The organism is Niveibacterium sp. COAC-50, assembly GCF_013184235.1.
GTDB lineage: Bacteria > Pseudomonadota > Gammaproteobacteria > Burkholderiales > Rhodocyclaceae > Niveibacterium > Niveibacterium microcysteis.
The window spans coordinates 344,680-399,059 of the sequence record NZ_JABCJM010000001.1; the positions used below are offsets into that span (position 1 = coordinate 344,680).

A 54,380-nucleotide genomic window follows, 5' to 3' on the forward strand; every position below is an offset into this window, starting at 1 on the left:
ATGCTCTCGGGGTAGCGTTTCTGCAGGCGCAAGGTGATGCCGCGCTGTAACTGGATCTGCGCACGCAGCCGCGCATCGGGAGCGGCCTTGGCGTCGGCTTCGGCCTTGTTCAATTCGGCGTCGGCACAGCGCGCGTCACCCAGCGCATTGCACACGCTTGCAAGCCCGCGGTGCGCGTAGGCGGCACCCCGCGGGTAGCCCAGCTCGTTGTGGATGGCGAGGGACTGTTCGAAAGCCTGCCTCGCCTCGCTCCATTCGCCAAGATTCTCGTGCGCGCGACCGAGGTTGTGCAGCGTCACCGCCTGTTCGCGGCGTGCGCCTTCGGCGATGTGCCCCTTGAGCGACTGCAGGTAGTAGTGCTTGGCTTGTGCGTAGTCGCCCATCCGGTTGTAGAGGATCGCGATGCCATTGACCGCGGTGCGGGCGCGCGAACGCAGGTGGAGCTTTTCATAGAGGGCGAGCGCCCGGCGCTGGTCGACCAGGCCTTCGGCGTACTGGCCGAGCAGGGCGCGGATGTAGCCGCGCTGGTACAGCGCGTCGGCGAGCATTTCGGCGTCCTGCGCGCCCTCGGCGAATTGAGCGGCTTCGTCGTATTTCGCCAGCGCCTCGTGGGTCTTGTTTGCCAGCTCGAGCAACTGGCCTTCGCAGGCCAGCACGCCGGCGCGCAGGCCGCGCCGCCGCACGTTCGGCAGCAAGGCGTTCGCGGCGTCGATTTCGGACTGGGCGGCCTGCGGACTGCGCTCACCCTGGTAATCACAGAGCACCAGTCGTGCGGCGACTTCCAGGTCGGCGTCCGGCGCCCGTTTGAGCGCTTCCAGCGCGGCGTCGGCATAGCGTCGGCTGGCTTCCGGGTCCAGACGCACATTGGCGCGCGCCTGCTCGACCAGCGTAGCAGGCGTGCCCTCGGGCGCGTCTGCGGCAGGGCTGGGGGGGGCGAGGGCTACGAGCAGCGCCGCAAGCGTAAGGGAGCGAAAGGTTTGCGGCATGCGTGGGCGACTAGGACGAAAGCTGGATTCTGGCTGAGCCGCCCCGCCTCGGCAATGCGCTGCGGCGCAAGGTTATTGCGTGCGCTGCGTGTCGTTCAGGTGTTCGGCCTTCCATTGCATCGCGGTACGGATGCGGGTGCGGCCACTCGGGTGGTCGTAGAAGATGAACTCCTCCCATGCCTCCGGCTCCATCTTGCGATATTCGGCAAGCTGCACCGCGACTTGTGCGAAGCCGTCAGGCTCGCGCGCGGCATTCAGGCCATACAGGTCGGCTTCGAACTCGGCGGTGCGGATGATTGTGTTGTTGATCGGCGTGCCGACGAATCCCAGTACCGAGAACACCGCAAACAGCAGCGGCAGTGCCGCGACGTCGCCGATGCCGCGCAGCCCCCACGCGGTACCGAAGCGGGCGATCAAGCGATCCATCATCCAGCGGGCCAGCGCAAAGCCGATTACCGTCAGTACCGTGAAGGCGAGCAGGTGTTTGTAGATGTGGTTCAGCGCGTAGTGCCCGATCTCATGCCCCATCACTGCGCGGATCTCGGCCGGGCTGGTGCGCTTGAGCAGGTTGTCGTTGAGCGAAATCCGTTCGGTACCGAGAAAGCCGCTGACATTGGCGCTGATGCGCTTGGTCTGGCGCGACGCATCGAACTCGTACACCTCGGTGGCCGGCACTTGGTTGGCGCGTGCCAGCGAGAGGATGTCGTCGCGGATCGGGCCGGCTGCCAGCGGCTTGTAATCGTTGAACAGGGGCGCGATGAAGACCGGCCCGATCACGATGCCGATCATCAGGAACACCGTCGCAATGCCAGAACCCCACAGCCACCAGGTTTTCGGCGCACGTCGGATTGCGGCCCAGATCGCGGCCACCGCCGGCGCCAGGAAGAGGATCGATACCAGCAGCCCCTTGAGCTGGTCGAATGCCCAATCGAGTGCGCCCTGGTTCGACATGCCGTAGGCGTGTTCGCGCCAGTAGCCTTCGTACCAGTTCAGCGGCAGCGTCAGCAGCGCGGCGAGCACGAGATACTGCACGGCATACGCCATGTTCTGCAGCGCCCTGCGGCGCGTCAGGCTCTCGGATAGGTTGCGCAGTCTGGCCGATAGCCCGCCGCGCAAGAACAGCCATGTAAGCACCAGCCCGTAGATCAAATCCGCGAGTTGCAGCCAGTAGCCGCCCTCGTAGTAAGCGTTGGAGCGTGCCCGGGCTTCAGGTGGAATCGTGTCGAGCCAGGCACGCGTGGCTTGTTCTGCATCGAAGCCGCTGCCCGCCGCGTGGGCGCATAGCGGCGCAGCAAGCAGGGCGAGTAGCGGCGCGAAGGCCAGGATACGACGCAGGTTCATGGCAGGGCGTTCCGGTGAGGGCGGGCCGCCGCATTATCCGGAACGCATTGCCGCTTGTCGGCGGGCTTTGTATCGAAGCTTGTCGGTGCAAAGGCTCGCGCGTTCAGCCAAATACCGCCACGATCTGGTAGCCCACCGCGGCGAGTTCGCCCTGTGGTGTCCACAGCGCGGCGCGCTCATGGGAGTAGCCGGCGCTGAAGGCATGCATTTCGGTGTCGTGGCGCCACCAGGCGTCGGGTGAGGGGGCTGGCATGCAGGGCAGCAGTTCAAGTGCCCAGGTCACCGAACTGCCCGGGGTTGGGCGATCGAAATGACCGAAGGCGACCGGTGGTGCAGCGTCGCCGAGCAGCACGCAGAGCAGTTCATGGTCGATCGCTTCGTCGCGCAGCCGCATGTACACCTGCATGTCGCGCGCCGTGCCGCCGCTGAACGGGTGGTCGCCCGCGGCCCAGCGGAACTCCACATGCTGGGTGAAGGCGGGCGAGATGCCCGGCAGGTAAGGCGTGGCGGGCAGCGTGTCGACGGCAGGCGCCGCCGCTTGCGCCGGCGCGAAAGCCGGGATCACCGACTCGCGCGCCAGGCCGAAGCTGCCAAGCAGCAGACATGCGGTCTCCTCGCCCACCTTCACTGCGGCTTCCACTTGCCGCATGGCACGCCCCTCACGCACCACCCGGACTTCTACGCGCAGCTTGCCGGCCGGCACAGGCCCGATGAAGCTGGTTTGCAGGCCGCGTAGCGGCCGATCGGCACCGGCTACGTCGCGCATTGCCTGCACCGCCAGCGCGGCGCTGACACCACCAAAGGCGGTGCGGCCCTGCAACCAGTCTTCCGGCAGGTCGTAGAACACCGTGTTACCGAGGTGTCGGCGGCTTTCCAGCAAGGCAGAGAAGGGCGTCAGGAGCATGTGTGCGGCCTTGTCCTCAGGCGAGTTTGACGAGCATTTTGCCGGTGTTCTCACCACGGAAGAGACCAATGAAGGCCTCCGGCGCGGCCTCCAGCCCTTCGCGCACCGTCTCGCGCGTTTGGATCTTGCCGGCCGCCAGCCAGGTGGCCATCTCGCCGACAAACTGCGGGTAGTGATCCCAGTGGTCCGAAACGATGAAACCTTCCAGCCGCAGCCGCTTCATGATCACTTGCGCGAGGTTGGAGGGGCCTTTCGGTGCTTCGGTTGCGTTGTACTGCTCGATCATGCCGCACACCGCAACGCGGCCGTTGGGCTTGAGCGCATTGAGCGCAGCTTCAAGATGCGCGCCGCCAACGTTCTCGAAGTACACATCGATGCCTTCCGGCGCAGCGGCCTTGAGCGCGGCCGTGAGATCACCCGCGGTGCGGTAGTTGATCACCGCGTCGGCCCCCAGTTCGCGCACCCAGTTGGCTTTCTCGTCGCTGCCGACGCTGGCAACGACGCGGCAACCGTGGAGTTTTGCGATCTGTACCGCGATAGCGCCTACGGCACCCGATGCGGCCGATACGAACACTGTCTCGCCGGCCTGGATGTGGGCGATGCGGGTGAGGCCAGTCCAGGCGGTCATGCCGGTCATGCCGATGACGCCGAGCCACGCCTGCGGCGGCGCCAGGCGCGTGTCGACGCGATGCACTTGCGTATCGGCGGCAACGAAGTGCTCGCGCCAACCGAACGAGCTCAGCACGATGTCGCCCACCTTGAATTTCGGGCTGCTCGATTCCAACACCTCGCCGACGGCGCCGCCCTCCAGCGCCTTGCCGACCTGGAAGGGCGGCACGTAGCTCTCGCGATCGACCATGCGACCACGCATGTAGGGGTCGACCGACATCCAGAGATTCTTCACCAGCACCTCGCCAGCCTTCAGCGGCGGCACCGGCGTGGTGGCGATCTCGAAATTGGCGGCGGTGGGCATGCCGGCCGGTCGGGAGGCAAGGCGGACTTCGCGGGTCGATTCAAGGAACATGGGTTGTCTCCAAACCCTCGCGGTCGGCCGCGGGGTCGTCAGGGCATCAGTGATCAGGACTCGGCTACCGGCGCGGGCTATTCCTGTTGGCGCTGGCATGAGCGGCATGGCGTTGGGCGCTGCGATCAGGCAGCACTCGACGCCGGAACAGCCACTCTATCGGGCGGGCCGCCATCAATCCAATGCATGGCTAGAATGGAGCGAATGACTTTGGGTAATGGCCTTGTATGGCGGATCTGAGCCGAATCGATCTCAACTTGCTCGTTTCACTGCAAACGCTGTTGCAGGAAGCGCATGTGACCCGCGCGGCCGAGCGCCTGGGGGTTACGCAGCCGGCGATGAGCCGAACGCTGGGCCGCCTGCGCGTGCTGTTCGACGACCCGCTCTTTGTGCGCACACCGGCGGGGTTGCGCCCAACCCCGCGGGCGGAAGCGCTGCGCGAGCGCCTCGATGCGACGCTGGCCGATGTTGCGGGGCTGATCGCGCCGCCGCGGTTCGACCCTGCCAGCAGCCGCGGCGTCTGGCGTATCAGTACGACGGATTACGGCGCCAATTCGATGCTGCCGCGGGTGCTGGCGCGATTGCACCGGGAAGCGCCGTATCTGGACATCGCGGTGGACGTATGGCGCGACGACCAGGGGTTTCGCGAGCTCGAGGCCGGGTCGGTGCAACTGGCGTTGAGTTCCGTGGCGCAAGCCCCCGCGGGCATCCACGGACGCGGGTTGGGTGACGACCATTTCGTGACGCTGCTGCGTACCGGGCACCCGGCCTTGGCGCAGCCGCTTGATCTGGACGCCTTCCTGCGCATTCCGCAGATCCTGATCCACATGGGGGGCGTTGATCCGCGCGGCGTGGTTGATCTGGCGCTGGAGCGAATCGGGCGAGAGCGCCGGGTTGCGGTGCGGGTCGCGAACTTCATGGCCGCGCTGGCGATGGCAGCGCGCACCGACATGCTGGTGAACGTGCCGCGTACCCTCGCGCGCCTTTACGCCGGGCCGGTCGGGCTGGTCGAGCGCGAGATCCCGCTCGCGTTGCCGCAGGTACGCTACGCCTTGCTGTGGCACGAGCGTTTGCACCACGATCCAGCCCATAGCTGGCTGCGCACCTTGTTCTACGAGGAAATCACGGCTGCTTTGGTCGCCAGCGCATGAGTTGTCGTCAAAACCCCATGGTGACGCTGCGCAAAACCCCGCGATGCTGGGACAATGCCGGTCTGCCCGCGACCTGAAGCATCCACCATGAGTCAACCCGCCCGTTCGGCGCTCTCGCTGCGCCAAGTCCTGATCGTGCCCTACGTGGCGCTGGTGCTGTTGCTGGCGATCGTGATCGGTGCGCTGTCGTACGTGGCCGGCAGCCGGGCCGTGGCCACCGTGTCCGATCACCTGCTGATCGAAACGGTCGGCCGCATCGGGCAGGCGGTGGATCGTCATGTGGTGGGATCGGGCGCGGTGCTCGAAGCGGTGTTCCCGAACGGAATGCCGGCGCCCGCGTCGATTGGCAGCGATCTGGCCAACCTGCGCACCCGCCTGTGGATCGCAACGTCGCTGCACATTGATCCGAACAACTACGCCTACTACGGCAACCGTGCCGGTCAGTTCATCGGCCTCTGGCGCAATTCGCTGGATGATGGCGAACTGCGGCTCAAGCTCAAGGGCGACGAGCCGCGCACCTTCTTCAACTTCCAGGGCATCAACGGTGAGTTGCACGAGGCCTCACGCGAGACCAAGGTCTACGACCCGCGCGTTCGCCCCTGGTACAAGGCCGGCGAGAGCGCGAAGCTGCATACCTGGACGGCGGTGTACATCGATTACCGCCACGGCGGCCTCGTCGCCACCCGTGCGAGGCGTGTACTCAACGCGGCGGGCGAGTTCGAGGGCGTCGTCGCGACGGATATTTCGCTGAAGGGGCTCAACGATTTCGTATCGACGCTGGCGCTCTCGAAGAATGGTATCGCCTTCATCGTCGAGCCGAACGGCGATCTGATCGCCTCGTCTGCGAGCGCCAACATCGCCCGCCAGCCGGACGGCAGCAACAAGCGCCTTGCCGCGGCGGACAGCGGCCATCCACTCTTGGCGGCAACCTACTCCGAGGTGCGCGATACGCTCGCATCGCTCAAGCAGGCGCAACTGCCGCAGACGCGTACTTTCACCGGCCCCGGCGGGCAGACGATCCACGCGGCCTTCGATCGTGTGAAGGACGACGCCGGCCTCGAATGGATCACCGTGGTGGCGGTTCCCGCCAGCGACTTCATGCAGGGGGTCACCGCAAACGTGGTGCGCACCGGCTTGGTGGGCGGCATTGCGGCGCTGCTGGCGGTAGTGCTGGGCCTGCGCATTCTCGGTTGGGTGACCGGCGATCTGCGTCGGCTGTCGAAGTCGGCGCGCGCGATCGGTGACGGCGATCTCGAATCGCCGGTCGACGTACATCGAAACGATGAGATCGGGCAACTCGCACGCACGTTCGAAACCATGCAGGAACGGCTGCGTACCGACCGTCTGACCGGTCTCGCCAACCGTGAAGCCTTCATGCGGCGGCTGGATGGCCGCGTCGGCCGGCACCGCCGTGCCGCGGACATCGGCCCGTTTGCGGTGCTGTTCGTCGATCTGAACCACTTCAAGCAGGTGAATGACCGCCTTGGCCACGACGCGGGCGACAAGGTGCTCACCGAAATCGCCGAACGCCTGCGCGAGGCGGTGCGCGCGAGCGACTTTGTGGCGCGCTATGCCGGCGATGAGTTCGTCGTGCTGCTCGACCGCGTCGAGAGCCGCGAGCAAGCCGAACGGGTGCGCGCGCATATCGAGCATGTGCTGGCCCAGCCGCTGCGCAGCGTGGACCCCACACCGCTTGGCGAGCAGGCGTTGGGTGGTGCGGTCGGCATGGCGATCTTCCCGGACGACGGCGACGAGGCCGAGTCGCTGATGCGTTTTGCCGACCACGAGATGTACACCCGCAAGTTCGGCGCGCGCGGCGAGACCCCATGGGCCGACTACCACGCAACGCCGCGCTGAGCGTGTCGCCACCGATGCAGCGCCGTACTGGAAATTCGGGGCTGGCGCCCCGATCATTGTCAGATGGATAACGCCGATATCGCACGCGCCTTGCAGCAGGATGGCGCGCTGCTGGTCTTCATCAATGTGCTGCTGCAACAGCTGGGCCTGCCGGTGCCGGCGGTGCCGACGCTGATCGCCGCGGGCAGCCTGGCTTTCGGCGCGCCGGCGCTGGCCTGGATGCTCGTGGCCGCGGTGCTCGCGTCGGTGCTGGCCGACGCGGTCTGGTACTTCGCCGGCCGCGCGTTTGGCTACCGCGTGCTCAACGGCCTGTGCCGCCTGTCGATCAATCCGGCCTCCTGCGTCAGCCAGACGGAAAGCCGCTTCCTGCGCTGGGGGCTTTGGTCGCTCGTGATCGCCAAGTTCGTGCCCGGGTTCTCGACCGTCGCGCCGCCGATTGCCGGCGCATTGCGCATGCCGCTCCCCGCCTTCCTGTCCGCAGCAGCGATCGGAGCTGCCTTGTGGGCTGGGCTCGCTCTGGCGGCTGGCTCGCTGCTGCGCGACGAGATCGCGCTGTTGATCGAGCTTGCCTTGCGCTACGGCGTGAATGCGCTGTTGATCCTGCTCGCTGTGGTGGCTTTGTGGTTTGCGTGGAAGTTCTGGCTGCGGCAGCGTTTCGAGCAGATGGCGCGCATGCCGCACATATCGCCGAAAGCGCTGGGCGAAGCCCTTGCCGCCGGGCAGCCCGTGCGCCTGATCGATCTGCGCGGCGCCACGCTGCGTGCCGAAGGGGGCGAGCTCGACGGTTTCACCGTGGCGGACTACGAGGCGCTCGACCGTGCGGTGCAGGGCTGGCCACTCGATGCGCTGGTCGTCACGCTGTGTGCCTGTCCGGAAGACGCCGGTGCCGTCTATGCCGCCAAGGAAATTCAGGCGCTCGGCTATCGCAATGTTCGCCCACTCAGCGGGGGCTACGAGGCGTGGCGCGCGTATCTGGCCGCGCAAGGCGGCCGGCGTTTCCGAGGCGACCCGGTCGCCGGCTAGACTGGCGGCCCTTTCTGATTCTCACTGAGCGCGATGAAGCCACTACCTCCGCCCATCACGGCGCCTGAACAGCTCGATGCCGCGCTCCGCACGCAAGGCTTTGTTGCTCTGGATGCGGCCGGTTTGACCGCTTTGAGTGGTGCGACAGCGGCCGGTCTTGCTGCGCTGCAGCCCGGCTGGAACAACCTGCCGCCCGATACCTTCCTGCGCGACGGCGGCCGTTATCGCTTTCGCCGTCACGCCTGTTTCGTACTCGACATCGCAAGCGGCGAGCTGACGCAAACCCCGCATCGCGCGCACTGGCAGCCGGTGGCCTACAACGCGTTGCACGGCGGTTTGGAGCGCTGGTTCGAACCCGTTGAAACCGCGACGCGCGCATCGCCGGACTGGCAGGCCTTGCTGTGCGGTCTGGGGCAGTGGCTGGGGCGCTTTGCGGGCGTGCCGCAATGGTTTATCGAGGCGCACCAGTTCCGCATCGATACCACCGACGGCATCGGCCGCCCGACACCGGAGGGCGCGCACCGCGACGGCGTTGACTATGTGGCAGTGCTGCTGGTTGGCCGTGAAGGCATCAAGGGCGGCGAAACGCGCGTGTTCGAGGCCGATGGCCCGCAGGGCATGCGCTTCACGATGACCGAACCGTGGACGACCCTGTTGCTGGATGACGCACGGGTGATCCACGAATCGACGCCGATTCAGCCGCTGGCCCAAGGCGGCCACCGCGATACGCTGGTGCTCACCTTCCGCCGCGGTGGCTTCCAGGGGCCGGGCAACGCGTGAGCGCTGGCCCGGCGCGCGGGCGGGCTTACTTCTCGACGAAGGCGCGCTCGATTACGTAGTCGCCCGGCGTGCCGATATTCGGCGAGACCTTGAAACCGCGCGCGTCGAGCATGTCCGATAGCTCCTTGAGCATTGCCGGGCTGCCGCACAGCATCGCGCGGTCGTGCGCCGGATCGATCTGCGGCAGGCCGAGGTCGGCACACAGCTTGCCGGATTCGATCAGCGTCGTCAGGCGGCCCTGGTTGCGGAAGGGCTCACGCGTCACCGTGGGGTAGTACAGCAGCTGGTCGCGAATGTAGTCGCCGAGGAACTCGTGTTCCGGCAGTTCGCGCTGGATCTGTTCGGCATAGGCAAGTTCGCTGACGCTGCGCACGCCGTGCGTAACCACCACCTTGTCGAAGCGCTCGTAGGTATCCGGGTCCTTGATGATGCTGAGGAAGGGCGCGAGCCCGGTGCCGGTGCTGAGCAGGAACAGGTTACGGCCGGGCAGCAGGTCGTCGATGATCAGCGTGCCGGTCGGCTTGCGGCTGACGAGGATCTCGTCGCCCGGCTTCAGGTGTTGCAGCCGCGAGGTGAGCGGCCCGTTCTGCACCTTGATGCTGAAGAACTCCAGGTGCTCTTCGTGGTTGGCGCTGGCGATGCTGTAGGCGCGCAGCAGCGGGCGGTTTTCGTCCTGCAGGCCGATCATCACGAACTGGCCGTTGGCAAAGCGCAGGCCGGGGTCGCGCGTGGTCTTGAAGCTGAACAGCGTGTCGTTCCAGTGGTGGACGTCGATCACGGTTTCGGTGGCGAGCTTGCTCATGCGGTGGCTTCCGTGTGCAGATGGCGCACCAGTTCCGGTACGGCATCGAAGAGGTCGGCAACCAGCGAGTAGTCCGCCAGTTGCATGATCGGGGCTTCGGGGTCCTGGTTGATCGCAACGATCACCCGGCTGTCCTTGATGCCCGCGGTGTGCTGCAGCGCGCCCGAAAGGCCCACTGCAATGTAGAGATCCGGCGCGACGACGGTGCCGGTCTGGCCGACTTGCCATTCGTTCGGTGCGTAGCCTGAATCCACTGCAGCGCGGGTGGCCCCGATTGCCGCGCCGAGGCGGTCGGCGAGTGGTGCGAGGCAGGCGTGGAAGCGCTCCGCGCTGCCCAGCGAACGCCCGCCGGAGACCACGACGCGCGCGCTGCCCAGTTCAGGCCGCTCACCGCCGGCCGTCCTCTGCCCGGTGACGCGGCTGCGGCCGTCGGCGGCCGATGCGGTGATCGCAACACATTCAGCCTGCCCGCCCTGCGCGGCGGCCTCGAAGCGCGAGGCCCGCACGGTCAGGATCTGCAGGCCGGGGCGGTTATCGACCGTGGCGAGCAGGTTGCCGGCGTAGATCGGGCGCTGATAGCGGTTCGCTCCGAGCAGGGCGACGGCTTCGCTGATCATGCCCACGTCGCGCAACGCCGCGACGCGCGGCAACGCGTTGCGGGCAAGGCTGCCGTGCGCGGCGAGGATCACCGTGTAGTCGCCGGCGAGGCTATTCAGCAGGCGAGCGACATCTTCTGCCAGCGGCTGCTCGAACTGCGGTGCATCGGCATGCAGCACGCGGCGCACGCCGGCGATTTGCGCGTGGGTGGCGGTATCAGCGATGCCGAGCACCAGCAGATCAACCGGCAGGCCCCAGTGCTGCGCGGCGCGAACAGCCTGGCGTGTGGCGAGGGCGACGCCGGTGGCGGCGATATCGGCGAGGACGAGAACGCTCATGCGATCACCTGTGCATCGTTGCGGAGTTTTTCAATCAGTTCGGCGACCGAACCTACGCGCTGGCCAGCCGGGCGCGGCGGCGGGGTTTCGACGCGCGCACGCTGCACGCGCGGCGTGAGGTCGATGCCCAGCGCAGCGCAGTCGAGCGTCTCGATCGTCTGGCGCTTGGCCTTCATCAGGTCCGGCAGCTTCACGAAGCGCGGTGCGTTGAGGCGCAGGTCTGCCGACACCACGGCGGGCAGCCGTATTTCGAGCGATTCGCTGCCGCCGTCCACCTCGCGCGCGACGTGCAGCGTGTCGCCATCGACGGCGAGTTCGGACACCGCAACCGCCTGCGGCCAATCGAGCAGCGCGGCGAGCATCTGCGCGGTTTGCCCGGCATCCTCGTCGATCGCTTGCTTGCCCAGCATCACCAGCGAGGCCTCTTCGCGCTGCGCGACATGGCGCAGCAGTTTGGCGACCGCGAGCTGATCAAGCGCAGCCGGCACCTGGCCCCAGATCGCGCGGTTCGCGCCGAGCGCGATCGCCTGGCGCAGCGATTCCTGCACGCTTGCGTCACCGAAGGACACGACCACGACTTCCGACGCAATGCCGCGCTCGCGCAGCCGCACCGCTTCTTCAAGCGCGTTTTCGTCGAACGGGTTGATGACCATCCGAACGCCGGTGGTGTCGATATCGCTGCCGTCGCTGCGCGGGCGCACTTGGACGTTGTGATCCACCACCCGCTTGATTGAAACGATGATTCGCATGAATGACCCTTCTATTTGGCGGGGCATTCTAGGCAAGAGCTGGTAATCTACGAAGCGGATTGTGATGACGACGCTTATCTAAGAAATAGATATGAGATTCACGCTGAGGCAACTCGAGATCTTCGTGGCGGTCGCGCAGACCGGTTCCGCCAGTCGCGCCGCGGAGCGGCTGGCGCTCTCGCAGTCGGCGACCAGCACGGCGCTTGCCGAGCTCGAACGCGCCTACTCGCAGGTGCTGTTCGACCGCGTTGGCAAGAGCCTGCGACTGAACGACACCGGCCAGTGGCTGTTGCCTCGCGCGACGCAGATCCTCGACCGAGCGCATGAGCTCGAAGAGTCGCTCAGCGCGCACACCGCGGTCGGACCGCTGCGCTTGGGGGCGAGCCTGACAATCGGCAATTACCTTGCCACGTTGTTCGTGGCGGACTTCCTGCAGCGGCATCCGGAGTCGCGGGTGCAGCTGGCGGTGCATAACTCCACTGCCATCGTGTCCTCGGTGGCGCGCTTCGAACTGGATCTGGGGCTGGTCGAAGGCGATCTGCAGCATCCGGATGTGATTGCCGAGCCGTGGTTGCGGGATGAGCTGGTGGTCTTCGCGGCACCCAGTCACCCGCTGGCCGGTAAGGGCAGCCTGACCCGCGACCAGGTGCTGGCGCAGGACTGGATTCTGCGCGAGCCTGGGTCGGGCACGCGTGGCACCGTGGAGCACGCGTTTGGCGAGGACCGCCAGCGCCTGAAGGTGCGCCTGGAGTTGGAGCACACCGAGGCGATCAAACGCGCGGTGGAGGCGGGCCTTGGGCTCGGCTGTATTTCCCGGCTCGCGCTGCGCGACGCCTTCCGCCGTGGCAGTCTGGTCCCGCTGCAGGTGCGTAACCTCGATCTCGGTCGCGCCTTCTATCTGGTGCGGCATCGCCACAAGTACATCAGCGGCGGGCTCGCGAGCCTGATCGACCACATCCGCGCTTCGACCGCCGGCGCAACCTCCACCGACGACATTCATCTTTCCCCTGTGCCCTGACGCTGACCGGGCGACCGGCTTTTCAGCCCGGCATGGCGCTCTGTTCGGCTGCCGCGAGAAATTCCGGATCATCCTTGTACCAATCGGGGCCGAAGAATTCGATTGGATGAGGCGTCCGCTCCGACCCGTTGCCGCAACCCAACGAGTCCGTCGGACAGTAGTGGTCGCAACCCCAACAGATGCGCTCGGGGTGTTTCGGATGGAGCGGGAAGCGTTTGGCCATCGGGAATACCTGAGAAGGGTTGGCGAATAGCCAAGTCCAATCGCCGGACTGGCCGGCCGCGCTAATGGCCGCTCCATTGCAATCGGTTTTGCGACCGTTGCTCGCCGCATGGAAATGCCCTTAGGCAAGGGTTGTCTGGCCAATATCTGGCCGCCTCTCTATTCCCACTTCTTTGCTGTGGGTATTTGCGGTGCGACCGAATAACCATTCGCATAAGGTGGTTAACTGCCACGATGCAATTCGCTCTGCTTTGGCCTGAAAGCCGCGTAAGAGCTCGGTTGGCGCGGTGTTATGGCGGCAATGATCAATCGCCGGCGTGGCGGGGCGCCTTTGCAGGGGTCAAGAAATTTGCAATGCGTAACAACGCGCGCAGGCCTGGCCCGTATTCGCCGATACGAATCGGCCTAACATGAGTGCCGATAAAGGCAAATAAAACCGAGGGGGAAGTGCAGCACGGACACGTCGTTCGTCTGCCCGTGCAAATGAGAATGAGGGCGCGCAGTTAATGCCGCAACAGCATCATGGTTAATTCAGAAGGCGCTGCGACGATTTGCCTGAAGGGGGATTTCGTTTTTCAGATGCATCGCGAGTTTTCGGCGGCGCTGGGCAATGCGCTGCGGCCCGAGGTGCCGGAGATTGTCATTAATCTCGCCGACGTCAGCTACATGGACAGCGCGGCGCTTGGGATGTTGTTGGTCGCGCGTTCACGCGCACTTGAGCGCGGAAAACGCGTCGCGATATCCGGCGCCGTCGGCCATGTGCTTCAGGTACTCCACATTGCCAACTTCGAGAAGCTATTCGAGATCCGTTGAAGCCCGCATGGCGCAGCGTGAGAACGGGCAATGGTGCCCGCGCTGGGGCGTTGGGCTTCGGGCAGTCAGTCCGGCATCGAGCGCTTGCTGACGTAGTCCGGCTCCGGCGGTATCACCTCGCGCCGGCCGCTGTTGCCGAAGATGTCGCTGAACTCAAATGCAGTGAAGCACAGGTGCAACACACCGATCACGACGGCGCACAGGATCAGGCCCGGGAGCATGCCGCCAACGTTCAGCGCAAGCATCAGCAGCGCGCTCGCAACGGCCAAGGAATAGGCGATGGCGACGCGGGTGAGTTGTTTGCGGTTCATGGGGGTCCGAGTCTTTGAAGTGGCAGCGCGACTGCGCCGTTTTGCGTGCGCTTGCGGCGCCTGCGGTTTGGCCGAACGCGAAGTGCCTGGTCGCGTGTTGGTGTTTGCTGATTGTATGACGACCTCGGCGGAGTCACGTTTGCCACGAATTCGATGTCGGCTGCCCAGGCCCGAAGCGGGACCGGAGCAGGCCGCGCCTTTAGCCCGCCTCATCGTCGGATGTCGATGCGGCCGACGCGGGGACGCGTTTCGCCAGGATAGCCAGATCGGTGGTCGCGACGCTCGCATTGCCTGGGCTCGGCATCTGTTCGCAGAACTCGACCGAGAAACCGTGGCTTTCTACAAGCTCAACAATGGCGTCTGGCGAGCGATAGACCATGAAGACCCGGTCGCCGCTGCTTGATTGCTCGTAGCGCGCTGCGCCTTCCGGGCCGGTCACGCTGGTTAGAAGCAGAAATGCGTCGTCAGCCAACACGCGGCGCAGCGCGGCAAAGAATCGGGGCGCGTCCGCATTGGGCAGGTAGCTCAGGCCAAACGCGAACGCTGCGCCGTGGAATCCGCAACCGACGCCTGTGATTTCGCGACAGTCAGCGACGTGGAATGCGACGTCAGGCACACGCCGTCGGGCTTCGTCGATCATCCTCGGCGCCATGTCGATACCGACTACCGACAGATCCGGGCGCACGCGCTTCAGATGGGCGGCGACGTTGCCCGGGCCGCACGCGATATCGATGACCGAGCCGCCCGTGGGCATGCGATCCGCCAGCATCGCGTAGAAGCGGTCGTATTTCGTCAGCGCGAAGTACTTGGCCGCGTAGCGGTCCGCCAGCTTGTTGAAGGTTTCAACCGACTCCCGGCACACATCCGACGCTGGCATCGCCCATCCGATCGCGAACATGCGGACACCGCTGCCCGCTCAACACGCATGGTAGCGGGCGGATTGGCGCGCACCAATCCGCCACCGCACGGGGAGGCAGTGCCGCGTTCGTCGCGCTACTTGCCCACAAAGACCGGCTTGCGCTTTTCGCGGAAGGCGTCCAGGCCCTCCTGGTAGTCGTGGCTGTCGTAGACGGTACGCCGCAGGGCCTGCACCCGTTCGAAGAGTTCGGGCGAGATCGAGTGGGCGCCGGCGAGCAGGCGGATTTCTTCCTTCATGGCGGCGATCGACAGCGGCGAATTCGCTGCGATAGCGCGGGCCATGTCGGCGACACGGGCGTCGATTTCGGCGGCGTCGCAGATCGCGTTGATCATGCCGAGGTTGAAGGCCTGGCGCGCCGGGATCGGCCGTGCGGTGAACAGCATCTCGCGTAGTACCGGGTGCGGCACCATGTTCATCAGCGTCAGCACGCCGCCAAGGTTGTAGGGCACGCCAAGCTTTGCCGGGGTAATTGCGAAACTCGCTTCGGTCGTGGCGACCAGGATGTCGCAGGCGAGCGCGACCTCGCAGCCGCCACCCCAAACCGAGCCTTCGATGTGGGCGATCACCGGCGCGGGCGATTCCTGTATCGCGCGGATCACCACGCGCAGCGGATCGCCCCAGCCGAGCGGGTCACGCCCGCGGTCCGGCAATTCGCTGACGTCGTGCCCGGCTGACCAGACGCGGCAGCCGGCAGGCGCGCGCAAGATGATCACGCGGGCGCCGCTGGCATTGAAGTGCTCGATCGCGCCGAGCATTTCGTCGATCAGTTCCATGCTCAGCGCATTGCGCTTTTCGACATGGTTCATCACCAGCGTGCCGATCGAATCGGCGAATTCGGTTTCGATGAGAGGCATGCGGGGCTCCGATGGCGTGCGCGTCGTGGCGACGAATGCCCCCTAGGATCGGCGTGCTGCCATGCAGGGGTACTGACCCAACGCAAGCCCCTGGTGCGCCTCGACGTTGGCCGCGTACTTGGCCGCGGCGTTGGCTTGTCGCACCATTCGCCCGATGAACCTGTGCATTGATCGAATCCACGCTTGGCGCGCCTGGCTTGCGGCACCGCTTGCCGCGGGGGCGCTTGTTGCCTGCACGCCTGCGTTCAAGGCGGGCCCGCTGGCTGACGAGGTCCGCCCGTCGCCCAATTACGGCGCGCGGCGGGTCAGTCTCGTCGTGATCCACCACACCTCCAATGGCAGCGCGCTACCGGCGCTGCGAACGCTGACGAACCCCTTGTCCGAGGTGAGTGCGCACTACCTCATCACGCGTGAGGGCCGCATCGTGCAACTGGTGGAGGAGGGCGAGCGTGCGTGGCATGCCGGTCGCTCGCGCTGGGGTTCGATCAACGACGTGAACTCGGCATCGATCGGCATCGAACTCGACAACGATGGCGTCGAGCCCTACGGCGAGGCACTGATGGCGGCGCTGTATCGCTTGCTGGCGGATCTGCGCGCACGTCACCAACTCACTGCACTGGCCTTTGTCGGCCATGCCGACGTCGCCCCCGGTCGCAAGGTTGATCCCTCCGCGCTGTTCCCGTGGCGGGACATGGCTCAGCGCGGATTCGGCCTGTGGTGCGATGCGCCGTATCCGGAGCCGGCTGCTGGCTTCGATGTGGCGTTGGGCTTGCAGGCGATCGGTTACGACCTCGGCGCGCCCGACGCGGCCGCGTGGTCCTTCGGGCTGCATTACGGTGGCCGGCGAGGGGGGCTGGCCGAACTCGATCCGGCCCATGTTGCTTGCGTCGCCGCCGCAGCGCGGGCCGCGGGCGCGCCTTAGTCGCTGCCCACCTGAAGCGAGTCGCCGGTAGCGTAGAACTGCCCGCCCGCCACGTAGTGCAACGTGCGCAGGTTCGGATCGGTGGCCTCGTCGAACAGCCAGTGGCCGTCGCGGAACACACGCGCATCCGCCGCGGCCGCGACGACCTCGCCGAGGAAGAGGTCATAAGCCTGCTCATTGTGCGGTTCGCGAATCACGCGGCATTCAAGCCAGCCCACGCAACCGGCTACGCGGGGTGCTGCAACCACGGCGGATGGCAGCGTGGCCAAACCGAGTGCGTCGAATTTGTCGCCATCGCGCCCGCTGCGGCCGCCCGCGGCAATCACCTGTGCAGCGATGCCGCGCGCAGGGATATTCAGCACGAACTCGCCCGAAGCTTCGACGAGGCCGCGGGTGAAGGTCTGCTTGTCGATCACGACGGCCACCTTGGGCGGCGAGAAGTCCAGCGGCATCGCCCAGGCCGCCGCCATCACGTTGCGCTGATCGCCGTGCGCGCTGCTGACGAGCGTGACCGGGCCGTGGTTGAGCATTCGGTAGGCTTTGGCGAGATCGACAGGGATGATCATGGTGGCTGCTTACGCGGCTAAATCGCCATTGTCGCGGATCACGAGCGGCGACTGATACACCGCCGACATTCTTGGCGCGATGCGGGCGCCTAGACTGTGGGCGACCTTCTTTGCGGTGCTACCGATGCCGGCCTCTCACCTGTTGCTCGCCCTTGCCGTGGTGTTCGTGTGGGGCACCAATTTCGTCGTGATCAAGCTCGGGTTGCACGAGTTGCCGCCCTTCCTGTTTGCGGCGATGCGGTTTCTGCTCTCTGCGGTGCCGCTGGTGTTCCTGCTCAAGCGCCCCGCGGTGCCGTGGAGCAAGCTGGCGGCCTTTGGCGTACTGCTCGGTGTGGGGCAGTTCGGTCTGCTGTTTCTCGCGATGCAGCACGACATTTCGCCGGGCTTGGCGTCACTGGTAATCCAGTCGCAGGTCTTCTTCACGATCGGCCTTGCGCGTTGGCAACGCGGCGAGCGCTTGCGGCGCGAGCAGGGCGTTGCGCTCGCCCTCGCGCTGGCCGGCATCGGGGTGATCGCGGTGCATGTCACCGGCGTGCCGGGGGCGGCGGTAACCGCCACCGGGCTGGCGCTGGTATTGGGTGCGGCGCTCGGCTGGGCGGGTGCCAACACCGTCGCGCGCAGCGTTGGCCGCGTCGATGTGCTCGCCTTCATGGCGTGGTCCAGCCTGTTCGCGGTGCCGCCGCTGTTTGCGCTGAGCGCTGCGGTCGAGGGGCCGGCGTTGATGTCGCAAGCCTTGACCGAGGCCTCCTGGGTGGCGTGGGCTGCGGTGCTGTGGCAGGCGGTCGGCAATACGCTGTTTGGCTACGGCGTGTGGAACTGGCTGCTGGCGCGCCATCCGGCCGCGGTGGTCACGCCCAGCGCCCTGTTGGTCCCCGTGTTCGGCATGGGTGCGGCGAGCTTGCTCGCCGGCGAAACGTTGCCGGCCTGGAAACTCCTGGCGGCTGCGTTGGTGATGACCGGACTGGCGATCAACCTGTTCGGCGATCGTTTGCTGCAGCTGCTTCGAGGTCGTCCGGGCTGAGGCGGCCACCCGGCGGCGTGAGCGTCAGTGCCATGCGCGACAGCGCGCGGTAGACCTCGCCCAGCGGAGCGTCGACCGCCGCAGTGGCGGCCCATTCCGCCAGCACGGTATCGCGATCGTCGCGCGCAACCGGGCCGGTCAAGGCGGCACGCGGCCCGACGCGATCGAGGTTCGCAAAGGTGCCTTCGACCAGCGGACGTAAAGCAGGCCACGCCGCGTCGCGCGGCACGCCGGCCGCTTCCATGCTGCGCAGCGCCGCCTCCATCAGTGCGACAAGGTGGTTACAGGCGAGTACGGCGCCGGCGTGATAGAGCAACTTTCCGGCGGGGTCGATCGCAAAGCGCCGCGCGCCGATGGCGTCGAACATCGGGCCGAACACGGCCAGCGCGGCTTCGTCGCCCTCGCAGCCGCAGGCGGTGCCCGCGAAGTCTGCAACGGCTTGGTCCGGGCTGGCGAAGCTTCGCAACGGGTGCAGGCTTGCGATGGCGCAGCCGGCTTCACGCAGTGGCGTGAGTGCGCTGCTGGGCAAGGCGCCGCTGCAGTGAAACACGATGCTGCCTGGCGGCATCTGGCAAGCGAGCGCTGCCGCGACCTGCGCGATGGCGTCGTCCGGCGTAGCGATCAGCGTGATCGCGGCGGGGCGCAGCGATTTGAAAGCGACGGGCTCGCCAGCGCCGACGAACGCTTGCGTCGCACGGGCGGGTTCTTCGGCACAGTCAATCAGTTGGGCAACACGCACCAGCCCATGTGTGTGCAGCAGCCGAGTGATGCTGCGGCCCAGGCGCCCGCAACCGACGAGGTTGAAGTCCGGCGGGGTGTCCGGCATCAGAACGGCGCCTCGCTGCGCAAGTTGAGCCGCTCCCCGCTTGTCGGGTGCGGCAGGCTGAGCGCGGCGGCGTGCAGCAACAGGCGCGGCGCCGCGTCGCGATCGGCGGGCAGGGCGTAAAGTGGATCGCCGAGGATTGCGTGACCGATTTCGGCCAGATGAACCCGCAACTGGTGAGATCGCCCCGTCACCGGCTCGAGTTCCAGGCGCGAGCGGCCACCTTCGCGCGCAAGCACCCGCCAGCGGGTCAGTGAGGGCTTGCCAAGCGCGTGGTCCACTTTCTGGCGCGGCCGATTTGGCCAGTCGCAAATTAAGGGCAGGTCGACCGAACCGGCATCCGCGTCGGGGTCTCCGGCCACGACGGCGATGTAGCGCTTTTCCACCGCGCGCCCCTGGAAAGCAAGGCTTAGCGTGCGATGGTGTGCGGCGCCGCGCGCCATCACGATCAGGCCCGAAGTGGCGAGATCCAGCCGATGCACGATGAGGGCTTCCGGATACGCTGCCTGCACGCGGCTCGCCAGGCTGTCCTGCATCGCATCGCCGCGCCCCGGCACCGAGAGCAGGCCCGCAGGCTTGTTCAGCACGATCATCGTGTCGTCGGCGAAGACGATGTCGAGGCCGCAGTGCGGCGGTGGGTGGTACGGAATCTGATGCGACACGAGAGCGGCGGCGTACGGGCGAGAGCCGGACTCTACCGCAGTTGCGGCGGCGCGGCCGGCGCCGCCGGGTTGGCCTTACTTGCCCAGGTTGTAGATGCCGCTACCAATGAATGCGTCCATGCCGGGGATGCGTTTCACGTACGCGCTCTTCTTCTCAAGCGCCTTGGTCTGCGGATGCGGCCAGTCGTAGTCGATCCAGCCTTCGCCCTTGCTGCGGGTCATTTCGACCATGTCGCGGATCAGCATCTTGCCGTCAGCGGTCTTCAGGTCAATCAGGTTGGTATTGCGAAGCTTCGGGTTCGCGCCGTGGGCGATGTTCTTGCCGGTGAAGTCGTACGCGAAGAGGTAGAGGTCGCGATCGTGCCAAGGCTTGCTGCCGGGCGTGCTGAAGTCGGTGAAGGCGGCGTCCGGTCCGGCACTTTTGATGTGGGCCAGCGCCTTGTCGACGAGGGCTTTTGCCTCCTCGCGACTCGCCTTCTCCTCTGCAATCGCTGCGGTATTGGCCGTGAGGGCGACCAGGCCTGCGATCAGGATGTTGCGAAAGATCTTCATTTCCCCTCCTTTGTGGAACGTTGTGCGGAGCCCGCTGGGCTCTGCCGCGTTAACGGCCGTTCCGGGGAAATGCGTAGCGTATCGTTGTGTCAGAACCCCAGCTTGCGCAGCACATGGCGACCGCGCGCCGCGAAGGCGGTGTCGGGCATGCCCAGCTCGTAGATGCTGCCCGATTCCGTCTCGATGCGTTTGCTCAGCGGATCGTAGGCGACGATGGGGGTCGTGCTGCCGCGGTGGCTTCGCAGCACCGCACCGATCACGCCGGCGGCGTCGGTCATCTGCACATTGCGTTCTTCGGTGGTCAGCCACCAGCCGCTGATCCGGCCGCGTACGCGGTGTTGCGACAGGTGAGTGGCGCCAGGGGGCAACACCTGCGGTACGCCGTCGGCAGCGTGGGGGGCGGGTTGAACGACTTCTTCCATCTGAGCCAGCAGATGGTCGATGCCCTCGATGAAGTTAGTCTCCACCTGGGCCTGCATTGCCTCGGTCATGGTTATGCCTTTGGAATAGTTTTAAGGGCGCAGTCAGAATACCCGTTCGGCATGCCTTGGCAAGGCCTAGGGAAAACCCTAGAACCGGTACTGTCGCACGGTGCGCTGCGAAATATGGGCACCCGCCCCATTTCGGTGCGGAACGGAGGCGTTGCGGCGTCGGCGCTTAGCTGCCCGAAGCCGCGTTCGCGCCAGACGCGACCGGGCGCTCAAAGCGTGCGCCAAGCAGCCAGTGAGAGCCTGTGTAATCCACGGTTGCACCGCCTGTGTTCTGCCACCAGCGTTCGCGGTCGAACATCTCACGTGGCACGTATTCCGGATGCAGGCTCGCGAGGGGGTAGGACCAATGCCGCGTGCGCCGCTTGCGGGTGGCTTCGAGCAGCCAGGTCTGCTCGTTTTCTCGAACCACCACCCAGGCATGGCCGCCACCATTCGTCGTGCCGAGCACGACGCGGGCGTCCTTGCCGAGCCCGATCAGCCAGTCAGCGAGGGCGATCGCGTGGTCTTCACAGTCGCCACGAGGATTGCCCATCGACTCGCGCGAGGTCTGCCACATCTCGCGCACGCCGTACTGTTGCGGGTCCTCGACATAGGTCTTGCGATGCGCAATCACGTACAGCGGCACCCACGGCTCCGCGTTCGGCATCGGCACGAAGCCCTCGAGGAAGTGATTGACGAAGTGGTGGTGCCGATCGGTCCCTGGTGCAACGGTGGTGACAGGGGCGCCGCCCACAGTGAAGTGGTAGGGCAGCCAGCGATCCGGCCCCTGGTGGCGCGCAACGGTGCGGTCGAGTTGTTGCTCATGCACCTGTTTGCCGTTGCTCAGCCGCACCACCGCATCGGTGCTGGCGGATGCCTTACCTTGCTGAGTTGCCGCTCGCCAGTCGATCCGCCAATCAGGTTCGATGACCAGCGGCACATCGCTGCGGCCGTAGGCGCCAATCGCAACCAATGCACAGGCGAGGCCGCTTAGCAGCAGGAGCGGGCGGTGGGCGCCCGGCTTGCCGGTGGTCATCCGCGCAACCCGAAGGAGAGCAGCACCGCAATGAACAGCAGCATCGTCGAGGCGAAGATCGCGACCGCGATGTTGCCCTTCTTGAGTTCTTCCTCGAAGTCGAGCGACTTGAGCAGCACGCTGTCGACGAAGCGCAGACCAACGACCCCTGCGATCAGACCCAGCACGGCGTGCAGCAGGTTCATGCCCAGATTGAAGGCGGTGGCGGTGATGAAATCAGGAGTCATGAGGTTCTCTGGTGGGCGAGGAAAACGCGGCGAGTCTAGCCGCCGCCCATCCCAGGGCGCGTGCGGTCTGCCACGCTGGGGGCTCGGAGCATGTTAAAGCGGCCGTTGGAGGTGCCGTTAAGCCGGAATGCTGTAACGGCAGTCCGGCCGCTACAGGCTTGCTTCTGCAGCGACGACTGCGATGGGCGGGACGCTGGGGACACGGGAGGGATATGTCGGGTGCGCGCCATATGCTGCTAAGCAGGGGCCTGTGTTGTCGTGCGAATCGGCAGACATGGACTCGCGCCAATGGCTGAATGGATGACAGTCCGCTCGCTCGGCCTGACGGCCCTGTTCGGCGGCCTCGCGCTATCCGCTGATGTGTGCGCCGACGATGTCCTGACGCTGTATTTCAACGAACGGCCGCCCTTCAATTCGACCGACCCGTCTGGCAAGGTGAGTGGCCTGACCGCGACACCGGCTGTCGCGGCCCTGCGCCGCGCCGCTATTCCATTCCGCTGGGAAGCAACGCCGTTGGCGCGGCAGTTCGCGCTGATCGAGCGTGGCGACACCTATGCATGCGCGGTGGGTCTCTACCGCAACCCCCAACGTGAGTTGGTGGGAAAACTCTCCGCGCCGCTTTATCGCGATCGCGGCATGGTTGCAATCGCAAGAGCCGGCCTCGGGCTGCAGGATGGCGCCAGCTTTGCCGAACTGCTGCGCAACCGGCGCTTGCGCATGCTCTACAAGACCGGGTTGACCTACGGTTCGAGCGTGTCGCGCTTGATCCAGCAAACACCCCCTGTGGTGGAGATGGTGTCGGTCGAAACCCCGGTGATGGTGCAGATGATCAGGGCCGAGCGTGCCGATTGGATGTTGGCGGCCGAGGAGGAGGCCGACTACCTGATCGCGCAGGCTGGTGTGCCGCCTGCATCGGTGACGGTTGTGCATTTCCGGGACCTGCCCGGTGGCGAAACGCGCCATTTGTTTTGCACCCGTGCCGTGCCTGACGCATTGCTGGAAAGGATCAACGCCGCGCTGGCTGACGCTGCGCGCACAACGACCGGCGAACGCCCCTGAGCCCGCCGCAAGGGAAACCACTGCCTTGACCGGCTTCCGTACGGCTGCGTACAGTGCCGGCCAATGCGACGGCCATCTGCCCGTCGCCCGCGTTCCATATCGCCTGGCGTGCGCATCACGCCGCCCTTGAAAGGACTACGCCATGCCGACTGCGCTGCCGCGCCGTGTCGCGATCGTGGGTGCAAACCGCATCCCGTTCGCCCGCTCGAATACTGCCTACGCTCAGCTCACCAACAAGACCATGCTGACGGACACGCTGCGCGGCCTGGTCGAGAAGCTCCATCTGCAGGGCGAACTGCTCGGCGAAGTCGTCGGTGGCGCGGTGATGAAGCATTCCCGTGACTGGAACATGGTGCGGGAATGCGTGCTGTCCTCCGGATTGAGTCCGAATACCCCGGCCTTTGACGTGCAACAGGCCTGTGGCACCGGGCTGGAGGCAGCGATCCTCGTCGCGAACAAGATTGCGCTCGGACAGATCGAAGCCGGTATCGCCTGCGGTGTGGATACCACGTCGGACGCGCCGGTGGCGGTCAACCGTGGCCTGCAACGTGCGCTGATGGATCTCAACGCGGCGAAAACCACCAGCGCCAAGCTCAAGCACCTGATGCGTGCGATCAACCCGAAGCATCTCGTGCCAGAACTGCCCGCCAACGCCGAGCCGCGCACCGGCAAGTCGATGGGGCAGCACGCCGAAATCACGGCAAAGCGCTACGGCATTAGCCGCGAAGCGCAGGATGCGCTGGCGCTGGCCAGTCACCAGAACCTTGCGCGTGCCTACGACGAGGGTTTCTTCGACGACCTGGTGATGCCGTACCACGGCCTCAAGCGCGACAACAACCTGCGGCCCGACTCCTCACTCGAGAAGCTCGCCAAACTGGCGCCGGCCTTCGATCGCAACGGTGGCACGATCACCGCGGCGAACGCGTCCCCGCTGACCGATGGCGCCTCGGCCGTGCTGCTGGCGAGCGAGGAATGGGCGCAGAAGAAAGGCCTGCCCATCCTTGCCTACCTCGTCACCGGTGAGGTCGCGGCCGTCGATTTCATTGATGAGCGCGAAGGCCTGCTGATGGCGCCGGCCTACGCCATTCCGCGCATGCTCGCGCGCCTTGGCTTGACGCTGCAGGACTTCGATTTCTACGAGATTCACGAAGCCTTCGCGGCGGTGGTGCTATGCACCCTGGCCGCGTGGGAGAGCGACGAGTTCTGCCGCACGAAGCTGGGCTTGCCGGGCGCGCTTGGCAGCATCGACCGCAGCCGCCTCAATGTGAAGGGCAGCTCGATCGCGGCCGGCCATCCGTTCGCCGCGACCGGCGGCCGTGTTGTCGCCACGCTCGCGAAGCTGCTCGCCGAGAAGGGTTCGGGGCGCGGCTTGATCTCGATCTGCGCGGCGGGCGGGCAGGGTGTCACCGCCATCCTGGAGCGCTGATATCCATGGCTGACCTGCTGCTGCGCCTCGCCAACGATCGCCGCACCGCTGGCCTGATCCGCAGGCTGGGTTTGCCGACCCCGGTGCGTCTGGCACGCGCGCCCGGAGGCTATGACGCTCAGCCTTTGGCTGGGCGCGTGGTGGTGTGCGGTGCGGCGCCCGGCGGCATCGCGCAGGCGGCGCTCCGGCAGGAAGCCGAATGCGCTGGGGCAAGCTGCACGCTCGAACTGGCGGAGGGTCAAAGCGCGGATACCTTGCTGTTCGACGCTACGGGCTGCCATACCCCAGCGGACTTGGCGGCATTGCACGCGTTCTTCGCGCCCAAGCTGCGGCGGCTTGCGCGCAACGCGCGCGTACTGGTGGTCTCGCGTGATCCGGCGGCGCTGGATGATCCGGTGGCCGCAGCGGCTGCGCGCGGCATTGAAGGTTTCGTCCGCGCGCTCGGCAAGGAGATCGGGCGCCGCGGTGCGACGGCCAACCTCGCGCGGCTGGCGCCTGGCGCGGAGACACAACTCGCCGGACTGGTGCGCTTCTGCGGTGGGCCGCGCTGTACTTACGTGTCCGGGCAGGTGTTCCGGCTGGCGCCCGCTGCTGTGACCGAATCGGGAGCGTGCCAGCTTGCCGGCAAGGTCGCGCTGGTTACGGGTGCAGCGCGCGGGATTGGTGCGGCGACCGCTCAGCGCCTGGCGGAGGAGGGCGCGCGCGTGGTCTGCATCGATGTCGCTGCGGCACGCGATGCCTTGTACGAAACCGCAACCCGGGTCGGCGGACTACCGCTGGTGCTCGATATTGCCACGCCGGATGCGCCCGCCACGCTGGCGGCCTTCCTGCGCGACAAGACGGGCGGCGTTGACGTGGTCGTTCATAACGCCGGCATCACCCGCGACAAGACGCTTGCCAACATGAAGCCCGAGCTTTGGGATGGCGTGATGGCGGTGAATTTCGCCGCGATAGCGGCCATCGATGCGGCCTTGCTGGCGGGCGAGGTCTTGCACGATGCCGGCCGCATCGTGTGCCTGTCGTCGGTCAGCGGCGTGGCGGGCAACTTCGGGCAGACCAACTACGCAACCAGCAAGGCGGCGCTGATCGGCTATGTCACAGCGCAGGCGCCACGGCTTGCTCCACGTGGCATCACGATCAACGCAGTGGCGCCGGGCTTCATCGAAACGCCGATGACCGCGAAGATTCCGCTGATGACACGCGAAGCCGGGCGACGCCTCAATGCGTTGTCGCAGGGCGGTTTGCCGCGCGACGTGGCGGAGTTGATCACCTTCCTTGCCTTGCCCGCCAGCGGTGGTTTGAGCGGCAACACGATTCGCGTTTGTGGGCTCGCCCTGATCGGCGCCTGAGGGGCTTTCGATTGTCGGCGCCAGGCGACAGCTTGCGTTGGCAGGCGTTGACCCGGATCGTGGCGGGTCAAATGTGTCAGCGGAAACGGTAGTCGAATTGTCCGAAATAGTCCTACACTGGGCGACTTTGGACCTTCGGCACCCGCTGCGGATCGGTGATGAAGCGACGTATTCGCAACCTTGCACGCAAAACGATGAGGCTCGCCGCCGGCTTGTTGCCGCGCAGCTCACGCAATGCTTTGTTGCGCAACGCTGTGCGATGCGAAGAGACGCCGCCGGACAATCTGGTCTTCAAGCTCGCTGAGACGCGGGAGGAGCTGGAGGCCTGCTTCAAGCTGCTGCACGAGGCCTATGTCGGCGCCGGCTTCATGCAGCCAGACGAATCGGGCATGCGTGTCACGCTCTACCACGCGCTGCCCACGACGACCACACTGCTCGCGAAGTACGACGATCAAGTCGTTGGCACGATTTCGCTGATCCGCGAAAGCGCACTTGGCTTCCCGCTTCAGCGGATTTTCGATATCGATGCGATCCGTGCCGAAGGCGGCAATATCGCCGAAGTTTCTGCGCTCGCGGTGCATAAGCGCTTCCGCATGCGAGGCGGTCTGGTGCTGTTCCCGCTGATGAAGTTCATGCGCGAATACGCGGTGAAGTACTTCGATACGCGCCACCTGGTGATCGCGGTGAACCCGCGCCATATTCCGATGTACGAGGGCTTGCTGTGCTTCCGGCGCCTGCGGCAGAACCCGGTGAGCCACTACGACTTCGTCAATGGCGCACCTGCCGTGGGCGCGCATCTCGATCTGAAGAAGATGCCGGAGCTCTACCGGCGTGCCTACGCGCACCAGCCACCGTCGAAGAACCTGCATCGCTACTTCCTTGAGCTCAAGCTCAAGCACTTCCAGTTCCCGGACAAGCGTTTCTTCACCACCAACGACCCGGTGATGACGCCGGAGCTGATCAACTACTTCTTCAATCAACGTACCGACGCTTTCCGCCGCGCCAGCCAGCGCGAAAAGGTGCTGCTGCACGGCATCTACGACTTGCCCGCGTACAAGGCCTACCTGCCGCCGCTGCCGGATGATTCATTCCGCACCGAGCTCAAACGGCGTCAGCACCAGCGCTTCTCGGTAATGTGCCCGGCCGGTTTCCATGTTCGCCAGCCCGACGGGCAGCGCTCGCGCGTCTATCCGATGCGGGTCATCGAATGCTCGCGCACTGGCTTCCGTGCGCAGTGCGAGGAATCGATCCCGCTCGATGCCGAGGGGGTGGCTTTCGTCGAACTCGGCGAGGCCGATCGTTGCATGTTGCGCGCGCGGGTGTTGCGGCATGGCCGCAGCAGCGATGCGATTGCGATGTTCAAGCTTGTCGAGCCGGATCCGGTCTGGCTCAAGTTCGTGCGCGCCCTGCGCATGGCGCGCACGCATGACGAACTGGGCGACGCGACCCAGTTCCTCAGCGAGTCGCGGCCCCTGTCTACGCCGACTTAGCAGCAGCGGCGGGCACGAAGAACCGCTCGCCAAGCTCTTCCAGCCCCAGCGTCTGCAGAATCTCCTGCAGGCGTTCGCTTGGGCGATTGCGCGGCAGATTCTTGTCGCTGGCGATGATCAGCTCGTTCTTCATCGAGTGTTCCCAGCCGACCAGCTCAGTCACGTTCACCTGATAGCCATGTGCTTCCAGTTGCAGGCAACGCAACACATTGGTGACCTGGCTGCCAAATTCGCGCGTGTGGATCGGGTGGCGCCACAGTTCGGTCAGCGGTGACTTGAGCGCGCGCCCCTTGTTTTTGCGCAGCACCGCGGCCACCTCGGCCTGGCAGCAAGGCACCAGCACGATGTGGCGCGCACGCTTGGCGAGGGCAAAGCGGATCGCGTCATCAGTGGCGGTGTTGCAGGCGTGCAGCGCAGTGACGACGTCGATGCGCGCCGGCAGCGCGGTCGAAGTGATCGAATCCGCCACCGACAGGTTGAGGAAATGCATCCCGCCAAAGCCCAACTGCGCCGCCAGCTCGCGCGAACGTGTCACCAGTTCGTCGCGCGTTTCGATGCCCCAGACGGTGCCTTGCGGTGCGGCTTCCTTGAAGAACAGGTCGTACAGGATGAAGCCGAGATAGGATTTGCCCGCCCCGTGGTCCACCAGGTTCACGTCCGCATGGCTGCCGAGTACATCCTGCAGAAGCGGTTCGATGAAGTGGTACAGGTGGTAGACCTGCTTGAGCTTGCGCCGGCTGTCCTGGTTCATCTTGCCGTCGCGAGTCAGGATATGGAGTTCCTTCAACAGTTCGACGGATTGGCCGGGGCGGACTTCGTAGGTCTTGTTCATGGCTGTGCGGCGGTCGGGCAAGGGCGGATCAGGATCGCGATTATGCGGCACGCGGGCAGCTACGCCGGCGGCGCAGGTGGTGTTGTATTCGTCACGATGCGACACCAGGTCGGGGGCTGCACTTGTTGCCGCCGCCCGTTACGCTGGCGCTTGCCATGCGCGGCGCTGCGCGCGCGCTGGCCGACGCGGCCACGACTGGCCGTATCCTGGGAGGAAGGCGATGAAGAAGCTCGTGCTTGGCCTGGCATGTGCGCTGGCAGTTGCGCCCGCATTTGCCAAGATGGACTGTGAAACCCTGAAGGGGCAGATCACGGAAAAAATCGAGGGCAAAGGGGTGAAGGACTACAGCCTCGAGATCGTCGCGAAGGGCGAAGGCAAGGACGGCAAGATCGTCGGCTCCTGCGACGGTGGCACGAAGGAGATCGTCTACCGGCGTACCAAGGGCGAAGCCAAGGCGGAAGCGAAGCCGGAAGCCAAGTAGGCCGCTCGCTCAGGCCCGGTACGCAAAGGCGAACCGGGCCCAAGGCTGACGCTGCACTCAGCGAAGCGTTGGCCACACCTTTCGATAGGCAGCGAGCAGGCGCTGATGCGTGGCGCTGGCTTCGAAGTTGGGCCCCAGCACATCAAGGCCGAAGAAGCGCAGCTTCCCGCTCGCAAGCGCTTCGGCAGTGGCCAGCGCTTCTCTGCCGTAGAGCGCATCGAGCGCCGGCCCGTAGCGGTCACCCGGAGGCAGACGCAGCACGGCCTCCAGCGCCCGGTAAACGCGCGCTCGAGCCGCGTCCAGGTGGCCGAACTGGCTGACCCATGCGCAGCCCTCCGCAGCGGCGTCGGTGTCGCCAACTGCCAGGGCGAGCAGCGCCTTCAGCTCCCCGACCCGTAGCGTGCGCCAGGGCGAATCGACGTCGGGCGCCAGCCCGATCAACGCGGCAACCGGGCGTTCGTCGGCAAGATCAAGGCTTTCCAGCGCGTCGCGCAAGGCTTCGCACTCGGCCTCGTCGAGCTCCGGCAAGCGTTGCAGCGCCGGGCGCAGCAGGTTGCCGACGCTGTTGTTCTCCCATTCCAGATCTTCGACCGGGTAAATCTCTGACATGCCCGGCACGACGATGCGGCAGGCGTACGCGCCCAGGTGATCGAAGTCCGCGATGAGGATGTCGTGCCCGGCGGCGTGGATCGTGTCGCACAGATGGCGGAACTCGTCTGCTGTGCTGCCGGCAAAATCCCAGTCCGCAAAGTCGAAGTCCGGCGTGCCTGCGAGCAGCCGCCAACCGACGACGCCGGATGAATCAACGAAATGCGTTTCGATGTTCGACGGATCGGCCACCTCGTCGGCGTCGAAGGCCGGCGGCGGAAAGCCGGTGAGTGCGTCGAGCGCGCGCCCTTGCAGCAGTTCGGTGAGCGCACGTTCCAGCGCGACCTCGAAGCGCGGGTGCGCGCCGAAGCTGGCATAGCAGCCGTGGTCTGCCGGGTTCAACAGCGTCACCGCCATCACCGGGAACTCACCGCCGAGCGAAGCATCCTGAACGCGGATGCCGAAGCCGGCGTCGCGCAGTGCAGCCACGCCGGCGGCGATGTGAGGATGGCGCTCCAGCACCTCGGCCGGCACCTCGGGCAGGCAGAGGTCTTCACGCAGCACGCGGAACTTCACATGGCGCTCAAGGATCTCCGACAGCGCCTGGGTCCGCGCCTCTTCGGCGGAATTGCCGGCCGCGAGCCCGTTGCTGACGTAGAGATTGCCGATCAGGTTCACCGGCATCCACAGCGTCTCGCCATCGCGTTGGCGTACATGCGGTAGCGCGCAGATGCCGCGAGCGGCGTTGCCACTGTTGTGCTCGACAAGGTGCGAGGCGGGCACGCTGGCGTCCGGGTTGTAGAAATCCTGCAACGCGGCGTCCAGCAAACCGCTTGGCCAGCTTTCGTCCTCCCCGAGCGGGAACCAGCGCTCCTGCGGCGTGTGGGCGAACTCGTGCTGTGCGATCGTCTCGCCAAGGTGGTAGTGCGACCAGAAGTGGTTGCAGCTTGCGCGCTCGACAAATTCGCCAAGCGCGCTGGCGCGGGCTGCCAGCTGCGAACCGCCCTTGCCGTTGGTGTAGAGCAGCGGGCAATCGGCGTCGCGCAGATGCACCGACCAGCAGTCGGCGACCGGGTTGAGCCAGGCGTGCTCTTCGAGCCGGAAGCCACGCTCGGCGAGCAGGCCTTGCAGGCGCGCGATGCTCGATTCGAGTGAGGCGTCCTTGCCCGGGATGAAATGTTCGGGGGCGGTCATGGGGGATTTCCGGGGGGAAGGAAAGGGCGCGATTCTGCGGCGTGGGGCGGCCGGCGTCCCTGACCGAGGACAAGCGTGCGGCACTTGCGAGCCTGAGGCGCTGATCACGTATCCTCGCGCACTTCGTCTTCATGGGTCGAACACCGTGACCACACTTGCCAACCCCTTTACGCTTGCCCTTGCTGCGCCGCCACTTGCTCGGTCCATCGCCGAAGGCATGCGGCATGTGGCCGACTACGTTGCCCAGGCGGCCACAGCGGGTGCAGCGCTGGTCTGCTTCCCCGAGGCCTATGTGCCGGGGATGCGCGGGCTGGATTTCGACGTCGAAGCGCATGACGCGGCTGGTCTCGCGGCGGCGCTGGAGGTGGCCCGTGCGCTGGCCCGGCAGCATCGCATCGCGGTCGTACTGCCGATGGAGTGGCCGAGCAAGGAAGGCGGGCTGCACATTCTGGCGTGGGTGATCGGGCCAGACGGCGAGGTCATGGGGGCGCAGACGAAGAACCAGCTTGATCCGGATGAGGATGCCACCTACACGCCGGGAGATACGCGCCAAGTGTTCGAACTGGGTGGGCTGCGTTTCGGGATCGTCATCTGCCACGAAGGCTGGCGCTACCCGGAAACGGTGCGCTGGGCGGCAGCGCGCGGTGCGCAGCTGGTGCTGCACCCCCACTTCGGCGGCAGTGATTTCGCGGGCGAGGCGTTGCGCGAGTGGGGTGCCCCAGACGGGCCGATCTACGAAAAGGCCATGCAATGCCGCGCGGCTGAAAACAGCATCTGGTTTGCCAGCGTGAACGTCGGCCTGCGCTATTCGGTGTCCGGCAGCGCGGTGATTTCGCCAGAGGGCTGCTGCGTCGCCCACTTGGGGCATGAGGGGCCAGGATTGTTGGTGACCACGATCGATCTGGCCGCTGCAAGTGGCCGCCTCGCACGCCGCTATGCGCCGCAGCGCTATCGTGAAACGGGAGGTGCCGCATGAGCGTGGTCAGCACCGAGAATGCCGAACACTACGTCTGGGGCGAGGGCTGCGACGGCTGGCATCTGCTCAAGGACCCAGCACTCAGCGTGATCCAGGAGCGCGTGCCGCCGGGCAAGTCGGAGCAGATGCATCGCCATGCGCTGGCGCGTCAGTTTTTCTACATCCTTGAGGGCCGCGCGGAGATGTGGCGCGCCGGCGAGGTGCTTGTTCTTGCGGCGGGGCAGGGGATCGAGATTCCGCCGGGCGTCCCGCATCAGTTTCGCAACCCCTTCGATCGCGAGGTCGTGTTCCTCGTCGTTTCGAGCCCGACCACGCGGGGCGATCGCGAGAACCTCTAGCGCATGCTCAGGCCGTAGCGCGCGGCCAGGCGCCCGATCTCGCCGCTGCTCACCAGGGCTTTCAGCGCGGCGTTGACCTGCGTGAGCGACCAGGGCGATTTGGGTGACACGAGACACTGCGTATCCACGGTCGTAAAGGCTTGTTTGCCGACCTCGAAACGTTCCCGCTGCGCAGGGAACTGGCGGAACTGGCCTTCGATTTCCGCCTCCGACGTGATCAGCACGTCCGCGCGATCGGTGAGGAGCAGGCGGAACAGGTTGTCGACGCGGGTCTCCTCAACCGGCTGCGCCTCCTTGGCATCGAACAGACCTTGTATGGCCGGATAGTGGTAGCCGAGCATGATCGCTACTCGCAGGCCTTTGAAGTCCTGCGGCGCTGGGCTTGGCAAGCGTTTGCCACGCAGCGCCACAACCCGTTCGATCTGCGGCAGCACCGGGATACTCCAGAGCCCGTCGCGTGCTTCGTCCGACCAGATCGGGCTCAGATAGCACGCAATGTCGGCGTCACCCGCCAGCACAGCCGCTTCGGTGCGCCTTCGCGACCACAGACTGTGCTGTGCGCTGGTCCCCAGCTTTTCGGCGATTCGATCACCGAGTGTTTTGAGCAGGCCACCGCTGACCTTGCCCTGCGCGTCCACCTCAACCAGCGGGTAGCGCAGCGATTCGAGCTGCGCGACTCGAAGCGGCGGTGCGGCGTGGGCCGGTGGTATCGCCAGCATGCAGCCCAGCGCGACGAGGGCGATACGGAACGTGTATGAGCGGGTGTGGCGCATACCTTAGTTTAGACTGCGCTGGCTTCGTGGCGAACGGCTTAAAGATTGGGAGCAGGTATGGCGGCGATTTCGAATCCTTGGCTCTTCGTGCTGGCGGTGATGGTGCTCAACGTCACGCCGGGGCCCGACACGATGCTGATCGTGGGGCAGAGCGTCTCACGCGGGCATCGCGCCGGACTGCTGGCTGCGATGGGCATCTCGCTGGGTTGCGCGACGCATGTGCTGTTTGCGGTGCTCGGGCTGTCGGCGCTGTTGCTGGCGTCGGAAACGGCGTTTAACACGCTCAAGGTGGCGGGCGCGATCTATCTCGTCTGGCTCGGTATCACGATGCTGCGCGACAAAGGCGAAGCCCCGGCGCAACGCGTGGAGGCGCCGCGCGTCTCTCGTCGCGGTCTGCTGCTACGCGCTTACTTGACCAACCTGCTGAATCCCAAGGTGGTGTTGTTCATGGTGTCCTTCTTTCCGCAGTTCATCCGCCCCGGGGTGCCGGGCACCACCACGGCGCTGCTGATCCTTGGCGCGATCTTCGTCGGGCTCTCTACCGTCTACAACAGTGGCATGGCGTGGGCGTCTGGCCGGCTCGCTGCGCGGATCAGCGGCTCTGGCATGTGGCGCGTCTGGGTGAACCGAGCCACCGGGGTGGCATTTCTTGGCGTGGGCTTGCGTCTGCTGTCGGTCAGTCGGCCGACCGCCTGAAAGAAAAACGACGCCCGTTTGGGCGTCGTCGTGATGGCTCAGTTCAGGTGCTGCGCCAGATAGTCGTGCAGCTGTTCCAGCGTCAAACCCCACTGATCGAGCATGTAGTGCAGCACAGCCTGCTCTGCCGGCGCGATCTGTTCGTCAGCGCCGCTTGCGTGGATCGCCAGCGCACACGCTTTCAGACGCAGCGCGGGGTCGGTGACCGGTGCGAGCACCTGGTCGAGAATCGCCGGGTCATTCACCCGTGCTTCGTGCGGTTTCGGGCTGGCCAGCGCCACGTCGACCAGATGGTCGGCCAGCACCGTGCGTAGGCCGTGGGCGTCGAGGCCCACGCTGGCGAGATGCTCCGGGTCGGAGAGTGCTGCGAGTTCGGCCTCGGCGAGGCTGCCGTCAGCGACCATCATCATTGCGACGATGCGGCCGACGGCCTGCGGGCTGTTTTCCGGATAGGTACGGATCGGGGTCATGCGGATCTCCTTAGCGGCTGGCGCGCAGCGCGGCAATGCGTTCATCAAGCGGCGGGTGCGACATGAAGAGTTTCATGAACGCCGGCCCACCCGAGATGCCGAGCGCCTTCACACCATCTGGCAGGGCGCCGCCGTCGGCGTTGAGCTTCAGGCGTTCAAGCGCGTTGATCATCGGTGTGGCACCAACCAACTTTGCGGCACCTGCATCTGCGCGGAATTCGCGCTGACGCGAGAACCACATGACGATGATCGAAGCCAGCACGCCCAGCACCAGTTCGGCGACGATGGTGGTGACAAAGAACGCCGGGCCGTGCCCTTCCTCGTTCTTGAACACCAGCTTGTCGACCACGTTGCCGACGATGCGTGCGATGAACATGACGAAGGTATTCACGACGCCCTGGATCAGCGTCAGCGTCACCATGTCACCGTTTGCTACGTGGCTGACTTCGTGCGCCAACACGGCTTCCACTTCATCGGGGCGCATGTTGTGCAGAAGCCCGGTCGAAACGGCCACCAGGGCGTTGTTGCGGCTCGGTCCGGTGGCGAACGCGTTGAGCTCCGGGGAGTCGTACACCGCCACTTCCGGCATCTTGATGCCAGCGGCCTGCGCCTGACGCGCCACCGTGTCGAGCAGCCAGGCCTCGGCCTGATTGCGCGGTTGCGTGATGACCTGGGCGCCGGTCGAGAACTTGGCCATCCACTTCGAAATGGCGAGCGACACGAAGGCGCCACCGAAGCCGAAGATCGCGCAGAACACGAGCAGGCTCTGCAGGTTCAGGCTGCCGTTGGCTTCGAGGTAGCGATCCAGCCCCAACAGACGGGCGGTGATCGACAGCAGGATGACGATCGCGACGTTGGTCGCGACAAGCAGCAGAACGCGTTTCACAGGTTTTCCTTTCAATGCGCGTTGATCGATCCGGCGCACGGCCCGTGAAACGAAAAGGGCCTTGCGCCGTTGCCGGACAAGGCCCCTCTCCGTTGGATGGACGAGCGACCGCGCCGGACATGCCGGTAACGGTCTCGCTCGCGGCCCCTCGCGGGCCCGCCTGTGCGCCGGATCGCGTCAGCGATCGTGGTGACGACGCAGCAGAAGTGAGCTACTCCCCATCAACCGCACCGGCTCTCCTGAACCGGTACGCTGGTGTAGATGGCGACGGCAGCGGAAAGTTCAACCCCTCCGGTAAACTTTCGCGATGTTTCCGAATCGCCGCATCGCCCACCTCGACATGGACGCCTTCTTCGCGTCGGTCGAACTGCTGCGCCAGCCCGAACTGCGCGGGCTACCGGTGGCAATTGGCGGCATCGGCGATTCGCGCACGCCGGAAGGGCGTGCGCAGTTGCTGGCGAGCCGCGGGGTGCTCACCACTGCGACCTATGAAGCGCGGGCCTTTGGCTGCCGTTCCGGGCAACCGATCCGCACCGCGCTGCGCCTATGTCCTGATCTGATCGTGCTGCCGGTGAATTTCGGCGCGTATCGGCATTACTCGCGCCTGTTCAAGGCGGCCGTGGCCGAAGTCGCCGACTGCATTGAAGATCGCGGCATCGATGAAATCTATATCGACCTGACCGATGTGCCGGGCGATACCGAAACGCTTGCGCGGGCAATCAAGGCGCGGGTTACGGCGGCGACAGGCCTGACCTGTTCGATCGGGATCGCGCCGAACAAGTTGATCGCAAAGATCGCCTCTGATCTGGACAAGCCGAACGGGCTGACAATCATCGATGAATCGGCGATAGCAGCGCGGATCTGGCCGCTTGCAGTCAGCAAGATCAACGGCGTCGGCCCGAAGGCAAATGCAAAGCTCGAACAGTTGGGCATCCGCACGATCGGTGAATTGGCGGCCGCATCGCCCCACATGCTGGTGCGGCACTTCGGCCAGAGCTACGGGCGCTGGCTGGCCGATGCCGGGGCGGGGCGCGACGAGCGGCCGGTTGAAACACATCAGGAGCCCAAATCGCGCTCCAGGGAGATCACCTTTCCCCACGACACCCGAGATCCGCTCACGCTGCTATCGGTGATCGTGAAGCTCTCTCGGCAGGTTGCTGCCGACCTGGCCGCCAAGGGCTATGTCGGCCGAAGCATCGGTGTGAAAGTGAAGTTCGAAAACTTCGAGCAGGTAACGCGGGACCGCAAGCTGACCTACGCCACCGCCGATTTCATGACGATCCGCGATGTGGCGGTCGATTGCCTGCGCCGCGTGCCGATCGAGCGAAAGCTTCGCCTGCTTGGTGTGAAGGTGGCTGATCTGGAACCGCAACTCAAGGCAGAGGCGGAGCCGCTGGGCCAGACCCGCTCCCTGTTCGACTGAGGCGCTTGCCGCGCGCCGAATGCACGCTGCTCAACGACTCGGGCAGGCCGGGTCGCTACCCCACAAGCCCTTGCAGATGCGCTTGCGGCATAGCGTGCCTTCAAGCCCACCGAGCCGGTCACAACGCGCGACCAGTTCCGCGGTGCTGCCCTGCTGTGCGCTGGGCCCCACCACGTCGCGGTTGGCCGTCTGCGCAGCGGTGTGGTCAATGTGCGAGACCAGTGCAGCGAGCAGGGCGGTGTCCGCTTCGCCTTTTGGTTTGGTGCTGCGCGGTTTGGGCTTCTCGTTCAACGGCTTGTGCTGCGTCGCCTTGGGCGTCGAGCTTGAAGCGTGACGGGGCGTGACCTGGGTGGGTGCCTCGGCGGTGCGCGCCGCTGCGATTGGGGACGCAGTTGTCGCGCCTGTCTCGTCAGCGGTCTTGGCTGCGAGCGCTGGCTGCATGGCCTCGGCGGGATCCAGGGTGTCCACCATCGTTGCGCCAGGCGCGGGGTTGGCTACGACTGCAGCTGCCGCTTGGGATTGGGTCGGTTCTTCTGGCGCCACGCTTGCGATCGCCGGAGCCGCCGCATGTGCCGCAGCAGGCTTTGCTGGCGCGCGTTGCGCCACCGGCGGGGGCGGCGATGCTTGCTCTGAGTTGCCGCCATTGACCACCGCCCACAGGGTGGCGCCGGCCAGCAACGCAAATGCCGAGGCGACTGCCGCAACGCCCGCGGTGGCCCAGCGCACCGAGGGCTGTGCCGGTTTCGGCGTCGCGAACGGAGCGAGCACGGCGATCTCCCGGTGCGGCGTGCGCGCATTGCCGGCAGGCTGTTCGAACAGCGATGGACGACGGGCTGCTCCGGTCTGAACCGGGCTCGATTCCGGGGATGTCATGGGCATGAATATTAGCTGCGAGCAAATCGGATTATGCGAGAAGAATTACCGCATATGCCAAATGTATCGGCTCGTATAATCCGATCGTCATTTTTCAAAGCCCTGGCGACGTTTGTGGAACTGCTCTTAGGTCTGTCCGCCATCATGATTGTTGCCGTGCTCGGCGGGAGCCTGATGTGCTTTCCGGCGCTTCGCGATGCGGCGATACGTGGCATGCAACGGCAGCTGCAGTCGGCCTGCGGCGCGCAGCGTCGGATCGGCGCCAGCGGACGTGACGCACTCGTAGTGATGGGGGCAAACGGCACCAGCATTGCCGCGCGTGGATGGAGCTGGGCCCGATCCAATCGTCTGGTCATCGGATTGAGCGCGGTGGCGGTGATCCTTCCGGTGGTGGGCGCCGTGCTGCTGTCGATGACTCGACCGATGGCGGGCTTTGAGGATAAGGCCGAGGTTCGGGATCCGGTGCTCGCGGCCTTGCTTGACGGTGAGCATCTGGTGCCACCTCCGGCGCTACCGCCCGAGGTGTTCGTGACAGCCGAACTGCAGGCAGAGCGACCCGAGATTGCCTCCGCCAGTCGCGACTGGACCTTGATGGATGGTGAGTTCCGTCAGCGCATCCTGGTGTTGTTCCAGCAAATGAGCGAGCGCGGTTATGAACTGGCGCTGTTGGAGGGGTATCGCAGTCCAGAGCGACAGGCACAGCTTGCGGCCATGGGGCCGCATGTGACGCGCGCGGGCGCCTTTCAGAGCTATCACCAGTTTGGTCTTGCAGCGGACCTCGCGTTCCTTCGCGGCGGCAAGATCGTCATCAGCGAACGTGACCCATGGGCGATGGAGGGCTATCGCCTGCTCGGTGAGCGGGCAGAGGCGCTGGGGCTGACTTGGGGCGGCCGCTGGAAGCTGATGGATTTCGGACACGTCGAACTGCGCCGGGCAGGTGTGCTCGGCCGCAAATGAACAGGAGCGGTACGTGGGGCGTCCATTTATTGTGATTGGGGACAAGACCAGCCACGGCGGCGTCGTGGTCGAGGGGAGCCCTCAGAGTGTGACCGGCGACAAGGCGATCGCGCGCGTTGGCGACAAGGTGACCTGCCCGAAGAAGGGCCATGGCGGCACCACGGTGATCGTCAGCGGCGACCCGACGTGCATGATCGATGGACGCCCGGCTGCGCGGCACGGAGACAAGACCGCGTGCGGCGCGGTGCTGATCGCGGGCCAGGCAAACACTTCGGACTGACCCGAATCGCATGTCTGGTCGCATCCGTTTCGTGCTTGTGTTGATCGCGCTGCTGGCCCTGTGCTGGGGCGGTGCGGTGCTGTGGTGGCAAAGCAGCCCCCAGGTCGTTACGCCGTCAGACTTGCTGGTCGGCCTGGTGTTGGTGCCCGTTGGCGTTTGTTTGGCGGCCGGTCTTGGGTGGATGGTGCTGCGTCGGATCGGCTCGCCGACCGAGGCGCCGATCCCGGTATCGGCCGGTCAACCCGCGCAGCCTGCGCAAATGACGGTCGGCGTGGCCGAGATGTTGGTACTGGCGGCGGGTGTGAGTACCGCCGGGGGCGAGTCGGCCAGTGCCGTGATCGAGGCAATCGCCGCTGGCGACTTGGCGCCTGCGCCGGAGCCCGACTATCTCGACTTTGACGGCATGCCGGTTCGCATGGCGCGAGCGCGTGAGCTGAGCGTTGAGGATGTGAATGACTGGCTCGCGCACGTAGGCGCCGATGACATCGTGCCGCCGGCCGGATTTGTGCGCGCGCTGGCGCTCCTGACGGGGGCTGCGTCGCCGGTTCTCCAGCAGCTCGTTGCAACAATGCCAGAGTCGGCTTCGCGCCACGCGGCCCCGCGCGCGTTGCCGATTGTGGTGAGGGCGATCGTGCCTCGAGCATGGAACGAATCCATGCAATCGCTGGCGACGCGCTGGATCGAACATCTGATTGCGCAGGTTTGGTCTGAGGCCTTGCCGGCGGTGTATCTCGTTGCGGCCGAAGACAGCACCGCGACGCTGGCTGAAGTCAGGGCCTGGCAGGCGGATAAGGCGCAGATTCGGAATCTGCTCTTGCTCGCGTTCGACAGTCACATCGATGAGGCCGTGATCGAGCGCGCGGCGGGTGAAGGCAGGCTTTTCGCGCACGACAAACCCGAGGGTTTGGTGCCCGGCGAAGCGGCCGCTGCCCTGCTGCTCGGTCGTCCAGAGACAGCACATGGATGGCCGACGCTGGCTCGCCTATCGATCCCGCTTAACGCTCGCCGCGATGCCCCGCCGCGCATGACCGGCCGGAGCGACACGACCTTGCTCGAGTCGCTGTTGCACGCTGCGCTCGAAGCCGGAAAGACGTCGGCCGATGCAGTCGCCGCCGTGGTCAGCGAGGGCGATGTCCGTCCGACTCGTGCGGTCGAGATCGCTGCTGCGATGAACAACGTGCTGCCGCATCTCGATCCGGTTGCGGAGCGCGTGGGGCTTGGTGCGGCGCTGGGGGACCTGGGCGTTGCGGGTACCACGCTCGCGCTAGCACTTGCCGCCACGCAAACCGAACAGACCCAAAAACCGACCCTGCTCGCCGCCTTGGCCGATCCGCTGGAGCGGGGCGCGCTGCTGCTGCAAGCCTACGAACCTGAGCCAGCCACCTCCTGAAGCTGGCCACACTACGACGACCCAAACCATGCGTGGATTCTGGAATTTCCTTACAGACAGCCGAACCTTGACGGTCTTGGCGCTGTTGCTTGCGAGCGCTTTCTTGCTGCTTTCTGCTCACACGCTGAAGTTGGCGTTGTGGTGGGCGATTGCCGCGATCGTGCTGATCCTGCTGATTGTCCTTGGTGCATGGGGCTTGCGTCGCCGACGGGCTTCGCGCGAGGCGGCTGCGTTGACTCAGATGCTGACCCAGGAGTCGGAGCGTGCGGTCAGCCGTGCGACACCGTCCAAGCGTGGCGAGGTCGACGTGCTGCGTCGGCGAATGGGTGAGGCGATCGCAACGATCAAGGGATCAAAGCTCGGCGAGTTGTCAGGGCGCGCTGCGCTCTACGAACTGCCGTGGTACATGGTGATCGGCAACCCGGCTGCAGGCAAGAGTTCGGCGGTCGTGAATTCAGGCCTGCAGTTTCCGTTTGCCGATCAGGGCGGCAGCATTGTTCAGGGCATCGGCGGCACACGAAACTGCGATTGGTTCTTCACCACCGAAGGCATCCTGCTCGATACCGCTGGGCGTTATGCGGTGGAGGACGAGGACCGCGGTGAATGGCTTGGCTTCCTGCACCTGCTCAAACGCCATCGCCCCAAGGCGCCGATCAACGGCATCGTCGTCGCGGCCAGCGTGCAGGAGCTGACCCAGAATCGCCCGGAATACGGCATCAAGCTCGCCAAGCAGATCCGCGCGCGCGTTCAGGAGCTGACCGCCGAACTCGAAGTGTTTGCGCCGGTGTACATCGTGTTCACGAAAGTGGATCTGATCGCCGGTTTCGCCGAGTTCTTTGACGACTGTGACGCTGCCGAACGTGCCCGCGTGTGGGGGGCAACGCTCGCGTATGACGCCGACGGGTCGGCTGATCCGGTGGCGCGCTTCGACGAGCACTTCGATCGGCTGTATGAGGGGCTGCGCGAGCAGTCGGTCGCGCGCATGGCGCTCTACCGCGGTGAAAAACTCGGCGCAGGGGTGCTGACCTTCCCGCTTGAGTTCTCGGCGGTGCGCCCGGCTTTGCGCGCATTTGTCGCAACGCTGTTCGAAGACAACCCGTTCCAGTTCAAACCGATCTTCCGCGGCTTCTACTTCACAAGCGCGCTGCAGGAAGGGCGTGCAGCCGGTACATCGAGCGAGCGTATTGCCGACCGTTTCGGCCTCAAGCTGGCGCCCGCGGTCGATATGCCGGTGTCGTCGCAGGGCGGGTTCTTTCTACGGGATCTGTTCTCGAAAGTCATCTTTTCCGATCGTGCGCTGGTGCGGCAATACGCGAGCCGAACGCGCACCCGTATGCGGGCGGTGGCCTTCGCGGCGTCGGTGGTGGGCTTCGGGCTCGTGCTTGGTGCGCTGGCTTGGTCCTATGTGTCGAATCAGCGCCTCGTGTCGCATGTGCAGGCCGACCTGGCGAAAGCCGTGCGCCTGCAGGAAGGCCGGCAGGATCTTGCGTCCCGTATCGAAGCGCTCGAACTGATGCAGGACCGCATCGAACAGCTGGAACGCTATCGTGAGGACCGGCCTGCGGGCCTTGGTTTCGGCCTTTACCAAGGCGACACATTGGAAGCGAAGTTGCGCGCTGAGTACTTTCACGGCGTGCGGCAGATCTTGCTGAAACCGGTCGCGGAATCGCTCGAAGGCTATCTGGCCGAGGTGAATCGCCGCAGCGGCGAGCTCGCGCCCGCACAGACCGGGGCGGCAGAGAAGGTTGCCGCGCGGCAGGACGGTGCTGCCCAACCGTATCGCGATGCGTCCCCGACGGATGTCCAGGACGCTTACAACGCACTCAAGACCTACCTGATGCTGGGCAGCCACGAGCATGTCGAGCCTGGGCACCTGAACGACCAGCTCGCGCGCTTCTGGCGTAACTGGCTTGAGAACAACCGCGGCGAGATGCCCCGCGAGCGGATGATCCGTTCGGCGGAACGCATGTTGGCCTTTGTGGTTGCGCAGAGCGCTCAGCCGGACTTCCCTCTGGTGGAAACCCGCCTCGCGCTGGTCGATCAAACGCGCGATGTGCTGCGCAAAGTGGTTAAGGGGCAACCGGCACGTGAGCGGGTGTATGCCCAGATCAAGGCGCGTGCCGCTACGCGCTTCCCGTCGATGACGGTGGCACGGATCGTTGGCGATGATGCGCGAGACCTCGTGGCCGGCAGTCACGCGATTCCCGGCACCTTTACGCGCGAGGCGTGGGAAGGCTACGTCGAGGCGGCGATCAAGGATGCTGCGAGCAAGGAGTTGCAAAGCACCGATTGGGTACTGAAGACCGCTGCGCGTGACGATCTGTCACTTGAGGGCAGTCCGGAGCAGATCCAGAAGGCGCTGACGCTGATGTACAAAACCGACTACGCGGCGGAATGGAAGAAATTCCTCCAGGGCGTGACGGTTGCCGATTTCGCCAGCTTTGACGATGCGGTCAAACAGCTCAATCGTCTGGGTGATCCGGTCAATTCGCCGATCGGCAAGGTTCTGGATACGGTCTATCGGCAGACCGCGTGGGATAACCCCTCGCTGCTCAACGATGGTTTGGCGAAGGCGCAGAGCGGATTCGTCGAATGGTTCAAGCAGACAATCCTGCGGCAGTCGCCTGCGCAGGTCACCGTGAATGTGTCCGCAGGCAAGACCGAGATCCCGATGGGGCCGGTCGGGCGCGAGTTTGCGGCGATCGCGAATCTTGTTGTCGAGCGGCCCGAGGCGCGCGACGGTTCGCTGCTCAAGGGCTACCTGCAATCGCTCGCCAAAGTCCGCTCGCGCTTCAACCAGATGAAGACTGCCGGCGACGCAGGACCCGCCGCGCGACAGTTGATGATGCAAACGCTGGAAGGCTCCGGATCCGAGCTGTCGGATGCGCTGCGTCAGGTCGACGAGCAGGTGCTGGCTTCGATTCCGGATTCGGCTCGCGGCACCATCCGGCCGCTGCTTGTACGCCCGCTGATGATGGCGTTTGCAGTGATCGTCAAGCCGGCCGAAACCGAACTCAACCGCACATGGGCGGCGCAGGTCTACGACCCCTTCATGCGTAGCCTTGCCGAGAAATATCCCTTTACGCAGAACGCCCGCGTCGAGGCTGGTGCAGGCGAAATTGCGCAGGTGTTCGGTCCGGAAGGCGCTGTCTCCAAGTTTGTGCAGACCTCGATGGGGCCGCTCGTCGTGCGTCGTGGTGACACATTGGCCGCACGAACCTGGGCGGACATGGGGGTCAAGCTCGCGCCCGAGTTCGCCGACAACTTCGCGCGCTTCGTGGCGCCGGTTGCCGGTGCTGCAGCAGGCGCAGGTGGCGATCCCGCGGGCGGCAGCACGCCGCAGACGGTGTTCCAGATTCAGCCACAACCGGTCTCCGGTGTAACCGAGTACACGATTGAAATCGATGGGCAGGTGCTGCGTTACCGCATGGGTGTGCAGGACTGGGCCAACTTCGTGTGGCCGTCGGGCAAGGGGGCGCCAGGCGCGCGCATCACCGCGGTGGCTTACGACGGGCGCACGGTCGAGGTCGCCAGTCAGCCCGGAGCGGCTGGCCTCGAGCGACTGATCAATACCGCGCAGAAGAAGCGGCGCAGCGACGGCACCTTCGAGATGACCTGGAGCAACAACGGCGTGGCGGTCACGGTGAATCTGCGCATTGTCAGCAGCGCGCAGGCCGATACCTCGGCCAACGCCAGCGCACCGCAGAAGTCCGGGCTGCTTGGCATCAAGCTGCCGGCGGCGGTTGCCGGCGGCGGGGCGTGAGGGGCCGGACACGATGCGAATGACTGATCTTGCCGGACGCGTCTGCTATTTCGGGAAACTGCCCGGACGGGCGGATTTCGTACGGAGTGGCAATGGCGCCGCAATTCTTGATCCGCTTGATGCCTGGGTTGCGCATGGGCTTGAACTGGCGGCGAGCGACCCTGGTTGGAAGTCCGCCTATGACCGCTGCGCGCCGGTTGAATTTGTCTTCCTGGGGGCGCGCAGTCCTGTGGCCCTGGTGGGGCGCCTTGTGCCCAGCCAGGATGCGTCCCAACGCCGCTTCCCCTTCATCGCCGCCGTGGCGCTGCCGACGGAGTCGCCGATCGGTCTGATGGCCGAGTTTCCCGCGTGTTTCGACACGGTGTGGCGGCAGCTCGCGACCGCCATGGACGCAACGGTGACATCGGAGGACCCTCGCGCCGCGCTGGACGAACTGGCTGCGATCGAGTTTTCGCCGCCGATGCTCGGTCGTGCCGAGACGCTGATGCCGGAGTACGACCGTCTGACCCTTGCGGATGTGGAGCGGCGTCTGCGCGAAGCGGGGCATCCGTTGGTACTCCGCCGCAGTGTGCTTGCGCTCGGGCTCTTGCTCGAGCCCTTGCTCACTCAAGCCAGCGCCCGGATGCAGCGCGGCCTGGTGCTGCCGTTGCCGGCGCAGGGGGATGCGCGCAATGCGTTGGCGACATGGTGGGCTGGCGCCGTGGCGCCCTTCCTCGCCCGCTCCGACTTCGAAGTCGGGGCCTTCAATGTGCATCGCGGTGGTCGGCCGGAATTGATGCTGAGCTTCGCCGGTGCGGATGCGCGGGTGCTCGAAGCCTTGCTGTCAGCGACCGCCGCGCAGGACTACCTGATCGACGTCTGCGATGCAGAGTGGGTCGAAGACTATCTGGATAACGACTATGCAATTCGCAAACTGGCGAGTTACCTCGACATCCCGCGGCTCTCATTGCGGCAGGCTGCGGATACCTTCAGTGAGGCCTTCCTTGGACGCTAACTTGCTTCGATTCGCGGTGGCACTCCTGCTGGGCGTGGCGTCGTGGGGTGCCGTTGCCACAACGACCCAGGACGCGCCGATCGTGGCGACCGGCGCTGTGCCTGACGATGCGTCGAAAGCCGCGATTCTCGCGCGCCTGCGCGAGGTTTTCGGCGCCGCGCGGGTGGTTGATCAGATCACCGTTGGCGGCGTGGTCGCGCCGCCGCACTGGGCCGAACAGGTGCAGCGCTCGATCGGGCCGCAGCTCAAGACGGTGAGCGCCGGCAGTCTGAGTGTCGATGGGACGCAGGTCGCCCTCAACGGCACCGTGTCGAGCGATGCGCAGCGAAAGACAGTGGCGAGCGATGTCGCGAGCAGCTTCAACAACCAGTTCGTGGTGAAGAACGGCCTCGCCGTGGCTGCCAGCGAACAGCAGTTGCTCGACGACACGCTCGGCAACCGGATCGTGGAGTTTGAAAGCGGCAAGGCCACATTGACCCAGGCAGGGCAGGCGATCCTCGACGAGATGGCCAAGGCGCTGCTGAGCGTGCGCGGCCGTCGGGTGGAGATTATTGGTCACACCGACAGCGACGGTTCGCGTACCAGCAACCTGGCCTTGTCGCAGGCGCGCGCGAATGAAGTACAGCGTTATCTGGTGGCCAAAGGCGCCGAGCAGGCCATGCTGAGTACCACCGGCATGGGCCCCGACCGGCCGGTCGCGTCAAACGCCACGCCGGACGGGCGTGCGCGCAACCGGCGCATCGAGTTTCGCGTTCTGGCGCAGTGACGCGCGGCTACTTGGGTTTGACCGGCTTCGGGAAGGGCGCGATCGGGTAGTTCAGCGGGTCGTCCGGTGTCGTGCTGGGCTTGGGCTTCGGTTTCACCGGCGGGTGCGGTTTGTGGGGCGGGTGCGTCGGCACGATCCAGACAGGGCCTTCAATCGCGCTGTTCGCCGGCGGCGTGCCGTCGAGCATGCCGTCCACCGCGTATTCGCAATCAACACCCCGCTCGCGTTCGCAGCGTTCGATCATTCGTTGCCGCTTGGCTTCGCGCTCTGCCGTAGCCTCATGGCTGGTGGCGTTGCTCGCCGGGCGCTCGGCCGTTGGCGCGGCGCGCGCGGGGCTGGCCGCGGCCGGAGCCGGGGCGGCCGCTTCGGGCGTGGGCGTCGAGGGGATGACCGACACGCCCGCGTCGCCCACCTTGCTTGCTTTCACCCCCGCTGGTGGGCTGTCACCGTAATGGGTTTGGCCGGCGCTGTCGGTCCACTTCCATACCTCGGCTTGCGCCACGGTCGGCGCAAGTAGTGCAAGCAGAAGCAGGGTGGCGGCAGCGCGCATGGTCTTCGCTCAAAGCGAGCCGTAGGAATGCAGGCCCGACAAGAACATGTTAACGCCGAGGAAGGCGAAACTGGTGACCAGCAGGCCGATGATGGCCCACCAGGCCAGCACGGCACCGCGCAGTCCCTTGGTCAGTCGCATGTGCAGCCAGGCCGCGTAGTTGAGCCAGACGATGAGGGCCCAGGTTTCCTTCGGGTCCCACTGCCAGTATGTGCCCCACGCCTCAGCGGCCCACAGCGCCCCGAGTATCGTGGCCACGGTGAAGAACGCGAAGCCGATGCCAATCGCCCGATACATCAGATCGTCGAGCACCGCGACGCTGGGCAGGCGGCTCGCCAGCGGGCCGTGCGATGCACACAGATAGGCCACGCCAACCATCGATGCGAGCGCGAAGGCCCCGTAGCCGACGAAGTTGGCCGGCACATGGATCTTCATCCAGTAGGACTGCAGGGCCGGGATCAGCGGTTGGATCTCATGCGCGTCGCGGCTGAAGCTGTACCAGAGCAGAAATCCGACGGCCGCGGCCACCACCGGCATCACGAAGGCGCCGAGCTTGTTCGTTGCGTAGTGCCGTGCGTAGTACAGATACAGCAGTGTGGTCAGGATGATGAAGAGCACGAAGACTTCGTAGAGGTTCGATACCGGGATGTGGCCAACATCGGCCCCGATCAGGTAGCTCTCGTACCAACGCACCATGAGGCCGGTGAGCCCCGCTCCGGCGGCGACCCAACTGAGCGCGGTGCCAACGCGTTCGGCAAATGGGGCGCGGGCCAGCAGCCCGAGCCAGAATGCACCGGTCGAAAAGAACACCAGCGCGCTCATCCAGGCGATGGCGGTTTGGCTGCTGAAAAAGTACTTCAGCCAGAAGACCTGCTCGGCGCGTGCGAGGTCGTGCTGGTAGAGCTCAATGCCGAGCAGGGCGGCGCAGGCGGTGGCGGCCAGCAGGTTGCGTAGGCCGTGCCAGTGCCAGCCGAGCAGTGCGAGTGCAGGCACCGTCAGCAGCAGAATGGCCTTTTCGTAGACGTCCATGTAGCTGCCGTACTGCCGCAGTGCGAAGGCTGCACCCAGGGCAAGGGCCAATGCTGCAAGCCAGTCGCCCGGTGTGATGCGGCGAAAGCCGGGCTGCGGTGAAACGGAATGGGCGAGGTCGGTCATGATGCAAGGTCTCCGGCAGCCGGTTTGCTGCCCAGCAAGGCGTCGCGATGACGCAGGAATTCCTGCTCGACGTCCAGCGACACGCGGTTCGCGCTCATCGCGAGCAACGCTGAGCCGTCGCGCCGCAGCAGCAGGAACAGCCTGCGTTCCCGAACGTAAAGCATGGCGAACACGCCCAGCGTGAGCAAGAGCGAGCCCAGGAAGACCCATTTCTTGCCGGGTGAGCGCGTGGCCTGAAGCACCGTCGCCTGGACCTGCTCATAGCTGTCGAGCTGCAGGATCAGGGGCGCGTTGTAGTGGAAGGCGTCACCCACCGCCTTGAGCACGTCGCGGGCGTACTGCGCACGCGCGGGGCTTGCTTCGAGCGCGGGCTGGCCGGCGTCTTCGCGCGCCATCAAGACCGCTTCCCAAACAATGCCTTCGAGCACCTGCAGGAAGATGCCTGCCGCGCGTTCTTGCTCAGCTTTCGGAATGGTCTTGTCGATGAATGCGCCGAGCGATTCAAAGCCCTTGTCGGAAAACAGCTGCAGGGTTCGCAGCGAAGTCTCCTCAAGTCGCAGCGCGGCGTTTTCCGCACCGCCCGAGGCGCGCTTGGCGAAGCGCTTTGCCAGCGTTGCCTGGGTCGTCTTGTCGAGCAAGCGTTGGCGTACCGCATACCAGGTGTCGACGCGACCGTCTTCGTCGAGCGGAATGCGCAGGTAACGGAAGCCCTCGGCCGCGTCTTCGCGTATCCCCGCGAGCAGGAACCAACGGCCGTCCTGCTCCACCGGCAGCATGTAGTTCATGAATTCGATCGCCTGCCCGGCGCTGTCGCGCAGCTTGTAGGTGAAGCTTGGGCCGATGTTGCGTTGGTTCTTGTGCGCCGGGTCGCGCGCACCGCTGCCGAGGCGATCCTGCAGGCCGGCGAGGCCGCCGCGTGCAGCAGGCGCTTCCCCCATCGTTTCCACGTTGATGGCGCGGAAGCCGGTGAATTCGACGCTGTAGGCATAGCCCGGGCCCTTGAGGTCGCCGCGCTCACCCACGATGCCGGTGATCTCGCTCGGTGCGTCGCCGCCCGTCGCGAGGTTGCGAACGCGAAGCTTCAGGCGGCTACCGCCGTCGTCGAAACTGGCTTGGTAGAGCGTGACGCCGTGCGTCTCGAAGGGTTTGTTTACGTCGATCGTGCGCACCTCGGATTTGCCGCTGCGCTTGTCGGTCACGATGATGTCGCTGGCGAAACGCTTTGGCTGCCCGGTCTCATAGTGTTCGATGTGAAATTTCTGCAGCGACACGTCAAAGGGCAGTTCCTGCAGCAGCACGCCGTCGCCTTCGCGCAGTACCGCCACGCCGGAAGACTTGCCTTCCGGGATGAAGATGTTGCCGCGGTAGCTCCAGTTGTCTTCGGCGAGCCGGCTTTGCGCAGGAATATCCGCGATCAGTTGATCGGCCTGCGTTGCCTGCTTGCCTCCCAGCCACATCTGCATGCGCAGCGGCAGGTTGCCGTCCAGCAGACCGCCGACGCAGATCACGACCAAACCGCCATGTGCGAAGAAGTAGCCGACACGGCTCCAGCTGCCGCGCTTGGCAGCGATGAGCACGCCGTCGTCGCGTTCTAGCGTGCGCGCCCGAAATCCGCAGCGCGCGAGATAGGCCTCAGCCGCTGCGCGTGTTGGCGCGTGGTCTGCACTGGCTTCAGCATGGAGCTTGAACAGCCGCAGCGAGGTCTCGCGCGCGTGTTCCTTGAATGCGCGCATTTCGCGCAGCATCGGCTTGCTCTGGCGAAGGATGCAAGCGCTGGTCGATAGCACCAGGAAGCACAGGATCGCGAGGAACCAACCCGCGTTGTATACGGCATACAGCCCGAGCTTCTCGAAGATCGGAAACCAGAAAGGGCCGAACTGGTTCAGGTAGGCGTTGTACGGCTCGTTCTGCTTGAGCACCGTGCCGATCACCGATGCGATCGCGAGGATCGTCAGCAGGCTGATCGCAAAGCGCATCGAGCTGAACAACTCGTACAGCGCGCGAGCGTTGGAGGTTTTTTTCATCGCGTGCAGTCTGCGGCGCGTCGCGCGCCACTCACCTTGAGCATGGGCAAGCGGGAAGGTTCCCGGCCGCCCGTGGGTTGGCCGAGACTGTTGGTCGGGCCGGGCGGATACTTCCGGAAGCCAGAATAGAAAAAGGGGCGGATTGCTCCACCCCTTTCTTTAACACCCTGTGCGGCTGTATCAGCGCAGGCCGGCGATGTAGTCCGAAACCGCCTTGATTTCAGCGTCGGTCAGCTTCAGAGCAATCGTGCGCATCATCTTGTTCGGATCGTTGGCACGTTCGCCTGCGCGGAAGGCCTTCAACTGGGCTTCCGTGTATTCAACATGCTGACCGTGCAGCGCCGGGTATTGCGCGGGCAGGCCAGCGCCCGCCGGGCCGTGGCAACCGGCACAGGCCGGCACGCCCTTGGCTGCGATACCACCGCGCCAGATCTTCTGGCCGGCTTCGACGCTCTTGCGATCCTTGGCTTCGCCGAGGGTCAGTTTCTGGCCCGCGAAATACATCGCCAGGGCCTTCATGTCGGCATCTTCCAGCGGTGCGGCCATGCCCCCCATGACCGGATTCGCGCGTTCGGCGGGTTTGCCGTCCCACGACTTGAAGTTGCGCAACTGCTTGTACAGGTACTCCCAGTGCTGCCCGGCAAGCTTCGGGTTCTGCGGGATCGTGCTGTTGCCATCGGCGCCGTGACAGGCTACGCAAACGGTTTCCACGGTCTGCTTCGCCTTGGCGAGGTCCGGTTTGGCGGCCGCGTCAGCGGCAAATGCTTGCGTTGCGGCAAGCAGGCTCAGAATCAGTGCGTGCCCGAGAATCGGCTTCAACATGGTCCCCTCAAACCCGTGTCGGTCTTCAAACCTGATATTCTAATACAGCCCCACGCTGCACCGCCATGTACCGCCTGCCGCACAATCTCGTGCCCGTCGGCGGCTTGGCCATTTCCGGCCCGATCCATGTCAATTTTCCGCCACGCCCGTTTCGAGACGTCCTTCGCCAAGCCCAATGCTTTGCCAGATTCGTCCGAGCCCGAAATCGCCTTTGTCGGGCGCTCCAACGCCGGAAAGTCCAGCGCGATCAACACCCTGGTCGGGCACAACCGCCTCGCCTTCGTCTCGAAAACGCCGGGCCGCACGCAGCTGATCAACTTCTTCCGCCTGCCGTCCGGCGTGGCCTTGGTCGACTTGCCCGGCTTCGGTTACGCGCAGGTGCCGGAGCCGATCCGCCGCCAGTGGCAGGATCTGCTGGAGAAGTACCTGACGCGGCGACCCAATGTGATCGGCCTTATCCACATCATGGATTCGCGCCATCCGCTGACGCACCTCGATCGCCAGCTGCTGGACTGGTTCACCCCGTCGGGGCGGCCGGTGCATATCCTGCTGACGAAATCCGACAAGCTCACCCGCGGGCCTGCCGCGCAGACCCTGATGGATGTGCGGCGCGAGCTGGCGCAGTGGGGGCCGGCAGTCACCGCTCAGCTCTTTTCCAGCCTGAAGAAGACCGGCATGGAAGAGACCGAGCGCGTCGTGACCAACTGGCTTGAATCGCTGATTCCCGACCCGGACCAAGAAAAACCCCCGGCGGAAGGGGATTCAGACCGGGGGTAGAACGCCTGGCAACAGGCACCCGCTCAGGGAGGTGAAGCGGGAGACGGTTGGGCACCATCCACTGTCTGTGATAGTCCATCCCTGCGAATAGTTCCTGAGAAAATTGCTCAACCATTCTTGGCCTGAACGATCATGACCGCTGCGCAATCCCAGTTTCCGAACATCCGCATGCGCCGTATGCGCCGCGATGACTTTTCCCGCCGGCTGATGCGCGAGCATCGCTTGTCCGCCGATGACCTGATCTATCCGGTCTTTGTGCTTGAAGGATCCGGGGCGACCGAACCGGTCGCGTCAATGCCCGGCGTGTCGCGCGTGTCGCTGGACAATCTGCTGCGCGTTGCGGAAGAGGCGGTCGCGCTGGGCGTGCCGGCGCTCGCGCTGTTCCCGGTTGTGGGTGCCGAGAAGAAGAGCGCCGACGCTGCCGAGGCCTGGAACCCGGATGGTCTTGTGCCACGCGTGGTGCAGGCGCTCAAGGCGCGCTTCCCGGAATTGGGGGTGATTACCGACGTAGCGCTTGACCCCTACACCAGCCACGGTCAGGACGGCCTGATCGACCCGGCTGACCCGCGCGGCTACGTGATGAACGACGAGACGCTGGCCGCACTGGAGAAGCAGGCGCTCTGCCATGCTCAGGCTGGTGCCGACGTGGTGGCGCCGTCCGACATGATGGATGGCCGGATTGGCCGCATTCGTGCCGCGCTGGAGGCGCAGGGCCACATTCACACGCGCATCCTGGCCTACTCGGCCAAGTACGCATCGAGCTTCTACGGGCCGTTCCGCGATGCGGTGGGCTCGGCCGGCAACCTCGGCAAGGGCAACAAGTACACCTATCAGATGGACCCGGCCAACACCGACGAGGCGATTCGCGAAGTGGCGCTGGACATCGCCGAGGGCGCGGACATGTTCATGGTGAAGCCCGGCATGCCTTACCTCGACATCGTGCGCCGCGTGAAGACCGAACTGCAGGTGCCCACCTATGCGTACCAGGTCAGTGGCGAATACGCGATGCTGAAGGCCGCGGCCCAGAACGGCTGGCTCAACGAGCGCGCCTGCGTGCTCGAAGCGTTGCTCGCCTTCAAGCGGGCGGGGGCGGACGGCATCCTGACCTACTTCGCGCTCGACGCGGCGCGCTGGCTGAAGGAAGACGCGGCCGCTTAAGGCGGCGCCGAAAATAAACGCCGATGCTTCACGTAAGGCCGATGACACCCGGCGATCTCGACCCGGTGTTTGACTTGCAATGCCGGGCGCACACCCCGGACTACCACGAATCCCGCGCCGCGCTGGCGAGCCGTTTCGAGCGCGGTCGCAAGACCTGTTTTGTCGCCGAACTGGGTCACCATGCAGTGGCCTACCTGTTGGCGCACCCGTGGTCCGGCGCGCCGCCCGTGCTGCACCACCCCTTGGGCAAGCAGGCGCAGGCGGACCACCTTTTCCTGCATGACCTTGCCGTGTTGCCGGAAGCCCGCGGTGCCGGTGCTGCGGCGGCGCTGATTGCGGCGCTGGAAAAGCAGGGGCGGCGCGATGGCTTTCGAGAGATCCGGCTGGTTGCCCTGGTCAATGCGGTGAGCTTCTGGCAACGACTGGGCTGGAAGCCGCTCACCGGCATCGTGCTCGACCGCAGCTATGGCGTGGGCGCGCGCGTGAAGGCGCGCGCCATTTCCTCCTGATCAGGCGTTCTTCTTTTCGCCGACCGGCGTTCCCGATGAGCGCAGGTTGCTGATCTTCAGCAGTAGGTCGAACCAGAAGGGCGCGCCGAAGCTCACGCTCAGAGCGGTGAGCAGAAAGCCCAGCAGTTTCAGCGCTCGCTCAAGCCAGCTGGTCTGATGGAATTGCTTGAGGCACAGCCGGAAGGAATCCTCCACGCCGCGATCCGGCTCTGCAAGGCATGTGTAGCCCACCGGCAGACCGCGCTCGCGGCCCGCATCGAGCAGCGCGTTGAGCTCGATCTCGCGTTCGCTCGCCACGCGTTGGGCCTGTGAGCTGGCCAGCATCCGCAACGCCGGATCATGAGCCAGCCCGCGCGCGACCTGCAGGGTATCCACGTTGAGGCCGACGGCCACGATCAGGCCGACGACGAAGAGCAGCCGTTGCACGTTGCGCTTGTACCAGCCGCCGGCTCGGTCCATCTGGCTGTCGAACCAGTCACCGAGCGCCTTGCGCAGGTCATCAAGCGATTTACCGTTGCGAATCGCGAGGCGAGACAGCGGATCGCCCACCGCGATGCCGCATTCGCCGATAAAAGCGGCCGAGCGGGCGAACTCCGCCACGACCGGGTCCATGTTTTCCGGCATCGGCCTCTCGGCAAACCCGCTGATGCCCATGGCAGCGGCGCGCGCCGGAATCAGATCCAGCATCGCCGCAACGAATCGTTCCGTCGCCAGGTAGGACGGCGCGCTGCGGCTGCGATGGCGCACCGTATGGGACACGGCCGGATGCTGCAGCAAGCGGCGATAGAGCGTTTCCTCGCCGAGCAGGTGGAACAGGCTGTCGCGCAGGAATCGCCCGCGCAATCCGCTGCGCGCCGCGAGCATTTCGACGACGGAGGAGCAGAACACCGACAGCGCCGCGAACAGGATCGCCAGCCCCAGCACTACATCGAGCATCGTGAGCATCATGCACGCACCTCCGGCCCGGCAAAGCTGCGGTCTGCGTCACTCGCCGAATGCAATTGTTCGCGTCCGGCGTGGGCCAGATTCAGCGGCCGGTAGTCCGGATCGTTGCTCCATTTATCCCACGCGGTGCTGTGGACCGCTTCGTTGAGCCCCTCGACGCAGATGCGGCGCAGGTGGCGCCTTGAGAACAATCGGTAGAGGCCGCCGATGAAGTCACGCCACGCATCAATCGTTGGCGCGAGGTATTCGCTGCCGTCCAGCCGCAGCCGGCGTGGCGCGAAGTGGCCACCGCCCGGTTCCTCGATGTGCTGACGGAAGCGCACCACCGGCGCGGCCTGCGCGGCCATCCACAGCAGGCTGATCTCGCACAGTGCGTCATCGGGGTATCCGCCGCCGACCTGGGCATGGCAGCCGGGGAACCACACCTGCAGCACATCGGCACCTTCGCGGGCGCCCGTCCAAAGCACCGGCGCGTAGTCGGCGCGATGTTCGTCGATCGCCAAGGCCTGGCGTGCCACCCGCACATGGTCGGGCAGTTGGGTATTGCCAAACCTGAGCCGGGTGCGGCCGATCGGCGGCCAGCTCAGGTTCAGTGTCGGCACGCCCAGCGCGCCGACGGTATCCCACACGCCGAGGAAGTCGACGGGCACTGTTTCGCAGCGCCAGTTGCCTGGCAGCACCGGCGCGCTGCGTGTTTCGCGCGCAAGCGATACGGCATCGAGTGCGGCGTCAAAGGCCGCCGCGTCGCCGCCGCGCAGCAGCCCGGGCGTGCCCAGCATCGACGCCAGCACGCGCGCCGTGTAGGCGCCGCGCGAGAAGCCGACGATCGCGATTCGGTCTCCGTCTCGGTAGCGGGTCGATAGCCAGCGGTAGGCCTGCATCACGTTGCCCAGCAGGCCGCTGCCGAAGGCGCCGCCGAAGATGCGCTCACGCAGGCGACGGCGCCGCGGGCCGGTTTCGGGAATGCCGACGCCTTCGTCGTAGTAGGTCAGTTGCTGCTCGTCGCGCATCAGCTGTTCGAAGAAACGCACGACGTTGGTACGCGAGCCGACGTCGTTCCAGGTGCCGTCGAGGCAGACGACGAGCGTGCGGGCTTCGGATTCGGGCATGACGGTCGGATCTATTGGGGCGCCAAGTCTCTTGATGGCACGACCGGCCTGGATTTGCAAGCGCTACGCGGGCCGCGGCGCTGCTTATCGCACGAGGTGTGCAGCGCGACGCAGATCGAGGATGTTACGCAGCTTCACGTCGACACAGGCCGGATGCACGCTGCCGCGGTTGATCCACACCGTGCCCATGCCCAGCGCTTTGGCGGCGCGCAGGTTGGGCAAGGTGTCTTCCACCAGCACACAGCGGTGTGCGGGCAGGCGCAACGCGTGTAGCACCCGGCGAAAAGCGCGGGTCTGCGGCTTGGGCTGAAGGCCGAGCTGCTCAATACCGAACACCGCTTCGAAGCTGCGCTCAAGCC

At 65.5% G+C, this 54,380-nt stretch carries 57 protein-coding genes (2 of these 57 only partly in view); 26 read left to right on the forward strand and 31 right to left on the reverse strand.

Annotated elements, in window-relative coordinates:
* The 4 genes from HH302_RS01485 to HH302_RS01500 form a co-directional block, all read right to left on the reverse strand.
* A protein-coding gene (locus HH302_RS01485) for a tetratricopeptide repeat-containing diguanylate cyclase (protein ID WP_172197112.1) crosses the window boundary here: on the reverse strand, nucleotides 1–986 show its 5' portion. Its footprint begins 886 nt before the window's first position; the window shows 986 of its 1,872 coding nt (coding positions 1–986); it begins with the start codon at nucleotides 984–986; its stop codon lies beyond the left edge, outside the window.
* Nucleotides 987–1,058: 72 nt separating this feature from the next.
* Nucleotides 1,059–2,327 (reverse strand): M48 family metallopeptidase, encoded by a 1,269-nt coding sequence (locus tag HH302_RS01490; protein ID WP_172197115.1) that lies wholly within the window; start codon nucleotides 2,325–2,327, stop codon nucleotides 1,059–1,061.
* A 103-nt stretch (nucleotides 2,328–2,430) separates the two neighbouring features.
* On the reverse strand, nucleotides 2,431–3,231 hold the full coding sequence (locus tag HH302_RS01495; RefSeq protein WP_172197118.1) for an acyl-CoA thioesterase II: 801 nt from the start codon (nucleotides 3,229–3,231) through the stop codon (nucleotides 2,431–2,433).
* Between the two features lie 16 nt (nucleotides 3,232–3,247).
* A complete protein-coding gene (locus HH302_RS01500; RefSeq protein ID WP_172197121.1) occupies nucleotides 3,248–4,255 on the reverse strand; it encodes an NADP-dependent oxidoreductase in 1,008 nt (335 codons plus the stop codon).
* 257 nt (nucleotides 4,256–4,512) lie between these two features.
* Here HH302_RS01500 and HH302_RS01505 point away from each other — a divergent pair, with 257 nt between their 5' ends.
* The 4 genes from HH302_RS01505 (at nucleotide 4,513) to HH302_RS01520 (ending at nucleotide 9,066) form a co-directional block, all read left to right on the forward strand.
* Complete coding sequence (locus HH302_RS01505; RefSeq protein ID WP_172197124.1) at nucleotides 4,513–5,406, forward strand: LysR family transcriptional regulator; 894 nt, start codon at nucleotides 4,513–4,515, stop codon at nucleotides 5,404–5,406.
* 87 nt (nucleotides 5,407–5,493) lie between these two features.
* Nucleotides 5,494–7,263, forward strand: coding sequence for a sensor domain-containing diguanylate cyclase (locus HH302_RS01510; protein WP_172197144.1), 1,770 nt, complete (start codon nucleotides 5,494–5,496; stop codon nucleotides 7,261–7,263).
* A gap of 63 nt (nucleotides 7,264–7,326) precedes the next feature.
* On the forward strand, nucleotides 7,327–8,286 hold the full coding sequence (locus HH302_RS01515) for a VTT domain-containing protein (RefSeq protein ID WP_172197147.1): 960 nt from the start codon (nucleotides 7,327–7,329) through the stop codon (nucleotides 8,284–8,286).
* A gap of 33 nt (nucleotides 8,287–8,319) precedes the next feature.
* A complete protein-coding gene (locus HH302_RS01520; RefSeq protein ID WP_172197150.1) occupies nucleotides 8,320–9,066 on the forward strand; it encodes a 2OG-Fe dioxygenase family protein in 747 nt (248 codons plus the stop codon).
* Between the two features lie 25 nt (nucleotides 9,067–9,091).
* On the opposite strand, the gene HH302_RS01525 is transcribed toward HH302_RS01520, so the two are convergent.
* Genes HH302_RS01525 through HH302_RS01535 form a run of 3 tightly spaced genes read right to left on the reverse strand, consistent with a single transcriptional unit; the run spans nucleotide 9,092 to nucleotide 11,552 of the window.
* Nucleotides 9,092–9,868: a ferredoxin--NADP reductase gene (locus tag HH302_RS01525; RefSeq protein ID WP_172197153.1), complete on the reverse strand. Its 777-nt coding sequence runs from the start codon at nucleotides 9,866–9,868 to the stop codon at nucleotides 9,092–9,094.
* Nucleotides 9,865–10,803 carry an electron transfer flavoprotein subunit alpha/FixB family protein gene (locus HH302_RS01530; RefSeq protein ID WP_172197156.1) on the reverse strand — a complete coding sequence of 313 codons (939 nt, stop codon included), beginning with the start codon at nucleotides 10,801–10,803 and terminating at the stop codon, nucleotides 9,865–9,867. The genes HH302_RS01525 and HH302_RS01530 overlap by 4 nt, the downstream gene beginning before the upstream one ends.
* Nucleotides 10,800–11,552 carry an electron transfer flavoprotein subunit beta/FixA family protein gene (locus HH302_RS01535; RefSeq protein WP_172197159.1) on the reverse strand — a complete coding sequence of 251 codons (753 nt, stop codon included), beginning with the start codon at nucleotides 11,550–11,552 and terminating at the stop codon, nucleotides 10,800–10,802. The genes HH302_RS01530 and HH302_RS01535 overlap by 4 nt, the downstream gene beginning before the upstream one ends.
* A gap of 91 nt (nucleotides 11,553–11,643) precedes the next feature.
* Between HH302_RS01535 and HH302_RS01540 the strand changes: the two genes are divergently transcribed.
* Nucleotides 11,644–12,570: a LysR family transcriptional regulator gene (locus HH302_RS01540; RefSeq protein ID WP_172197162.1), complete on the forward strand. Its 927-nt coding sequence runs from the start codon at nucleotides 11,644–11,646 to the stop codon at nucleotides 12,568–12,570.
* A 22-nt stretch (nucleotides 12,571–12,592) separates the two neighbouring features.
* Here the strand turns inward: HH302_RS01540 and HH302_RS01545 are convergent, their stop codons facing one another.
* Nucleotides 12,593–12,793, reverse strand: a complete 201-nt coding sequence (locus HH302_RS01545; protein ID WP_172197165.1) for a DUF3079 domain-containing protein — start codon at nucleotides 12,791–12,793, stop codon at nucleotides 12,593–12,595.
* A gap of 521 nt (nucleotides 12,794–13,314) precedes the next feature.
* On the opposite strand from HH302_RS01545, the gene HH302_RS01550 reads away from it, so the two are divergent.
* Nucleotides 13,315–13,605, forward strand: a complete 291-nt coding sequence (locus tag HH302_RS01550; protein ID WP_172197168.1) for an STAS domain-containing protein — start codon at nucleotides 13,315–13,317, stop codon at nucleotides 13,603–13,605.
* Between the two features lie 65 nt (nucleotides 13,606–13,670).
* On the opposite strand, the gene HH302_RS01555 is transcribed toward HH302_RS01550, so the two are convergent.
* From HH302_RS01555 to scpB, 3 genes are all read right to left on the reverse strand, one after another.
* On the reverse strand, nucleotides 13,671–13,916 hold the full coding sequence (locus HH302_RS01555; protein WP_172197171.1) for a hypothetical protein: 246 nt from the start codon (nucleotides 13,914–13,916) through the stop codon (nucleotides 13,671–13,673).
* 199 nt (nucleotides 13,917–14,115) lie between these two features.
* The gene (locus tag HH302_RS01560; protein WP_172197174.1) at nucleotides 14,116–14,814 is read right to left on the reverse strand and encodes a trans-aconitate 2-methyltransferase; all 699 of its coding nucleotides are present in this window, start codon (nucleotides 14,812–14,814) and stop codon (nucleotides 14,116–14,118) included.
* Between the two features lie 95 nt (nucleotides 14,815–14,909).
* Nucleotides 14,910–15,689, reverse strand: a complete 780-nt coding sequence (gene scpB, locus HH302_RS01565) for a methylmalonyl-CoA decarboxylase (protein WP_172197177.1) — start codon at nucleotides 15,687–15,689, stop codon at nucleotides 14,910–14,912.
* A gap of 154 nt (nucleotides 15,690–15,843) precedes the next feature.
* Between scpB and HH302_RS01570 the strand changes: the two genes are divergently transcribed.
* A complete protein-coding gene (locus HH302_RS01570; RefSeq protein WP_172197180.1) occupies nucleotides 15,844–16,611 on the forward strand; it encodes an N-acetylmuramoyl-L-alanine amidase in 768 nt (255 codons plus the stop codon).
* Here the strand turns inward: HH302_RS01570 and HH302_RS01575 are convergent.
* Entirely contained in the window at nucleotides 16,608–17,177 is a 570-nt protein-coding gene (locus HH302_RS01575; RefSeq protein WP_172197183.1) for a flavin reductase family protein, read from the reverse strand. The two genes, HH302_RS01570 and HH302_RS01575, sit on opposite strands and share 4 nt — an antisense overlap.
* Before the next feature lie 79 nt (nucleotides 17,178–17,256).
* Here HH302_RS01575 and HH302_RS01580 point away from each other — a divergent pair, with 79 nt between their 5' ends.
* Complete coding sequence (locus HH302_RS01580; protein ID WP_253945977.1) at nucleotides 17,257–18,198, forward strand: EamA family transporter; 942 nt, start codon at nucleotides 17,257–17,259, stop codon at nucleotides 18,196–18,198.
* On the opposite strand, the gene HH302_RS01585 is transcribed toward HH302_RS01580, so the two are convergent.
* The 6 genes from HH302_RS01585 to HH302_RS01610 all read right to left on the reverse strand — a co-directional run bounded on the left by HH302_RS01585 (nucleotide 18,146) and on the right by HH302_RS01610 (nucleotide 21,968).
* Nucleotides 18,146–19,024, reverse strand: coding sequence for a Rossmann-like and DUF2520 domain-containing protein (locus HH302_RS01585; protein ID WP_172197186.1), 879 nt, complete (start codon nucleotides 19,022–19,024; stop codon nucleotides 18,146–18,148). The genes HH302_RS01580 and HH302_RS01585 overlap by 53 nt on opposite strands.
* On the reverse strand, nucleotides 19,024–19,614 hold the full coding sequence (locus tag HH302_RS01590) for an RluA family pseudouridine synthase (protein WP_172200615.1): 591 nt from the start codon (nucleotides 19,612–19,614) through the stop codon (nucleotides 19,024–19,026). Before HH302_RS01590 ends, HH302_RS01585 begins: the two co-directional genes overlap by 1 nt.
* Nucleotides 19,615–19,758: 144 nt before the next feature.
* Nucleotides 19,759–20,235, reverse strand: a complete 477-nt coding sequence (locus HH302_RS01595; RefSeq protein ID WP_172197189.1) for a cache domain-containing protein — start codon at nucleotides 20,233–20,235, stop codon at nucleotides 19,759–19,761.
* A gap of 89 nt (nucleotides 20,236–20,324) precedes the next feature.
* Nucleotides 20,325–20,726: a hypothetical protein gene (locus tag HH302_RS01600; protein ID WP_172197192.1), complete on the reverse strand. Its 402-nt coding sequence runs from the start codon at nucleotides 20,724–20,726 to the stop codon at nucleotides 20,325–20,327.
* A 166-nt stretch (nucleotides 20,727–20,892) separates the two neighbouring features.
* Entirely contained in the window at nucleotides 20,893–21,741 is an 849-nt protein-coding gene (locus HH302_RS01605) for a transglutaminase-like cysteine peptidase (RefSeq protein WP_172197195.1), read from the reverse strand.
* Nucleotides 21,738–21,968 carry a DUF350 domain-containing protein gene (locus tag HH302_RS01610; RefSeq protein WP_172197198.1) on the reverse strand — a complete coding sequence of 77 codons (231 nt, stop codon included), beginning with the start codon at nucleotides 21,966–21,968 and terminating at the stop codon, nucleotides 21,738–21,740. The genes HH302_RS01605 and HH302_RS01610 overlap by 4 nt, the downstream gene beginning before the upstream one ends.
* A 288-nt stretch (nucleotides 21,969–22,256) precedes the next feature.
* Between HH302_RS01610 and HH302_RS01615 the strand changes: the two genes are divergently transcribed.
* The 4 genes from HH302_RS01615 to HH302_RS01630 all read left to right on the forward strand — a co-directional run bounded on the left by HH302_RS01615 (nucleotide 22,257) and on the right by HH302_RS01630 (nucleotide 27,292).
* Complete coding sequence (locus HH302_RS01615) at nucleotides 22,257–23,027, forward strand: ABC transporter substrate-binding protein (RefSeq protein WP_172197201.1); 771 nt, start codon at nucleotides 22,257–22,259, stop codon at nucleotides 23,025–23,027.
* 142 nt (nucleotides 23,028–23,169) lie between these two features.
* Entirely contained in the window at nucleotides 23,170–24,453 is a 1,284-nt protein-coding gene (locus HH302_RS01620; protein ID WP_172197204.1) for an acetyl-CoA C-acetyltransferase, read from the forward strand.
* A 5-nt stretch (nucleotides 24,454–24,458) separates the two neighbouring features.
* The gene (locus HH302_RS01625) at nucleotides 24,459–25,802 is read left to right on the forward strand and encodes a 3-oxoacyl-ACP reductase (protein ID WP_172197207.1); all 1,344 of its coding nucleotides are present in this window, start codon (nucleotides 24,459–24,461) and stop codon (nucleotides 25,800–25,802) included.
* Nucleotides 25,803–25,960: 158 nt separating this feature from the next.
* Nucleotides 25,961–27,292: a hypothetical protein gene (locus HH302_RS01630; RefSeq protein WP_172197210.1), complete on the forward strand. Its 1,332-nt coding sequence runs from the start codon at nucleotides 25,961–25,963 to the stop codon at nucleotides 27,290–27,292.
* Here HH302_RS01630 and HH302_RS01635 read toward each other — a convergent pair.
* Nucleotides 27,279–28,124, reverse strand: a complete 846-nt coding sequence (locus HH302_RS01635; protein WP_172197213.1) for an SAM-dependent methyltransferase — start codon at nucleotides 28,122–28,124, stop codon at nucleotides 27,279–27,281. The two genes, HH302_RS01630 and HH302_RS01635, sit on opposite strands and share 14 nt — an antisense overlap.
* Before the next feature lie 220 nt (nucleotides 28,125–28,344).
* Here HH302_RS01635 and HH302_RS01640 point away from each other — a divergent pair, with 220 nt between their 5' ends.
* A complete protein-coding gene (locus HH302_RS01640) occupies nucleotides 28,345–28,605 on the forward strand; it encodes a DUF1161 domain-containing protein (RefSeq protein WP_172197232.1) in 261 nt (86 codons plus the stop codon).
* Between the two features lie 57 nt (nucleotides 28,606–28,662).
* On the opposite strand, the gene ycaO is transcribed toward HH302_RS01640, so the two are convergent.
* Complete coding sequence (gene ycaO, locus HH302_RS01645; protein WP_172197235.1) at nucleotides 28,663–30,387, reverse strand: 30S ribosomal protein S12 methylthiotransferase accessory factor YcaO; 1,725 nt, start codon at nucleotides 30,385–30,387, stop codon at nucleotides 28,663–28,665.
* Between the two features lie 145 nt (nucleotides 30,388–30,532).
* Between ycaO and HH302_RS01650 the strand changes: the two genes are divergently transcribed.
* Together HH302_RS01650 and HH302_RS01655 are read left to right on the forward strand one after the other, a co-directional pair.
* Nucleotides 30,533–31,363, forward strand: coding sequence for a carbon-nitrogen hydrolase family protein (locus HH302_RS01650; RefSeq protein WP_216661735.1), 831 nt, complete (start codon nucleotides 30,533–30,535; stop codon nucleotides 31,361–31,363).
* Nucleotides 31,360–31,701, forward strand: coding sequence for a cupin domain-containing protein (locus HH302_RS01655; RefSeq protein WP_172197242.1), 342 nt, complete (start codon nucleotides 31,360–31,362; stop codon nucleotides 31,699–31,701). Before HH302_RS01650 ends, HH302_RS01655 begins: the two co-directional genes overlap by 4 nt.
* Here HH302_RS01655 and HH302_RS01660 read toward each other — a convergent pair.
* Entirely contained in the window at nucleotides 31,698–32,474 is a 777-nt protein-coding gene (locus HH302_RS01660) for an ABC transporter substrate-binding protein (RefSeq protein ID WP_172197245.1), read from the reverse strand. The two genes, HH302_RS01655 and HH302_RS01660, sit on opposite strands and share 4 nt — an antisense overlap.
* Nucleotides 32,475–32,531: 57 nt before the next feature.
* Between HH302_RS01660 and HH302_RS01665 the strand changes: the two genes are divergently transcribed.
* Nucleotides 32,532–33,170: a LysE family translocator gene (locus HH302_RS01665; protein ID WP_172197248.1), complete on the forward strand. Its 639-nt coding sequence runs from the start codon at nucleotides 32,532–32,534 to the stop codon at nucleotides 33,168–33,170.
* Nucleotides 33,171–33,208: 38 nt separating this feature from the next.
* Here the strand turns inward: HH302_RS01665 and HH302_RS01670 are convergent, their stop codons facing one another.
* Together HH302_RS01670 and htpX are read right to left on the reverse strand one after the other, a co-directional pair.
* Complete coding sequence (locus HH302_RS01670; protein WP_172197251.1) at nucleotides 33,209–33,640, reverse strand: TerB family tellurite resistance protein; 432 nt, start codon at nucleotides 33,638–33,640, stop codon at nucleotides 33,209–33,211.
* Nucleotides 33,641–33,650: 10 nt separating this feature from the next.
* Nucleotides 33,651–34,526 carry a protease HtpX gene (gene htpX, locus HH302_RS01675; RefSeq protein ID WP_172197254.1) on the reverse strand — a complete coding sequence of 292 codons (876 nt, stop codon included), beginning with the start codon at nucleotides 34,524–34,526 and terminating at the stop codon, nucleotides 33,651–33,653.
* 307 nt (nucleotides 34,527–34,833) lie between these two features.
* Between htpX and dinB the strand changes: the two genes are divergently transcribed.
* Nucleotides 34,834–35,949, forward strand: a complete 1,116-nt coding sequence (gene dinB, locus HH302_RS01680) for a DNA polymerase IV (protein WP_172197276.1) — start codon at nucleotides 34,834–34,836, stop codon at nucleotides 35,947–35,949.
* 30 nt (nucleotides 35,950–35,979) lie between these two features.
* On the opposite strand, the gene HH302_RS01685 is transcribed toward dinB, so the two are convergent.
* Nucleotides 35,980–36,828, reverse strand: coding sequence for a hypothetical protein (locus HH302_RS01685; RefSeq protein WP_172197279.1), 849 nt, complete (start codon nucleotides 36,826–36,828; stop codon nucleotides 35,980–35,982).
* A gap of 108 nt (nucleotides 36,829–36,936) precedes the next feature.
* Between HH302_RS01685 and HH302_RS01690 the strand changes: the two genes are divergently transcribed.
* From HH302_RS01690 to HH302_RS01715, 6 genes are all read left to right on the forward strand, one after another.
* Nucleotides 36,937–37,779, forward strand: coding sequence for a M15 family metallopeptidase (locus HH302_RS01690; protein WP_371814544.1), 843 nt, complete (start codon nucleotides 36,937–36,939; stop codon nucleotides 37,777–37,779).
* Between the two features lie 13 nt (nucleotides 37,780–37,792).
* Nucleotides 37,793–38,059, forward strand: a complete 267-nt coding sequence (locus HH302_RS01695) for a PAAR domain-containing protein (protein WP_172197282.1) — start codon at nucleotides 37,793–37,795, stop codon at nucleotides 38,057–38,059.
* A gap of 10 nt (nucleotides 38,060–38,069) precedes the next feature.
* Entirely contained in the window at nucleotides 38,070–39,449 is a 1,380-nt protein-coding gene (locus HH302_RS01700; RefSeq protein WP_172197285.1) for a hypothetical protein, read from the forward strand.
* A gap of 103 nt (nucleotides 39,450–39,552) precedes the next feature.
* A complete protein-coding gene (gene tssM / locus HH302_RS01705; protein WP_216661737.1) occupies nucleotides 39,553–43,212 on the forward strand; it encodes a type VI secretion system membrane subunit TssM in 3,660 nt (1,219 codons plus the stop codon).
* A 19-nt stretch (nucleotides 43,213–43,231) separates the two neighbouring features.
* Nucleotides 43,232–44,206: a type VI secretion system-associated protein TagF gene (gene tagF, locus HH302_RS01710; RefSeq protein ID WP_172197291.1), complete on the forward strand. Its 975-nt coding sequence runs from the start codon at nucleotides 43,232–43,234 to the stop codon at nucleotides 44,204–44,206.
* A gap of 16 nt (nucleotides 44,207–44,222) precedes the next feature.
* Complete coding sequence (locus HH302_RS01715) at nucleotides 44,223–44,972, forward strand: OmpA family protein (protein ID WP_371814545.1); 750 nt, start codon at nucleotides 44,223–44,225, stop codon at nucleotides 44,970–44,972.
* A gap of 7 nt (nucleotides 44,973–44,979) precedes the next feature.
* Here HH302_RS01715 and HH302_RS01720 read toward each other — a convergent pair whose 3' ends face one another.
* From HH302_RS01720 to HH302_RS01735, 4 genes are all read right to left on the reverse strand, one after another.
* Entirely contained in the window at nucleotides 44,980–45,522 is a 543-nt protein-coding gene (locus HH302_RS01720; RefSeq protein WP_172197297.1) for a DUF4124 domain-containing protein, read from the reverse strand.
* A gap of 9 nt (nucleotides 45,523–45,531) precedes the next feature.
* Nucleotides 45,532–46,677, reverse strand: coding sequence for a c-type cytochrome biogenesis protein CcsB (ccsB, locus tag HH302_RS01725; protein WP_172197300.1), 1,146 nt, complete (start codon nucleotides 46,675–46,677; stop codon nucleotides 45,532–45,534).
* Nucleotides 46,674–48,701 carry a cytochrome c biogenesis protein ResB gene (locus tag HH302_RS01730; protein ID WP_172197303.1) on the reverse strand — a complete coding sequence of 676 codons (2,028 nt, stop codon included), beginning with the start codon at nucleotides 48,699–48,701 and terminating at the stop codon, nucleotides 46,674–46,676. Before HH302_RS01730 ends, ccsB begins: the two co-directional genes overlap by 4 nt.
* Nucleotides 48,702–48,881: 180 nt before the next feature.
* On the reverse strand, nucleotides 48,882–49,523 hold the full coding sequence (locus HH302_RS01735) for a cytochrome c (RefSeq protein ID WP_172197306.1): 642 nt from the start codon (nucleotides 49,521–49,523) through the stop codon (nucleotides 48,882–48,884).
* Nucleotides 49,524–49,649: 126 nt separating this feature from the next.
* Here HH302_RS01735 and yihA point away from each other — a divergent pair, with 126 nt between their 5' ends.
* From yihA to HH302_RS01750, 3 genes are all read left to right on the forward strand, one after another.
* Nucleotides 49,650–50,300, forward strand: coding sequence for a ribosome biogenesis GTP-binding protein YihA/YsxC (gene yihA, locus HH302_RS01740; protein ID WP_172197309.1), 651 nt, complete (start codon nucleotides 49,650–49,652; stop codon nucleotides 50,298–50,300).
* A gap of 132 nt (nucleotides 50,301–50,432) precedes the next feature.
* Nucleotides 50,433–51,458 carry a porphobilinogen synthase gene (gene hemB / locus HH302_RS01745; RefSeq protein WP_206253770.1) on the forward strand — a complete coding sequence of 342 codons (1,026 nt, stop codon included), beginning with the start codon at nucleotides 50,433–50,435 and terminating at the stop codon, nucleotides 51,456–51,458.
* Nucleotides 51,459–51,499: 41 nt separating this feature from the next.
* Nucleotides 51,500–51,967 carry a GNAT family N-acetyltransferase gene (locus HH302_RS01750; RefSeq protein ID WP_172197312.1) on the forward strand — a complete coding sequence of 156 codons (468 nt, stop codon included), beginning with the start codon at nucleotides 51,500–51,502 and terminating at the stop codon, nucleotides 51,965–51,967.
* On the opposite strand, the gene HH302_RS01755 is transcribed toward HH302_RS01750, so the two are convergent.
* From HH302_RS01755 to HH302_RS01765, 3 genes are all read right to left on the reverse strand, one after another.
* Complete coding sequence (locus tag HH302_RS01755; protein ID WP_172197315.1) at nucleotides 51,968–52,915, reverse strand: hypothetical protein; 948 nt, start codon at nucleotides 52,913–52,915, stop codon at nucleotides 51,968–51,970.
* The gene (locus tag HH302_RS01760) at nucleotides 52,912–54,021 is read right to left on the reverse strand and encodes a DUF2235 domain-containing protein (RefSeq protein ID WP_172197318.1); all 1,110 of its coding nucleotides are present in this window, start codon (nucleotides 54,019–54,021) and stop codon (nucleotides 52,912–52,914) included. Before HH302_RS01760 ends, HH302_RS01755 begins: the two co-directional genes overlap by 4 nt.
* 84 nt (nucleotides 54,022–54,105) lie before the next feature.
* On the reverse strand, nucleotides 54,106–54,380 hold the final stretch of the coding sequence (locus HH302_RS01765; protein ID WP_172197321.1) for a pyrimidine 5'-nucleotidase. 388 nt of this gene lie beyond the right edge of the window; 275 of the gene's 663 nt are visible here — the last part of the coding sequence; its start codon lies off the right edge, out of view — the gene reads right to left on this strand; it ends in the stop codon at nucleotides 54,106–54,108.

Coding starts and splice junctions, on each gene's coding strand:
- HH302_RS01630 (WP_172197210.1), top strand. CDS start 25,961: ATGAAGCGACGTATTCGCAACCTTGCACGCAAAACGATGAGGCTCGCC.
- HH302_RS01540 (WP_172197162.1), top strand. CDS start 11,644: ATGAGATTCACGCTGAGGCAACTCGAGATCTTCGTGGCGGTCGCGCAG.
- HH302_RS01530 (WP_172197156.1), bottom strand. CDS start 10,803: ATGAGCGTTCTCGTCCTCGCCGATATCGCCGCCACCGGCGTCGCCCTC.
- yihA (WP_172197309.1), top strand. CDS start 49,650: ATGTCAATTTTCCGCCACGCCCGTTTCGAGACGTCCTTCGCCAAGCCC.
- HH302_RS01670 (WP_172197251.1), bottom strand. CDS start 33,640: ATGACCCCGATCCGTACCTATCCGGAAAACAGCCCGCAGGCCGTCGGC.
- ccsB (WP_172197300.1), bottom strand. CDS start 46,677: ATGACCGACCTCGCCCATTCCGTTTCACCGCAGCCCGGCTTTCGCCGC.
- HH302_RS01595 (WP_172197189.1), bottom strand. CDS start 20,235: ATGAAGATCTTTCGCAACATCCTGATCGCAGGCCTGGTCGCCCTCACG.
- HH302_RS01700 (WP_172197285.1), top strand. CDS start 38,070: ATGTCTGGTCGCATCCGTTTCGTGCTTGTGTTGATCGCGCTGCTGGCC.
- HH302_RS01575 (WP_172197183.1), bottom strand. CDS start 17,177: ATGATCATCCCTGTCGATCTCGCCAAAGCCTACCGAATGCTCAACCAC.
- HH302_RS01610 (WP_172197198.1), bottom strand. CDS start 21,968: ATGACTCCTGATTTCATCACCGCCACCGCCTTCAATCTGGGCATGAAC.
- HH302_RS01600 (WP_172197192.1), bottom strand. CDS start 20,726: ATGACCGAGGCAATGCAGGCCCAGGTGGAGACTAACTTCATCGAGGGC.
- HH302_RS01585 (WP_172197186.1), bottom strand. CDS start 19,024: ATGCCGGACACCCCGCCGGACTTCAACCTCGTCGGTTGCGGGCGCCTG.
- HH302_RS01535 (WP_172197159.1), bottom strand. CDS start 11,552: ATGCGAATCATCGTTTCAATCAAGCGGGTGGTGGATCACAACGTCCAA.
- HH302_RS01635 (WP_172197213.1), bottom strand. CDS start 28,124: ATGAACAAGACCTACGAAGTCCGCCCCGGCCAATCCGTCGAACTGTTG.
- HH302_RS01685 (WP_172197279.1), bottom strand. CDS start 36,828: ATGCCCATGACATCCCCGGAATCGAGCCCGGTTCAGACCGGAGCAGCC.
- HH302_RS01550 (WP_172197168.1), top strand. CDS start 13,315: ATGGTTAATTCAGAAGGCGCTGCGACGATTTGCCTGAAGGGGGATTTC.
- HH302_RS01490 (WP_172197115.1), bottom strand. CDS start 2,327: ATGAACCTGCGTCGTATCCTGGCCTTCGCGCCGCTACTCGCCCTGCTT.
- HH302_RS01580 (WP_253945977.1), top strand. CDS start 17,257: ATGCGGGCGCCTAGACTGTGGGCGACCTTCTTTGCGGTGCTACCGATG.
- HH302_RS01720 (WP_172197297.1), bottom strand. CDS start 45,522: ATGCGCGCTGCCGCCACCCTGCTTCTGCTTGCACTACTTGCGCCGACC.
- HH302_RS01520 (WP_172197150.1), top strand. CDS start 8,320: ATGAAGCCACTACCTCCGCCCATCACGGCGCCTGAACAGCTCGATGCC.
- HH302_RS01590 (WP_172200615.1), bottom strand. CDS start 19,614: ATGATCGTGCTGAACAAGCCTGCGGGCCTGCTCTCGGTGCCGGGGCGC.
- HH302_RS01625 (WP_172197207.1), top strand. CDS start 24,459: ATGGCTGACCTGCTGCTGCGCCTCGCCAACGATCGCCGCACCGCTGGC.
- scpB (WP_172197177.1), bottom strand. CDS start 15,689: ATGCCTCTCATCGAAACCGAATTCGCCGATTCGATCGGCACGCTGGTG.
- HH302_RS01560 (WP_172197174.1), bottom strand. CDS start 14,814: ATGTTCGCGATCGGATGGGCGATGCCAGCGTCGGATGTGTGCCGGGAG.
- HH302_RS01655 (WP_172197242.1), top strand. CDS start 31,360: ATGAGCGTGGTCAGCACCGAGAATGCCGAACACTACGTCTGGGGCGAG.
- ycaO (WP_172197235.1), bottom strand. CDS start 30,387: ATGACCGCCCCCGAACATTTCATCCCGGGCAAGGACGCCTCACTCGAA.
- HH302_RS01525 (WP_172197153.1), bottom strand. CDS start 9,868: ATGAGCAAGCTCGCCACCGAAACCGTGATCGACGTCCACCACTGGAAC.
- HH302_RS01545 (WP_172197165.1), bottom strand. CDS start 12,793: ATGGCCAAACGCTTCCCGCTCCATCCGAAACACCCCGAGCGCATCTGT.
- hemB (WP_206253770.1), top strand. CDS start 50,433: ATGACCGCTGCGCAATCCCAGTTTCCGAACATCCGCATGCGCCGTATG.
- HH302_RS01620 (WP_172197204.1), top strand. CDS start 23,170: ATGCCGACTGCGCTGCCGCGCCGTGTCGCGATCGTGGGTGCAAACCGC.
- HH302_RS01755 (WP_172197315.1), bottom strand. CDS start 52,915: ATGATGCTCACGATGCTCGATGTAGTGCTGGGGCTGGCGATCCTGTTC.
- HH302_RS01750 (WP_172197312.1), top strand. CDS start 51,500: ATGACACCCGGCGATCTCGACCCGGTGTTTGACTTGCAATGCCGGGCG.
- HH302_RS01730 (WP_172197303.1), bottom strand. CDS start 48,701: ATGAAAAAAACCTCCAACGCTCGCGCGCTGTACGAGTTGTTCAGCTCG.
- HH302_RS01615 (WP_172197201.1), top strand. CDS start 22,257: ATGGCTGAATGGATGACAGTCCGCTCGCTCGGCCTGACGGCCCTGTTC.
- tagF (WP_172197291.1), top strand. CDS start 43,232: ATGACTGATCTTGCCGGACGCGTCTGCTATTTCGGGAAACTGCCCGGA.
- HH302_RS01495 (WP_172197118.1), bottom strand. CDS start 3,231: ATGCTCCTGACGCCCTTCTCTGCCTTGCTGGAAAGCCGCCGACACCTC.
- dinB (WP_172197276.1), top strand. CDS start 34,834: ATGTTTCCGAATCGCCGCATCGCCCACCTCGACATGGACGCCTTCTTC.
- HH302_RS01605 (WP_172197195.1), bottom strand. CDS start 21,741: ATGACCACCGGCAAGCCGGGCGCCCACCGCCCGCTCCTGCTGCTAAGC.
- HH302_RS01515 (WP_172197147.1), top strand. CDS start 7,327: ATGGATAACGCCGATATCGCACGCGCCTTGCAGCAGGATGGCGCGCTG.
- HH302_RS01660 (WP_172197245.1), bottom strand. CDS start 32,474: ATGCGCCACACCCGCTCATACACGTTCCGTATCGCCCTCGTCGCGCTG.
- HH302_RS01665 (WP_172197248.1), top strand. CDS start 32,532: ATGGCGGCGATTTCGAATCCTTGGCTCTTCGTGCTGGCGGTGATGGTG.
- HH302_RS01735 (WP_172197306.1), bottom strand. CDS start 49,523: ATGTTGAAGCCGATTCTCGGGCACGCACTGATTCTGAGCCTGCTTGCC.
- HH302_RS01760 (WP_172197318.1), bottom strand. CDS start 54,021: ATGCCCGAATCCGAAGCCCGCACGCTCGTCGTCTGCCTCGACGGCACC.
- HH302_RS01510 (WP_172197144.1), top strand. CDS start 5,494: ATGAGTCAACCCGCCCGTTCGGCGCTCTCGCTGCGCCAAGTCCTGATC.
- HH302_RS01640 (WP_172197232.1), top strand. CDS start 28,345: ATGAAGAAGCTCGTGCTTGGCCTGGCATGTGCGCTGGCAGTTGCGCCC.
- HH302_RS01570 (WP_172197180.1), top strand. CDS start 15,844: ATGAACCTGTGCATTGATCGAATCCACGCTTGGCGCGCCTGGCTTGCG.
- HH302_RS01555 (WP_172197171.1), bottom strand. CDS start 13,916: ATGAACCGCAAACAACTCACCCGCGTCGCCATCGCCTATTCCTTGGCC.
- HH302_RS01500 (WP_172197121.1), bottom strand. CDS start 4,255: ATGTTCCTTGAATCGACCCGCGAAGTCCGCCTTGCCTCCCGACCGGCC.